Source organism: Pseudorhizobium banfieldiae, from assembly GCF_000967425.1.
GTDB lineage: Bacteria > Pseudomonadota > Alphaproteobacteria > Rhizobiales > Rhizobiaceae > Neorhizobium > Neorhizobium banfieldiae.
This window is the reverse complement of record NZ_FO082820.1, coordinates 2,596,031-2,650,851: the sequence shown is the minus strand read 5'-3', so window position 1 is coordinate 2,650,851 and position 54,821 is coordinate 2,596,031. Positions and strand designations below refer to the sequence as shown.

Below are 54,821 nucleotides of genomic sequence, written 5' to 3'. Positions count from 1 at the left end.
CCGAGGCAATCAATCCTTATCTCGCCTTCGACACGCTGACCGACATGCATGCCCGCGGCGAATTCCCGAAGGAAGTCGACGCGAGCGAAATCGTCAGCCGCTATATCAAGGCGGTCGGCAAGGGCATCCTGAAGGTCATGTCCAAGATGGGCATCTCGACCTACCAGTCCTATTGCGGCGCGCAGATCTTCGATGCGGTCGGCCTGTCATCCGAACTCGTCAACCAGTACTTCTTCGGCACCGCGACGACCATCGAGGGTGTCGGTCTGACGGAGATCGCCGAGGAAACCGTGGCGCGCCATCAGGCGGCCTTCGGCAAGGACCCGGTGCTGGCCCGCACTCTCGATATCGGTGGCGAATATGCCTATCGCATGCGCGGCGAGAGCCATGCCTGGACGCCGGATGCGGTCGCATCGCTGCAGCATGCAGTGCGCGGCAACAGCCAGGATCGCTACCGCGAATTCGCGCAGATGGTGAACGACACCGCCTGCCGGATGAACACGATCCGTGGGCTGTTCAAGATCAAGTCGGCGGAGGATATCGGTCGCAAGCCCGTATCGATCGAGGAAGTCGAGCCGGCGGTGGACATCGTCAAGCGCTTCTCGACCGGCGCCATGTCCTTCGGCTCGATTTCCCGCGAGGCGCATACGACGCTGGCGATCGCCATGAACCGTATCGGCGGCAAGTCAAACACGGGCGAGGGCGGCGAGGAAAGCGATCGCTACACGCCGCTGGCGGACGGGTCGCAGAACCCCGAGCGTTCGGCGATCAAGCAGGTCGCGTCGGGTCGCTTCGGCGTCACAACCGAATACCTCGTCAATGCCGACATGCTGCAGATCAAGGTGGCGCAGGGGGCGAAGCCCGGCGAAGGCGGCCAGCTGCCCGGTCACAAGGTGGATGCAACCGTCGCCAAGACCCGGCATTCGACGCCGGGCGTCGGCCTGATCTCGCCGCCGCCGCACCACGACATCTATTCGATCGAGGACCTGGCGCAGCTCATCTACGACCTGAAGAACGTCAATCCGGAGGCGGACGTTTCGGTCAAGCTCGTGTCCGAGGTCGGCGTCGGCACGGTGGCCGCCGGTGTCGCTAAGGCACGCGCCGACCATATCACGGTCGCGGGCTTCGACGGCGGCACGGGTGCGTCGCCGCTCACCTCGCTGAAGCACGCCGGCAGCCCGTGGGAGATCGGTCTCGCTGAAACCCAGCAGACGCTGGTGCTGAACGGATTGCGTTCGCGTATCGCGCTGCAGGTCGATGGCGGGTTGAAGACCGGCCGTGACGTGATCGTGGGTGCGCTGCTGGGCGCTGACGAGTTCGGCTTTGCCACCGCGCCGCTGATCGCGGCCGGCTGCATCATGATGCGCAAGTGCCACCTCAACACCTGTCCGGTCGGCGTTGCGACCCAGGATCCGGTTCTGCGCAAGCGCTTCAAGGGCACGCCGGAACACGTCATCAACTACTTCTTCTTCGTCGCGGAAGAGGTGCGTGAAATCCTCGCCTCGCTCGGCTTCACCAGGCTTGACGACATCATCGGCATGTCGGAGCTTCTGTCCAAGGACGAGATGATCGCGCACTGGAAGTCGAAGGGGCTCGACTTCACCAGGATCTTCCACAAGGTCGAGGCACCGAAGGAAGCGACCTACTGGACCGAGCGGCAGAAGCACCCGATCGACGACATCCTCGATCGCAAGCTGATCGAGAAGTCCATGCCGGCGCTCGAAAGCAAGGAGCCGGTGGTCTTCGAGGTGCCGATCAAGAACGTCGACCGCTCCGTCGGCGCCATGCTGTCGGGAGCGCTCGCCAAGCGGTGGGGCCACAAGGGGCTGAGGGATGACACCATCCATGTGACGCTGCGCGGCACGGCCGGCCAGTCCTTCGGTGCCTTCCTGGCCCGCGGCATCACCTTCGACCTGGTGGGCGACGGCAACGACTATGTCGGCAAGGGCTTGTCCGGCGGCCGGATCATCGTTCGTCCGCCCGAGAACTCGAAGCTGAAGGCGGAGCAGGCCATCATCGTCGGCAATACCGTGCTCTATGGTGCGATCACCGGCGAGTGCTATTTCCGCGGCGTCGCGGGTGAACGCTTCGCGGTTCGCAACTCCGGTGCGATCGCCGTCGTCGAGGGCGTGGGCGACCACGGCTGCGAATACATGACGGGCGGCATCGTGGTCGTGCTCGGCGAGACCGGGCGCAACTTCGCGGCCGGCATGTCGGGCGGCGTGGCCTACGTGCTCGATGAGGAAGGGACCTTTGCCAAGCGGTGCAACATGGCGATGGTCGAACTCGAGCCGGTGCCGGAAGAGGACGACATGCTGGAGAAGCTGCACCACCACGGCGGCGACATCATGCACAAGGGCCGCGTCGACGTGTCCGAGGATATGACGCGCCACGACGAGGAGCGCCTCTACCAGATGATCTCCAACCACCTGCACTACACGGGTTCGGAGAGGGCGAAGGAAATCCTCGACCGCTGGACCGAGTTCCGGCCAAAATTCCGCAAGGTCATGCCCGTGGAGTACCGCCGTGCTCTGGAAGAGATGGAACGTATGCGCATGGGTGTTGCGGCGGAGTGAGCCGCCTTCGCCTTATTCATCGGCTGCTTGCCATGGGAGTAGCAGCCGCCGTGCCGGCGGTTGTGTTCGTGGCAAATGGCACTATCGCAGCAGAACAATGGGTGCTGGGGGGGGGCATCGGTCTCGCCTACTGGTACTGGGGGCCGACAGGCGCCTCACTTTGAAAAGGGACGATACATGGGCAAGGTAACGGGTTTCATGGAAATCGACCGGCAGGTCATGAAGTACCAGCCGGCATCGGACCGTATCCGCCATTTCCGGGAATTCACCATTCCGATGTCGGATGCGGAAGTCACCAAGCAGGCGGCACGCTGCATGGACTGCGGCATCCCCTACTGCCATGGTCCGACGGGCTGTCCGGTGCACAACCAGATCCCGGACTGGAACGACCTCGTCTACAACAACAAATGGGAAGAGGCGATCCGCAACCTCCATTCCACCAACAACTTCCCGGAATTCACCGGCCGTGTCTGCCCGGCGCCCTGCGAGGAAGCCTGCACGCTGAACCTCGAGGATGCGCCCGTCGCGATCAAGACAATCGAACAGGCGATCGCCGACAAGGCATATGAGCTTGGCCTGGTCGGCCCGCAGCCGGCGACTGAAAAGACCGGCAAGAAGGTCGCCATCATCGGCTCCGGTCCCGCCGGCATGGCGGCGGCCCAGCAGCTCGGCCGCGCGGGACACGACGTGCATGTCTACGAGCGCGAGACGAAGCCGGGTGGCCTGCTGCGCTACGGCATCCCGGACTTCAAGCTGGAGAAGAACTTCATCGACCGTCGCGTCGAGCAGATGAAGGGCGAGGGCGTCACCTTCCACTGCGGCGTCAATGTCGGCGTCGACATGCCCGTCGAACAGTTGCTCGCGGAGCATGATGCGGTGCTCTACTGCGGTGGGTCGGAGACGCCGCGCGCCGCCGGCATTCCCGGTGTCGACCTGCAGGGCGTCTATGATGCCATGCCCTATCTCGTGCAGCAGAACCGCCGCGTGGGCCGTGAGAACATCGATAGCGTGGGTTGGCCGGCGGAGCCGATCCTGGCGGGCGCCAAGCATGTTGTGGTTGTCGGCGGCGGCGACACCGCATCCGACTGCGTCGGGACTGCATTCCGCCAGGGCGCGGTGAAGGTCACGCAGCTCGATATCCGCCCGCAGCCGCCTGAAAAGGAAGACAAGCTTGCCGTCTGGCCCTTCTGGGCCACGAAGATGCGCACCTCGTCCTCGCAGGCCGAAGGTGCGGTCCGCGAGTTCCAGGTCGCCACCCTAGAGTTTGTCGGAGAAGACGGGCATCTGACCGGCGTGCGCTGCTGCGAGGTGGACGATCGCCGCCAGCCGATCGCCGGCACGGACTTCATCATCAAGGCGGACCTCGCCTTCATCGCCATTGGTTTCTCCGGGCCGCTGAAGGACGGCGTGCTCTCGGAATTGGACGGGAAGCTCGATCTCAATGTCGATCGGCGCGGCTCCACGAACGTGGTCGCCAATGACCGCGACTACAGGACGTCAGTGGACAAGCTCTGGGTCGCGGGCGACGTTCGCCGTGGCCAGTCACTGGTGGTCTGGGCGATCCGCGAAGGCCGCCAGGCTGCACGCTCGATCGACGAGGCCCTGATGGGCGGTTCGGTTCTCCCGAGGTAAGATCGGAGTCTTGGTCGGGCTACGTCTCCCTCCTCCATCGTGGGAATGAGGGAGGCGGGAGTATTACCGCCGTGGCAGGACTGCGGGATATGCGGGAAGGGCCTACTGCGTGGTGCTTCGCTGATAGTCGTCGATGCGGCCCTTCGGGGCTGGCGGCAGTTCGCCGCGCTTCACCAGCATGTCGCGTGGTGTTTCCACAATCGGCGGTGGCGTTGGCGAGGCACCCAGCAGCTCGGTTCCCCCGTCGAGTTCCGGGTCCATCAGGCTGATGGGCTGGACGGGCACGGCCGTGGTCGGTGAGGGTGGCAGGACCTGCAGTTCCGGCAGGTTGCTGGCATCGAGCTTAACCAATTCCGGGCTCGCCATCTCTCCCAGATGCCGACGGGCATATTTCTCGACATAGAACGCAAGCTTGCGCTTGCCGGCCTTGGTAAAGTTGATGCCGTCGGAACCACGCAGGCGAGCCTGCTGGCCGTTCATATCGGATCCGGTGACGATGAAGCGGCCTTCCTCGTCAACGAAACCATCCCAGATATCGACGAACTCGCCGCCGAGCTCCGCCACTTCCGTCCGGTAAAGGCCGTTCAGCTTCACGGCGTCGCGCATCAGCGAGGGCGACTGAAAGGAAGGCAGGCCGACCCAGAGCAGCGGGATCTTCCTGCTGGTGACGATGGTGCCAAGCTCGCGGATGCGTCGTTCATATTCGGTGAACCAGCCGTCGCTCGGGAAGTCGAGGCGCGCATCGGCCGTCTTCATCTGCTGGCGATCGTTGGCACCGATCATCACCACGACCAGTGCGGGCTTCACTTCGTCGATCAGGGTCGGGAGCTGTTCCGGCCAGTTGTAGTAGTCCTGGCGCACCAAGCCGGAGGAGCCATTGCTCCGTTCCGCGACGACGACGCCGGGCGATTCCTCGAAGGCGGTGGAGAGTTCGTCGCCCAATCCTCCGGCGAGGAAGTCACCTACCACGAGGATCTGGCGTGCATTCTCCAGCTTGGCCACCGGCTCCGGCTTCGGCGGTGCGGCTGGAGCGGCTGGCCGTGGCGCGGCTGCCCGCGCGGCCGGCGCGCGGCCGCGGGGGCGCGGCTGCTGTTGCCTCAGTTGCCTCTGGCGCCGCGGCTGCACGTCGATGATGGACGGTTCCGGGTCGATATAGCGACGCCCGCCGCCGAACAGCATGTCGAGCAGATTGCGGCGCTGGACGCGCTCCTGTGCCTCTGCCGGCGCCGGTGACGCCGGCACGACAAGAGCCACAGTGACCAAGATCACCAGGAAACGGCCGATAATGCCTTTGCCGCCCACCACATCAAACCTCATGTCCGCGCGGGGCTTCCCGCCCGCCTGCTCATGCAGGCGATGTGGGACGGAATGCGCGAGTTGTCAACGCAACGCGTTGAGAAGGGACTGCGACGGCTGACCGTCCGCCTGCATGCCGAGCCGCTGCTGGATTGCGGTGATCGCCGCCTTGGAGCCGGAACCGAAATTGCCGTCGATCTCGCCCTCGTAGTAGCCAAGCTGCTTGAGCTTTGTCTGCAGCTCGAACTTCTCGACGATGTCGAGCGTGCCATTCGGCCGTGGCCAGCGCTGATGGACGCCGCCGTAGCCGGCGATCTGGTCTGCAAGAAGGCCGACGCCGAGGGCATAGCTGTCAGCGGCGTTGTAGCGCTTGATGACAAAGAAGTTGCGGGTCATCAGGAAGGCCGGACCATTCGCGCCCGCCATAAGCTTCAGTTCGGCGCGATCGCCGCCGCGCGGGAACGGCTTGCCGTTGGGGCGCGTGAAGCCGAGCGCCGCCCATTGTGCCAGCGTCTTGGTCTGCCCGTCATACTTTGCCGCACCCCGCGGCAGCACCGCCTCGTAGCCCCAGGTCTTGCCGGTCTGCCAGCCGTTCTTCTTCAGGAGGTTGGCGGCGGTGGCGAGCGCATCCGGGACGGAGTTCCAGATGTCCGCACTACCGTTGCCGTCGGCATCGACCTTGTAGAGCAGGTAGCTTGAGGGAATGAACTGGGTGTGACCCATGGCGCCTGCCCAGGAGCCGGTCAGGTGGTTCGGGGAGATCTCGCCCGATTGAAGGATCTTGAGGGCGGCGATCAGCTGGGTCCGTGCAAACTTGGCGCGCTTTGGGTCGCCCCAGGCGAGGGTAGCCAAGGCCTGCGGGACGTGATGCAGGCGATCCCGCTTCTCCAGCACCGCGCCGTAGTTCGATTCCATCGACCAGATGGCCAGGAGAACGTGCTTGTCGACACCGAAGTGGTTTTCGAGAGCCGCGAGCGTGCGGCCATGGCGCGCCAGCATCTCGCGGCCGACCTTCACGGTATAGGGATTGACGCGTGAATCCAGGTAATCCCAGATTTGCGACTTGAATTCGGGCTGATAGGCGGCCTTCTCGAGGACTGTCCGGTCCGGTGCCGAGACGCCGGCGAAGGCCTTCTCATAGGTCGAACGGCTGATGCCGGCCTTGGCGGCCGTTGAATAGAAATCGGAGATCCAGGACTTGAAACCCGCATCGGCTCTGGCATCTAACGGATTGGTCGCCAGGGCTGCTCCTGCGGCCAGGGCGAAAATCAAACCGCGAAGGCGATAGGTGCGAAACATGGTCATCGGCAAATCGTGTCCGTCGTTCTTCAGGTTCATCCTTCATCGAACGTGATGTTCGACTTAACGAATGGATAACAGAACAGAGTCAACAAACCCTTTACCATATGAAGCAGCTCGCGTCATCGGTGAGGAAATCGTAGCAATTCTTGACTAGATGACGCGATTGTGAGTTGGCTCCCGACGGAGTACTTCAGGAGGTGTGCGTGGCACAGAAGAAGATACGCAAGGCAGTGTTTCCGGTAGCCGGGCTTGGAACGCGGTTCCTGCCGGCCACGAAAGCCGTACCCAAGGAAATGCTGACGGTCGTCGACAAGCCGGTGATCCAGTATGTCGTCGATGAGGCGGCGGAAGCGGGGATCGAACACTTCGTCTTCGTCACCGGTCGCGGCAAGGGCGTCATCGAGGACTATTTCGACATCCAGTACGAACTGGAGCAGATGCTGCGCGAGCGCAACAAGAACGCCGAGCTCAGCCTGCTTGCGGATCTGCTGCCGACCGCCGGCACGGCGAGTTTCACGCGCCAGCAGGTGCCGCTCGGACTTGGCCACGCCGTCTGGTGCGCCCGCGACATCGTCGGCAATGAGCCTTTCGCTGTGCTGCTTCCCGACATGATCATGTCGTCCGAGAAGAGCTGCCTGAAGGGCATGGTCGAGCTTTACGAGCAGACCGGCGGCAACGTGCTGGCCGTCGAGGAATGCGACCCGGAGATGGCGCACAAGTACGGCATCGTCGGTGTCGGCAACAAGGTGGGCGAAGGCTTCAAGATCACCGAGATGGTCGAGAAGCCGGCGAAGGGCACGGCACCCTCCAACTACTACATCAACGGCCGCTATATCCTGCAGCCGGAGATCTTCAGCATCCTTGAGACGCAGGAGCGGGGCGCGGGCAACGAGATCCAGCTGACGGACGGCATGCTGGCGCTTGCCCGGCAACAGGAATTCGCGGCCTACCACTTCAAGGGCGAGACCTTCGACTGCGGCGCCAAGGACGGCTTCATTCTGGCCAACCTGGCATTCGCGCTCCAGCGCGGCGACATCCGCCCGGCGATCGAGGGCCCGCTGAAGGACATGGTGGCGCGGCTCATCTAAGGACACTGAGCCTGAACACTGCAACACCAAAATGCCCGGTTCGCGCCGGGCATTCTCATCTGCGGAGGGTGAGGCCCATGCCGGCACGCCAGGTGTCGGTATCGTCGCCGCTACGGAGTGTTCGCTCGTATTCGAGATCACCGGTGAGATCGAGATAGGGGTTGATGCTCCAGGCGAGGCCGGCGCCGGCAAGCCAGGTGGTCTCGTTTTCGCCCTCGGGAAAGTCGCGCAGGGTAGCGCCACCGGTGAGCCGCCCGACCAGCCTGTGGCGCAGCTGGTGCGTCACCACCGCGGTGGCATCATATTCCGTCCAGCCGCTTGCGCCGGGGGCCGTTGCGTCCTGAAGCGTCGTTCGCAGTGCAAGCTCGACATCGGTTCCCCGTTGTGGAGACCAGACGGTCCGTCCATCGAAAGTCACGCCGCCAAGGTCCTCAAGCCGCGCGTCATCATAGTCGGCGCGCGTATATCCGGCGGTGAGCTCACCGCGCAGCTTTTCGCTGAGATCGAATTCCACGCCAGTCCGACCGGCGTAACGCCAGGACGAGCGCTCGTATCCTGCCGAGTCGTAGCGATCGTCATAGAAGCTGCGCCCGCCGGCCACTTCCACAAAGGGCACAAGCGCCGGCGAGAGCTCGTAGCCGAGCCTCAGCCTGCCATCGACCGTCGTTCGATTGCGGTCGCTGAGATCGAGGGAGGAGCCATCCTGTAGTTCGGCGTCCGAATAGATCTCCCGGCTGACGCCGACGCCGGCGAGCCCGTGGATCAGGCCAGCATTCCGTTCGAGCGTCAGGCCGCCGTCAAACTGGTGAACACCGGACTGGACGCTGGCACCGCCGATGGCGTTGGGGTCGTTATTATCCTCGCGCTCGAAGCTGTAGCCGGCGCTGATGTTGGCCATGGTCTCGTCAGCGAGGTCGAGGCGCAGGTTGGCATCCACCCTCCCTTCGGGCTCGATGTCGTCGCGGCCGCCGATATCCCGCTCGAACGTGCCTTCGCCATTCACCGTAAGCTCGTGGCGTGACCAGTCGGAGGTGAGGGTGCCGCGAATGGCGGTTGATAGATAGTCGCGTTGGGTCTTCGTATCGCCGTTTCGGATCGTCTCGCGGTTCACCGTATTGCTGACGGAAGGGCGGAGCATGAAGGTGCCGAGTCGGATGCCGGTCGGATCGCCAGGAGGAAGAGGCGCCTCACCCGGCTCGATGGCATCGGCGCCTACGTCCAAATTCTCCTCGTAGGAGAGGGACAGGTCTTCCTCATAAGGAGGATCCAGAGGCGCCGGTGCCGGGATAGAGCCGGTCGCAAGCGTCTCCGAATTCGCCGAAGGATCGGCGCCGCCGGCCGGAGCAGAACCAGTCACGACGCCATAGGCCGAAGAGGCCGCCGAAGCCCTGGAAGGGAGCGTATTGGCAGAGGTGGGTAGCGGCTCCGAATTGGTATTGTTTGTTGCGGAGCGTGGCGGATCAAGTTCTTGCGCACCCGTGGTAACAGGCACCACCAGGGACGTGCAGGCAAGCAGCACGGCCAGCGCCGGCAGGCGCGGCACAGGTCTTTCGCCTTGCTTGTCCATTCTCTCCATCCAGATGCCCGATGCGCAGCGGTTACGCAAACGTAAAGCCATGTGGTTAACACTTGGTTCTAGCGGGGGGCGGCGCTATCGTCGCGATGGACTCCGCTCGGCAAAAGCGGTAGATGCCGCGCCATGACACAGGAAGTACTCAAGGTGAGCGAGACGGCGGTCATCGAGTCCGCGCTGCGCACGATCTCGGTCGAGAGGCAAGGGCTGGAGGCCCTGGAGCAGGCCCTGCAGAACGGGCTTTCCGACTCTTTTCGGCAGGCTGTCGACCTGATCCTCGGGCTTAAGGGGCGGGTGATCGTCTCCGGCGTCGGCAAGAGCGGGCACATCGGCGCGAAACTCGCCGCTTCGCTGGCCTCGACCGGTACCCCTGCATCCTTCGTGCATGCCGCCGAGGCAAGCCACGGCGATCTCGGGATGATCTCCAGGGACGATGCGGTCATCGCGGTTTCCTGGAGCGGCGAGACGGCCGAACTGCAGAGCATCGTCGGCTATTGCCGGCGCTTCTCGATCCCGCTGCTCGCGCTGACGGCGGGCGAGGCTTCGACGCTGGCGCGAGAGGCGAGCATCGTGCTTCTCCTGCCCAAGGCTCAGGAAGCCTGCCCGCACGGACTGGCGCCCACCACCTCCACCCTGTTGCAACTGGCACTCGGCGACGCGCTTGCGGTGGCGCTTCTCGAGGCCCGCGGCTTCACCGCGCTCGATTTCCGTGTCTTCCATCCCGGCGGCAAGCTGGGCGCCATGCTGAGCCATATCGGTGATATCATGCATACCGGAAGCCGTGTGCCGCTGGTGAAGAAGGGGACACCGGTTCCGACGGCGGTTATGACGCTTGCGGAAATGCGTTTCGGTTGCGTCGGCATCACCGACGAGGATGGTCGCCTGTGCGGCGTCGTCACCGACGGTGACCTCGCCCGCGGGCTCAACCTCAATCTCGGTGCGATGATCGTCGACGACATCATGACGCGCGATCCGAAGACGGTGAAGGAAAGGACGCTCGCCACGAGCGCCATGGCCCTTCTCAACCAGCACAATATTTCGGCGCTGATCGTGGTGGATGACGAACGCCATCCGATCGGCATCGTCCACTTCCACGATCTTCTGCGCGTCGGCGTCGCCTGATCTAGGCGGCCGCCTCTACCTTCAGATCACGCCCGTCGGCGGAAACCACCGTTACGCGCGTTCCTGCCGGCAGGTCAGGCCCCATGACGGGCCACCAGGTGTCGTCAAGGCGGATGCGGCCGCGGCCTTCCCGGATCGGCTCATGGAGCGTTGCGGTGCGGCCGACCAGGCTTTCGCCGCGGCGGTTGAGATAGGGCTGGTCGCTGGTTTCGTGCCGGCCATAGAAGCGGCGTCCGGCGAGCGCGAAAGCGCCGGCCAGAACGGCAAACAGCACGAACTGCAGCTGCCAGGGCCAGAAGGCGGCATCCCAGAGCAGAAGCGACAGGACGCCGATGACGATGGCGGCCGCACCGATCCAGATCAGGAAGACGCCGGGCGCGACAAGTTCGGCGGCAAGCAGAACAATGCCGATGATCCACCAGCTCCAGGGGCCGAGATTGGCGGCGAGTGTCTGCAGCATGGTCAGGTCTCGTTCCGCGGAGCGAACGGATTGACGGGCGGCGTCGTGCGGGGTGAGGGCGTGGGCGCCGGTCGCGGGGAGGAGGGCGTGGCCGGCTGTTGCGGCACTGACGAGCGGATGCGCGCCGGGCCGTCGCCATCACCGAAAACCTCCTTGGCGATCGCGCCGATGCCACCCAGCGAGCCGATGAGCGAAGAAGCCTCGATCGGCATCAGCACGATCTTCGAGTTGGGAGCCTTGCCGATCTCCGTCAGGGCTTCCGTATATTTCTGGGCGACGAAGTAATTGATTGCCTGCACGTCGCCGAGGGCTATCGCCTGCGAGACGGATTGCGTCGCCTTTGCTTCCGCCTCAGCCAGACGTTCCCGCGCCTCCGCCTGACGGAAGGCTGCTTCGCGCTCGCCCTCGGCCTGCAGGACGGCAGCCTGCTTCGCGCCTTCGGCGCGCAGGATCTGCGCGTTCCGTGCACCCTCGGCTTCCAGCACTTGGGCGCGCTTCTCGCGCTCGGCCTTCATCTGCCGGCCCATGGACTGGACAAGGTCAGCCGGCGGCTGGATGTCCTTGATCTCGACGCGGGTTACCTTGATGCCCCACGGGCCGACCGCTTCATCCACCACGCGGAGCAGCCGCTCGTTGATCACCTCGCGGTTGGAGAGGAGTTCGTCGAGATCCATGGATCCCATCACGGACCGGATGTTGGTCATCGTCAGGTTCTGGATCGCATTCTTGAGGTCGGCAATCTGATAGGCAGCCTGAGCAGGATTTAGGACCTGGTAAAAGGCGACGGCGTCCGCCGAGACGCTGGCATTGTCCTTGGTGATGACTTCCTGGGTCGGCACGTCCAGCACCTGCTCCATCACGTTCATGCGGGCGCCGATGCGCTCGATGAATGGCGTGATCAGGTTCAGCCCCGGATCGAGGGTGCGGGTGTAGCGGCCGAACCGTTCGACGGTATAGCGATATCCCTGCGGCACCGTCTTGATTCCGGCGAACAGGACCAGGATGACGAGTAGAACGATCGCAATAACGACGATATCGAAGCCGCCCAACATGGCTGACCCTCCAGCTCAAGAAGTCTGAGACTGGAGTATCATGTTCCCGCCACGGATCAAACGAAAGAGGTCAGACCCAGCCCTGAAGCTCGCGGCGAACGACCGTTTCCAGGACGCCCATGCCCTCCGGGCTGTCGTTGAGGCAGGGGATGTGCAGGAACTTCTCGCCGCCGTGGTGCTGGAAGATCTCTCCGGCCTCGCCAGCGATCTCCTCCAGGGTCTCAAGACAATCGGAGACGAAGCCGGGGTTCATGACGGCGATGCGCTTGATGCCTTCGTCGCCCAGCTTCTCCATGGTCTTGTCCGTATAGGGTTGCAGCCATTCCTCCGGCCCGAAGCGGGACTGGAAGGTGACCATGAACTTCTCTTTCGGAAGGCCGAGGCGCTCCCGTAGCAGGCGGCCGGTCTTCTGGCAGTGGCAGTGATAGGGGTCGCCCTGCTTGAAGTAGGATTGGGGAATGCCGTGGAAGGAGGCCACCAGCATTTCCGGCTCCCAGTCCACCTGTGCCAGCGCCTTCTCGACGGAAACCGCCAGCGCCTCGATATATGTCGGGTCATCGTGGTAAGGCGGGACAGTCCGGACCGCCGGCTGCCAGCGCATCTTCATCAGGTGCTCGAAGGCCTTGTCGTTGACGGTCGCCGTCGTCGAGGCAGCGTATTGCGGGTAGAGCGGGAAGAGCAGGATCCTTTCGCAGCCCTGGGCGTGGAGCGCGTCGATCCTCGAGGCGATAGAGGGGTTGCCGTAGCGCATGGCCCAGTCGACCACGACGTTCGGCAGGTCCTTCAGGCGCTCGGCCATCAGTTCACCCTGGTTGCGGGTGTAGGTCCGCAGATAGCTCTCGTCGAGGTCCTTGTTCCAGATTTCCTCGTAAGCCTTGCCGACCTTCTGCGGGCGCTTGTTCAGGACGATGCCGTAGAGGATCGGGTACCAGTAGAGACGCGACCACTCGATCACGCGACGGTCGGACAGGAACTCCGCCAAGTAGCGGCGCATTGGCCAGTAATTGGTACCGTCGGGCGTGCCGAGATTGACGAGGAGGACCCCGACCTTGCCGAACTTCACTGGGGGATGACCGGCCGGGAGGTGGCTCGTGATGGCGTCCATTTCAATGATCCGATTGCTGTTCAGCGGTTTATACGGCACCGCAACACGTTTGGTTCTATCTAGAAACAAAAAACGGTCCGGGGAAGCCCTGGACCGTCGGCATTTGCGAGACAAATCGTCTTAGCGGGGCGGCAGGCGAAGCTCGGTCCCGACCGTCAGGACATTCGGATTGCGCAGTGCGTTTTCCTCGGCGATCCTCTTCCACATCGTCCCGTCGCCATAGACCGACTCGGCGATCTTCCACAGAGAGTCGCCACGGGCAACGGTATGCGTCTGCTCTTGCGGCGAAGCCTCGGTCGCAGCAGGGGCAGCGGTTTCCGCGGCCGGTGCCGTTTCCGCCGGTGCAGGCGTCGTTGGTGCCGCCGTGTCAGCCGGAGCAGCAGGCGCCGGCGTGGCCGGTGTAGCAGCTGCCGGTGCCTCGGCTGCGGGTGCCTCGGCTGCAGGTGCCGCCGGTGCCTCGGTGGCCGGCGCCTCCGGCTGAGCGGCCTCGCCAGCAGCGGCCACTTCGGTTATGCGGCCGTCCGTGTAGGGCTCGTAGGGCGAGTTGGCGCCCAGATAATCAGCCACTGCCTGCTCGAGATTCGGGCCGAAGTCGTAGGGATTGACGGCATTTGTCGCGAAGATCTTGTAGCCGTCGCCGCCGCCGCGAACATAGTTGTTGGTAACCACGCCGTAGGTCTTTTCGGCATCGAGCGGCACGAAGGCATCGCCTTCCTTGACCTGAACGTCGGTGACCCGCTCGCCAGCCGGCTTCGACTTATCGAAGGAGTACTTCATGCCCGCCACCTGCGGGAAGCGGCCAGCAACCTCCTCGATCTGGCTGACGCCGTTCTCGAGTGCGGCGCGAAGGTCGGATCCCTTGAGCTGGAAGGTGGCAATGGTGTTCTGGAACGGCAGGACGGTCAGGACCTCGCCCATCGTCACGTCGCCAGAATCGATCGAGGCACGCAATCCACCGCTGTTGGCGATCGAAATGGTGATGCCCTGATCCTTGACCCGGTCGAGCTGCGCGTCGGCAACGAGATTGCCCATGGAGCACTCTTCGACACGGCAGACATCGCGATCGCCGACGATCGTATCCTGCGTCGAGCCAACCACCTTCTGCTTCAGTTCCTCCAGGGGCTTGCCGAGCTCCTCCACCTTGGCGGCATAGCCGGCGTCGGGTACCACGGAGGAGTCGAGGAGTTGCGGCGCGCCTTCGGCCGACGTTACAACGCCGTTGTCGTCGAAGACGACCTTCAGGTCGCCCAGATACTTGGAATAGGCATAGGCCTGCACGATCGGCACATCCGTGCCGCCGGGATTCTTCACCAGGGTCGGGTAGGGACCGGCAGCCTTCTCGTCGGTGCTGGAAAGGAGAGTGTGGCTATGGCCGCCGACGATGACGTCGATGCCGTCCACGGCTGCGGCGATCTCCTGGTCGCGGTGATAACCGACATGCGAGAGAAGGACGATCTTGTTGATGCCCTGGCCTTCGAGGTCGGCAACCGCCTTCTTCAGATATTCCACCTCGTCCTCGAAGCGGATCTTGTCGCCGGGCGAGGACGTCTCGTCGGTGTCGGTTGCAAGCACGGAGACCACCGCCACCTTCTGCCCACCGATGTCCTTAATGATGTAGGGCTCGAACTTGCCGGCGACCGGGCTGCCCTCGGCGGCAATCGTGTTGCCGGAGATGATCGGAAATTCCGATGCCTCGATGAACTTCAGCAGTTCCTCCGGGCCGTCGTCGAACTCGTGGTTGCCGATCGCCATGGCGTCGAAGCCGATGCCGTTCATGAAGTCGGCGATCGGGCCGCTCTTGAACATGCTGTAGAAGAGCGAGCCCTGGAACTGGTCGCCTGCATCGAGGACAAGAACGTTGGCGTCGGCGAGTTCGCCGCGACGGGTGTCGATGGCGGTCTTTACCCGCGCGATGCCGCCGAAGCACTCGTTCTTCGATGCTTCTTCCGCCGAGCAGGTGGAATCGTACTTGTTGATAGCCTCGATGCGCGAATGGAGATCGTTGATGTGGAGGATATTGAGCTCGTAATCGGCCAGCGCGCTGCCGGCAAAGAGGGCAATCGCCGAGGCGGTCATCAGCCCCAGTCTCAACGTTTTCATCATTGTGTCTCTCTCCTGTTGTCGCGGTCGGATCACGATCCGGCGGCGTCCGATCCCATTGTCCCACGATCGGCGACGGGGCATGGTTTCATCAAGGCAGGACGACTGCAAGGGGAAATGTGCAGTGCGGGAGGCACCGGGGGACGCCTCCTCCGAAACGAAAAAGCCCCGCCATGGGCGGGGCTTTTGGAACATAGATCAAGAGTGTGTCAGCTGCGGCGGGTCAGCGAGAACTGGGCGCCGCTGTCCTGCGTGCAGTTCAACTGGCTCTGGGAGACAAGAGCGCAGTTGACGCGCGACTGGGTGTTGCGGACCAGCGACGTCATGCTGATCTCGACAAGGGTGGGCGACAGGCTGACATAGGTGCCGGAGGCGAGAAGCGTGTTGCTGTCAGTTGACCGGGTATTGAAGGTGCCGCCCTGGAAGGTGGAGACAATTCCATTGGGGTCCACCCACGCACCTTCGACGCCCTGAGGCTGCGCCTGCGGCGGCGGAAGCCGCGGCGGCGGATTAGAGACGCAGGCAGTCAGCGTGGCGGCGGCAATCAGCACGATGCTCGCTTTCAGTTTCATGTCGGTGTCTCCCGCGGTTCGGCCGATGGTGATTTACTTTGTGAACTGTATCTACTGCAGATTCGAAAGTTTCGCAGCCCTTTTCCGGCTCTTTCAACAAGGGAGAGGCGAAAACCACGGCCTCCCCCCTGCGCAAGCACCCGTCAGCGCACCAGAATGTTGCGGAACTGCCAGGGGTCGGAGGTGTCGATGTCCTCGGGGAAGAGGCCCGGGCGTCCCTCAAGAGGCGTCCAGTCCGTGTAGTGGCCTTCGACCGGGCCGAGATAGGGCCGCTGTACTTCGAGGCACCGCTTGTAGTCCACCTCGTCGGCCTCGACGATGCCGGCCTTCGGGTTCTCCAGCGCCCAGACCATGCCGGCCAGGACGGCGGAGGTCACCTGCATGCCGGTGGCATTCTGGTAGGGAGCGATGCGGCGGGTCTCCTCCAGCGACAGGCGCGAGCCATACCAGTAGGCATTCTTCTCGTGGCCGTAGAGCAGGACGCCGAGTTCATCGACGCCATCCACAAGTTCGTCCTCGTCGAGCACGTGCTGGACGGGCTGCGCCTTGCCGCCATTGCCGAACATCTCGTGCAGCGAGAGGACGGCGTCGTTGCAGGGATGGTAGGCGTAGTGGCAAGTGGGGCGATAGGCCACCTCGCCATGCTTGTCGCGCACGGTATAGTAGTCGGCGATCGAGATTGCCTCGTTATGGGTGACGAGGAAGCCGTATTGCGGGCCGGGTGTGGGGCACCAGCTGCGGACGCGCGTGTTGGCACCTGGCTGCTCGAGGTAGATCGCCGCCTGGCAACCCTTCTTGTGCTTCTTTGCGTTCTTCGGCATCCAGTTTTCATGGGTGCCCCAGCCGAGTTCCGACGGCTGCAGGCCTTCCGCGATGAAGCCCTCAACGGACCAGGTGTTCCAGAAGACGTCGAGCGGCTTGGGGTTCTTGGTGCGCTGCGTGTCGCGCTCCGCGATGTGGATACCCTTGACGCCCAGCTTCTTCATGAGCTTCGCCCAGCCTTCGCGATCCTCGGCAGAGGGCTCCTCGAAGCTCAGCCCCGTCTCGTTCGCGAGGTCCACCAGGGCCTGCTTGACGAACCAGGAGACCATGCCGGGATTGGCGCCGCAGGTGGAGACCGCCGTGGTGCCGCCCGGGTTCTTCGCCTTCTCGCGGCGGACCGTTTCGCGCAGCGCGTAGTTGGTGCGTTCGGCGTTCTTCACCGAGGTGTCGAAGTAGAAGCCAAGCCAGGGCTCGATGACCGTGTCGATATAGAGCACGTCCAGCTTGCGGCAGAACTTCATCAGGTCGAGAGACCCGGTGTCGACCGAGAGATTGACGCAGAAACCCTGGCCGCCGCCATTGGTGAGAAGCGGCTTCAGGAGGGTCTTGTAGTTGTCTTTCGTGACGTGTGCCCGGATATGTCTGACGCCGTGCCTGGCAAGGATCTCCGCTCCGTCGTCGCGCGGATCGATGACCACCATCCGGCTCTTGTCGAACTTGAAGTGACGTTCGATGAGCGGCAGGGTCCCGCGGCCGATGGAGCCGAAGCCGATCATCACGATCGGGCCCGTAATTTCGCCATGCACCGGGTAGTTCTGTTCAGACATATCTCTCTCCTTCGCCGCCTCGGCATCACGCCGCTGCGCCGCTTGGCCGACAGGGAACGGATGGGAGCGCTGATCGCAATGCCGGCGCTCTAGATCATAAATCCCCGTCACAATAAAGAGGTTGCGAACGGAGGCTCAAAAAGCCGCATCCGGTTGCGGACCGTAGGCCTGACGGACCTGAGGAACGGGGGTCAGCCCGCCCGGTTTCGTCGCAAATGATCGACGAGTGCCCGTATGGTGGACGTCAACATCAAGGGCGTGCTGCACGGTATCGCCGCGGTCCTGCCCGAAATGACCGAGCGCGGCTCCGGCCACATCATCAACATCGCCTCGATCGGCGCCCTCTATGTCGCTCCGACTGCGGCGGTCTACTGCGCCACCAAGTTCGCGGTACGGGCGATTTCCGACGGGTTGCGGCAGGAGCGAGACGACATCCGCGTTACCTGCATCCATCCGGGCGTGGTGGAAAGCGAGCTCGCCTTGACCATAACCGATCCGACCGCCGCCGAGGCGATGAAGGACTATCGCGCCATCGCGCTGACGCCCGACGCCATCGGCCGCGCCGTCCGGTTTGCCATAGAGCAGCCTGAGGACGTCGACGTTAACGAGATCGTCGTGAGGCCCCTGCGTTCTTCAAATTAAGGAGACTGACATGCCGTGAAAGCACGCCATCCTGATCACAGCCGCGCTTGCAGGCGCGGCTCTCGGTACCGCAAAGGCGGAGGACAAGATGACCATCACGACTGAAAGACAGACGCATCCCTATGCCGGCATGTGGGTGACGGACGACAATCGTGTCCGACACGAACTCCTTCCGAATGGCCGCTACGACGAAGCCCGCGGCACGCGCGAGAGCGCCTACCAAGGCCGATATGTCGTTTCCGGCAACCATATCGACTATTGGGATGATACCGGCTTCACCGCGGACGGAGAGTTCGTCGATGACAATACGCTGCACCATGGCGGCATGATCCTGCGGCGGAAGCCCTAGCTGCCTTCCACCAGTTCCGCAGGGATCAGCCCGCGCAGGGCATTGCCGACGAAGAGCCGGCGGTTCGACAGCGCCGCCGGCTTCAGCACCTCGGAACGAGCCTTGCCTTCGCGGATCAGCTCGGCGCGCAGGATGCCGGGCAGCAGGCCGCTCGCCAGGGCAGGGGTCAGCAGCATGCCGCCATCGCCTTCGACGAAGAGATTGGTGATCGTGCCTTCGCAGACTTCGCCGCGCTCATTCAGAAGCAGCACCTCGTCCGCCTCATCCCGAGAGAATTCGGCGCGGGCGGTCTCGTAGAGGTCGCGGCGGGTCGTCTTGTGGCGCAGGAAGGCGTCGGAGGAAGAAAGCCGCTGCGCGGCTATGCGCAAGCGCCAGACCTTCTCCTCCGGTTCCGGCTCGAACGGTGAGGTGGTGACTTCCGTCCGTCCGCGGTAGGTGACGGTGAGCCGGACCCGCAACGGGCGGTCACCGCTGACGGCAAGCTTCAGCGCTGTTTCGGGATCGGCCGGGGAGAGGAAGCCGAGGGCATCGGCGGAGCGCTTCAGCCGTCGAATGTGCTGGTCGAGGCGCAGAAAGCCCTGTTCCGGTTCCCAGCGCAGAGTTTCGATCAGCGAGAGATCGCCTGATTGCCGACTGCGAACTGCGCCTTGAGAAGACATTCCTGATATTCCGCCTCGGCTGTCGAATCGAACACGATTCCTCCGCCGACATTGAAGACGGCATCGCCGTCCTTGAAAAGGGTGAGCGTGCGGATGGCGACGGAAAACTGCATCGGCCCCTTGGGATCGCACCAGCCGATCGCGCCACAATAGGCATCGCGCGGGCGATCCTCCAGTTCGTGCAGGATGCGCATCGCCCACATCTTCGGGGCTCCGGTGATGGAGCCGCAGGGGAAGAGGGCGGCCATGATCTCCGGCAGGCCGACCTCCGCCCGCAGACGCGCGCGCACATGGCTCACCATCTGGTGCACGGTCGGATAGGTCTCGATCGCGAAGAGCTTCGGGACGGAGAGGGTTCCGACCTCGCTGATCAGCGAGATGTCATTGCGCAGGAGATCGACGATCATCCGGTTCTCGGCCTGCGTCTTCTCGTCTGCCAGCATGGCGGCGACGATTGCTTCGTCTTCCCGGGGCGAGGCGCCGCGCGGAGCGGTGCCCTTCATCGGATGCGTCTCGATCCAGCCATCGTCATCAACCTTGAAGAACAGTTCCGGCGAACGCGAGAGGATAACGGGCCCGCCAAGATCGACCAGCGCGCCGTAATGAACCGGCTGGCGCGCGACGAGAGACCAGAAAGCCGCACGCAGATCACCCCGCCAGCGGGCGGTGACGGGCATGGTGAGGTTCGCCTGATAGATGTCGCCACGGCGGAGGTGTTCGTGCAGCCGGTCGAAGCGCTCCCGGTAGGTGTCGATATTCCAGGCGGTGCGGGGCTCTGTCAGCCAGTCTTCTTCGGCTTTGATCTCAGGTGGCTCCGCCAGAGCATGGCCGCTGCTGGCCGGGCCATCGAAGATGCCCATGGCCAGCAGCGGTGTCTTGCGGTTGTCGACGATCAGTGGCCTCAGCTTCTCCTCAAAGACGAAACCCGCCTCGTAGGAGAGATAGCCGGCGAGCCAGTAGCCATCCTGCCGCGCCTTTTCCAGCCAGGCGAGCGCCGGCAGCACCTCTTCCGCCGTCCGGGCGATGACGAGGTCGCGCGGTTCGCGGAACAGCAGGCTTTGCGACCGTTTGTCGTCGCGGAAGAGGACGTAGGGCCCGTGCTTCGTCATGTGAGTCTGTGCGCCCAGGAAGCCCCAATGCGCCTCACGCCTTGTCCAGCGCCTCCAGTTCGTCGATCAGCCCCTCGATCATCGACAGGCCCCTGGACCAGAAGGACGGATCGGTGGCGTCGAGGCCGAAGGGGGCCAGCAGTTCCGAGTGGTGCTTGGTGCCGCCGGCCTTCAGCAGTTCGAAGTACTTCGCCTGGAAGCCGGGTTCTGCGTTCTGGTAGACCGCGTAGAGGGAGTTCACCAGGCAGTCACCGAAGGCATAGGCGTAGACGTAGAAGGGCGAGTGGATGAAGTGGGGAATATAGGTCCACCACGTCTCGTAGCCTTCCGAGATGCGGATCGCCGGCCCCAGACTCTCTTCCTGGACCGATAGCCATAGCTCGCCGATCTGCTCCGAGGTGAGTTCGCCTTCCTTGCGGGCGGTATGGAGCTTGCGTTCGAACTCGTAGAAGGCGATCTGGCGCACGACCGTGTTGATCATGTCTTCGACCTTCTGGGCAAGCATGGCCTTGCGCTCGCGCTTGTCCTTCGTCTTGTCGAGAAGGGCGCGGAAGGTCAGCATCTCACCGAAGACGGATGCGGTTTCGGCCAGTGTCAGCGGCGTCTGCGCCATCAGGGCACCCTGTTCGCCCGCCAGCACCTGATGCACTCCGTGGCCGAGCTCATGCGCAAGCGTCATCACGTCGCGCGGCTTGCCCATGTAGTTGACCAGCACGTAGGGGTGGGCCGAGGGAACGGTCGGATGGGCGAAGGCGCCCGGCGCCTTGCCGGAACGCACGGGCGCATCGATCCACTCCTCGTCGAAGAAGCGGCGGGCGATGTCGGCCATTTCAGGGGCGAAGCCGGCATAGGCGGAAAGCACGGTTTCCTTCGCATCCGGCCAGGAAATGAGCGCCTTCGGCGTCTCCGGAAGCGGCGCATTGCGGTCCCAGAAGTTCATCTGCTCCATGCCCAGCCATTTCGCCTTCATGGCGTAGTAGCGATGCGACAGGCGGGGATAGGCGTCGCGAACGGCGGCGGCCAGCGCATCGACCACGTCGCGCTCCACCCGATTGGCAAGATGGCGGCTGTCAGCAATATCCTTGAAGCCGCGCCAGCGGTCGGAGATTTCCTTGTCCTTCGCAAGCGTGTTGGTGATCAGCGTGAAGACGCGGATGTTCTGCTGGAAGGTCTTCGACAGGGCTTCGGCGGCCTTGCGGCGCACCGGCTCTTCCGGCTCCTGCAGCATGTTGAGGGTGATCTCGAGCGGCAGCTTCTCCCCGTCGACCTCGAATCGAAGCTCCGCCATCGTCTCGTCGAACAGACGGTTGAAGGCGGCGGCACTCGTCATCGACTTTTCCAGGAAGAGCTGCTCGATCTTGTCCTCCAACTGGTAGGGCTTGTCCTTGCGCAGGTCGACGATCCAGGGACGGTAGTGTCCCGCCTGCGGGTCGCGCTCCATGGCCGCGTCCACGACTGCATCATCGATCCGGTTAAGTTCCAATGCGAAGAACAGGAGGTGGGCGGAAAGATCCGTCAGCTTCGACTGCACGTCGCCATAGAACTTGCCGTTGGCGGGGTTGGATGTGTCGGAGAAATAGGTGAGGCCGGCAAAGGAGCCGATCCTGCCGAGCAGGTCCTCCAGCGTCTCGTAATCTGTCAGCGCCTGGCCCAGCCCTTCCTTCCCTGTCTTCACGGCGGCGTCGGCGAGCCTGCCCTTCCACTTGGCTTCAAAATCGCGGCAGAGCGTGCCGGCCCGCTCCATGTCGGCCTTGAACTCCGGGGCCTCACGGGACGGATAGAGGTCGGAAAGCTTCCAGACCGGCAGCAATCCGAGGGCCGGATCGGTGGCCGCATGTTCCGCGGGTGTCTGCAGGGTCTTGTAAGGGGTGTGACGGAGCATCGACCAGTTCCTTTTATTCCTCGTGTCGCCGCCCTGTTTTCCGTGGCGGCCGTTAAAATGCAAGAGTTTCTCAAAAGAGGATGTTCAAGTCTTTCTGGCACAACCCCCGGCATACGAAGCCCTTGTTGGACATTATGAATGATGTCGGGAGCCGAGCATGATTGCCCAAATCCTTGTAGTTGACGACGATCCGGTTCAGCGCCGCCTGTTGAAGAACGCGCTCGAACGTCACGGACATGTGGTTCACACAGCCGAGAACGGTCTGGGTGGCCTAGCGTTTCTGAAGCATGGCGGCGACCAGATCAATGTCATCGTCCTCGATCTGATGATGCCGGGCCTGGATGGACTCGGCTTCCTCAAGGCGACCCGCGAGGCTGGCATCGAGACGCCGGTGATCGTGCAGACAGGTCATGGCGGCATCGAGACGGTGGTGGAGGCCATGCGGGCCGGCGCCTTCGATTTCGTCGTCAAGCCGGTCTCTCCCGAACGCATTGCGGCCTCCGTCGCCAATGCGCTCACCGTCGACCGCAAGGAAGGCCGCAGCCGGACTGCGCGCCGCTCGCGGAGCGGCGCCGTGACCTTCAGCGACATCGTATCCGCAAGCCCGGAAATGCTGCGCGTCATCGAACTGGCGCAGCGGGCTGCCCACTCATCCATTCCGGTCGTCCTGGAAGGCGAATCGGGTGTCGGCAAGGAAATGGTCGCGCGGGCGATCCAAGCTGCTAGCGATCGGGCCGGCAAGCCCTTCATCACCGTCAACTGCGGAGCCATTCCGGAGAATCTTGTGGAAAGCATCCTTTTCGGTCACGAGAAAGGCGCGTTCACGGGAGCCACCGAGCGGCATACTGGCAAGTTCGTCGAGGCCGATGGCGGAACGCTCTTCCTCGACGAAATCGGTGATCTCCCGCTGGACGTACAGGTGAAGCTCCTGCGCGCCGTCCAGCAGGGGGAGATCGAGACGGTCGGATCGGCCAAGGTGCAGAAGGTCAATGTCCGCCTGATTTCGGCGACTAACAAGGACCTTATCGAGGAGGTCAGGGAAGGGCGCTTCCGGGAAGATCTCTACTATCGTCTCAACGTCTTCCCGATCACGATCCCGGCCTTGCGCCGCCGCAAGGAGGACATCCCGCATCTCGCACGGGTCTTCGCCGACCGGTTCTCGCTCGAACAGAAGCTGCCGCGCCCGGTGACCATCGGGCCGACGGCAATGGCTCTGCTCACCGCCCATGACTGGCCGGGCAATATCCGGGAGCTCGAGAACGCCATCTTCCGGGCGGCCGTCCTGGCACAGGCGGACGAACTGACAGACGCGGATTTCCCACAAATTGCCGCACAATTGCCTGAGTTCCGATCGGAGGAATTGCGGCATGCGGAGACGGTTGCGACGGCTGCGCCGAGGGCGGCTGAAATGCACCAGCCCGCGTCCTCGCCTGTGGTGCTGCCCACCCCGGACGGCTTCATCGGTGTGCCGGTCCAGCCGGCCCGTCCGGACCCCCGCGCCCTGCTGGCTGCCGCCTATCCCGCTTCCGCCAACGTGATACCGACGACGGATACTGCCGGAGAGGTCCGCAAACTGGCCGAGGTCGAGGAGGAACTCATTCGTTTTGCACTGAAATTCTACCGCGGCCAGATGAGCCAGGTGGCGAGGAAGCTGGGCATCGGCCGCTCGACGCTCTACCGCAAGCTGAAGGACTACGGCATCGATCCGGACAACCCTCTGAAGGAGGCCGCCTGAACCGCGTCCATTAGAGATCGTTAACCTTCGCGCAAGGATGTTCTGTCACCCTCTGTCAATCTCTTGGTAGCGATTTGTTGACTCTTCGAGAGATGCTTGTGATTGTGTGGCAAATTTGCCATCGTCTCACCGCAATTGACAGTCATCACGACAACGAGGGAAGTTGTCGACAGGACGGGGACAGCCTTGCAGGATCTGAATGCGAACCAAACGCCCCATGGCGCCGGCGAGCGCGGCAACGCAACCGCTTTCCTGAGGTTTCTGGTGAAGGGTGCCGCATCCCTTGCCGTCGCAGCCTGTCTGGCGCTGCCGCTACTGTCCGTTTCCGCCACGCAGGCGGCTGCCGAGACCCGCAGCCTGAAGCTCTATTTCGTCCATACGAAAGAGCGCGCGAACATTGTGTTCAAGCGCAACGGCAAGTTCGATCCGAAAGGCCTGCAGCAGGTCAACAACCTGCTGCGCGACTGGCGCCGCAACGAGCCGACGAAGATGGACCCGCGCCTTCTCGATCTCGTCTGGGAAGTCTATCGGCGCAGCGGCGCCAACGACTATATCCACGTGGTCTCCGCCTACCGCTCGCCGGCAACGAACGGCATGCTTCGTTCGCGCAGCAAGGGCGTGGCCAAGAACAGCCAGCACATGCTCGGCAAGGCGATGGATTTCTATATCCCCGGCGTCAAGCTCTCTACCCTTCGGGCACTGGCCATGAAGATGCAGGTGGGCGGCGTCGGCTACTATCCGACATCCGGTTCCCCCTTCGTGCACCTCGATGTCGGCGGCGTGCGGGCATGGCCGCGCATGAGCCGGCAAGAACTGGTCAGCCTCTTCCCCGATGGCAATACAGTCCATCTTCCGGCTGACGGAAAGCCGCTGCCTGGCTACCAGCAGGCCCTTGCAAGCTACAAGAAGCGCCTGAGCTCGGGTCAGCAGATCGAGATCGCCAGCACGTCGGGCGGCGGTTCCGGCAAGAAGCGTCCGAACCTGCTCGCGATGCTCTTCGGTGGTGGCGACGAGGACGAGGATGCCGATGCAATCGCAGCACCGGAGCCCGTCGAGCGTCCGGCACCGGCCGTGCCTGCGGCCCGTGCCCAGGAGCCCGTCATGGTCGCTGCTGCCCAGCCACAGGAGTTGCCTGGCGTAGAAACGATCGCGGCTCCCGTGCCGCAGAACCGTCCCTCCTTCCGCAACGACGGCGGACCGGGCGGACTGGCGACGGCGCTCTATTCGCCGGCGCGCAGCACCGCCCAGGAGGCGCTCGCCGCCGCGCTTCCGGCGCAGCCAGCGCCTGCCGCGCAGCCGGAAGGCGAGGCGTTCGCCGACCTGCAGGACTATGCGATCCCGGTTCCCACGCTGCTTGGTCCGCGTGGCCTCAAGGGTGACGCTGAAGCTGGCGTGATGACCGCCTCGATCGACAGTGCGCTGCCCGAAGCCGCGCTGTCCTCCGTCCCGCTTCCCGCGGCCCGGCCGTCGGGTGCGGAGGCCCTGCTTGCATCCGCGCAAATTGAACCCGAGAGCGAAGGCGATCTTGGCGAACAGCAGGCGCTTACGCCGGCGGTCGTCGCCGCCCTGGCAGAAAGCGGCGCCTATGCCCGTTCAACGCTTGCTCCGTCCGCGCCTGTTGCCGCGGAAAGGTCCGTCGATGTCGCAGCCCTTCCTGCCGGAGCGGCCGATGTGTCAGCTGCAAACCGGCGGTTCGGCGACGGTTTCGACGCGCCGACGCAAGTTCCTGTTCCCACGAAGGGCGGCCGCAATGCCGCACTCGGCAACCGCGATGTCCAACAGGACGCCGGCCCGGCCTTGACGGGAGAGATGCTGGCAAAGTGGGCCGTGAGCAACAACCGCGTGGCCGAGGTGGCTTCGGTGAAGGCGCCGCGGGTCGTCAGCCGCACGTTGAGCACCGCCTACACCACGGCCTATGCCTCAAGCGGCTTCAAGCCAGTCACCAAGACCGCCTCGATCGACCCAAGCCGGTTCAGTCCGAAGAAGCCGATCAGCCAGTAATCCAAGATTATCACGTGAGAGAAAGGCCGCCTGCGGGCTGCTTTCTTGCGTCCGGTCTTTGCTTCTTGCCGGAAAGGCGAAAGCCCCGAAGTTGGTTTACAACGCCGGGGCCATGAGACTGAATAGGATCGGGGATGTCGCGCCGCTTAGGCGGCGTCGGCTTCCGGTGCGCCTTCGATCATTCCGAGGGCCTGCAGGTAGGTGTCGAGGATCAGTTCCTCCTCCATCCGCTCCTGATCGTCCTTCTTGCGCAACGCGATCACCTTCTTGAGGATCTTCGTGTCGAAGCCCATGGACTTGGCTTCGCCGTAGACGTCCTTGATATCGTCGGCGATCGTCTTCTTTTCTTCTTCCAGTCTTTCGATGCGCTCGACAAATGCGCGGAGTTGGTCGCGGGCGACGCCATGAGCATCAGACATCGAGGTCTCCTGTAGTGCGGGTTCTGAAGATTGGTTCGTCACCTGCCGCGAAGGGCGGCCGAGGTCAAGCCGAATCGACGGCGGCCTCAGTGATCAACAGGCTTGTTTCTCTCAAATGCGGCTTTTTGATCGCCGGATGCTTCATTCTGGTGGAGCTTCTTCCACTCCTCGTAGGGCATGCCGTAGACGATCTCGCGCGACTGGTCCTTGCTCATTTCCACGCCCGCAGCGGTGGCGGCGTCGCGATACCAGTTGGAAAGGCAGTTGCGACAGAAGCCGCCGAGGTTCATGAGGTCGATGTTCTGAACGTCGCTGCGCTCGCGCAGGTGCTGGACGAGCCGGCGGAAGGCGGCTGCCTCGAATTCCGTCTTCTGCTGTTCCGTCAGTCCGCTCATGGTCTTCTTCTCCCTTTTCGATGTCAGCTTCCATAGGGGCCGGTTCGCGAGGCAAAGACCCGGTATTCGTGCAGAGCCGGATCGTCGTTCAGCGCTGCGAAGATCGGAGCGAGACGACCGGCCCACTCATCGATGCCGACCTCGTCGCCGATCAGGTCCTGCCGCACCTCCAGAAGGGCATGCGGCGTGCCGGAAGTCATGCAGTGGCGGTACATGGTGTCACCACGAAGCGCGCCATCATAGGGCTGGTTGTCGCCGATGACGAGACCTTCCTCCCGGCGCAGCATTTCGAGCAGGGGCCGGACCGCCCTGTCATCGCTGTCCCAGAGGACGGCGGCGTGCCAGGGGCGGGGTACGCCCTTCCAGGCCGGCGTGAAGGAATGCAGCGAGAGGACGAGCGGCGCGCGCCCGCCCGCGCCAGCCTTTGCGATCGTGCGTTCCACCGCGCGGTGATAGGGACGGTGGTAGGTGTCGAGGCGCCTCGTCCACTCCTGATCCGTGATGGGGTAATTGCCGGGGATGATGGCGCCGTCGGAGATCTTCATGATCAGCGTCGGATCGTCCTCGCCGCGGTTGGGGTCGATCAGCAGCCGCGAGAAACATCCGAGCACAGCGGGGACGCCCAATTTTGCTGCCAACTGCCGGGTAAGCCCTTCGATGCCGATGTCGAAGGCGATGTGGCGGCGAAACGCACTGTCCGGCAGTCCGAGGCTTCCATACTCAGGCGGAAGGCGGTTCATCGCATGGTCGGCAAGCAGCACCATGGCGGCGTCATAATCGCCTTCTATGATCTCGAACGGTACGAAGTCTGGCATGGCAGTTGCGGGTCCCGGCATAGTGCTGGAGGAGGCTCCGGTTGATCGCATGCAGGCAGCGAAGGCGCAAGCATGGGCTCGCCGAACGATGAGTCCGGCCGCTATAATCGATTAGAGTTGCGTTGACTTTCCACCCTCGAAGGGCGAAGAAAGTGCTTCGCGAATAACCATGGGGTTCCATCGGAAGCCGTGTCGAGATCATCCCGCCTTTCCCTCACCTTGCCGCTGCGTTACGTCCCCGCTGCCGCATTCCTCGCCTCGCTGTGCATCCCGCTGTTTGCCGCCGGTGCCGCCAGAGCGGACTTTCGGGTCTGCAACGGCACGCAGAATCTGGTCGGCGTCGCGATCGGTTACCGGGCGGAGGAAGGGTGGACGACGGAAGGCTGGTGGCAGGTCCCGGCCTCGACCTGCGCCACGCTGATCGAAGGCGAACTGCAGTCCCGCTACTACTACCTCTATGCCGAAGATGCGGCACGCGGTGGCCGCTGGACCGGTGAGGTCAACATGTGCGTCGCCGAGAACGAGTTCAAGATCGTCGGCGTCCAGGACTGCTTCGCCCGCGGCTACCAGCGCATGGGCTTCAAGGAATACGATACCGGGCGCCAGGGCAGCTGGATGGTACAGCTGTCGGACGCGCCGAGCACGCAGGAAGGCCAGAATTGATGAAGCGTAACCGCAAAGTTAAAATCCTTGCGACACTGGGGCCTGCGTCATCCGAGGAAGACACGATCCAGAAGTTGCATGAAGCGGGCGCAGATCTCTTCCGCATCAACATGAGCCATGCCAGCCACGACACGATGCGCATGCTGATCCAGCGTATCCGCGCCGTCGAGACAAAGTGCGGCCGACCGATCGGCATTCTCGCCGACCTCCAGGGGCCGAAGCTGCGCGTCGGGAAGTTCGCCGACACCAAGGTGGCGCTGGAGCCGGGGCAGACGTTCACGCTGGATAATCGTGACGAGCCGGGCGATGCCAGGCGCGTCTTCCTTCCGCATCCGGAAATCCTGTCGGCCGTGAAGCCGGGCGACCGCCTGCTGATCGACGACGGCAAGCTCATGCTGCGCGCCGAAAAGACCGACGGCAAGAAGATCGTCTGTACCGTCGTATCCGGCAACAAGATCTCCGACCGCAAGGGAATCAGCCTGCCCGACACGCTTCTGCCGGTGGGCGTGCTGACCGACAAGGATCGCTCCGATCTGGATGCCGTTCTGGCGACGGGAGAAGTCGACTGGGTGGCGCTCTCCTTCGTGCAGCGGCCGGAAGACCTCGCGGAAGTGCGCAAGATCGCCCGCGGCCGCGTGGGCCTGATGTCGAAGATCGAGAAGCCGCAGGCGATCGAGCGGATCGACGAGATCATCGAACTGTCCGATGCGCTGATGGTGGCTCGCGGAGACCTCGGCGTGGAGATGCCGCTCGAGGCGGTGCCGGGCCTGCAGAAGCAACTGACCCGCGCCTGCCGCCGGGCCGGCAAGCCGGTAGTTGTCGCCACGCAGATGCTCGAATCGATGATCAGTTCGCCGGTGCCGACACGTGCGGAAGTTTCCGACGTGGCAACCGCGGTCTTCGAAGGCGCCGACGCCGTCATGCTCTCGGCGGAATCCGCCTCCGGCGATTATCCGGTCGAAGCGGTGGCGACCATGGCCTCAGTTGCCAGCACGGTCGAGCAGGATCCCTATTATTCGAACATCATCTACGCGCAGCGGCCGACGCCGGAAGCAACGGGCGCAGACGCCATTTCGCTTGCGGCCCGGCAGATCGCCGAGACGCTGAGACTCTCCGCCATCGTAACCTACACCTCGTCCGGCAATACAGGCCTGCGCGCCTCGCGCGAACGGCCGCAGGTTCCCATCATCGCGTTGTCGCCGATCGTCCAGACGGCAAGGCGGCTTTCGGTCTGCTGGGGCCTGCATTGCGTCGTCTCCCATGACGCAGAGGATCTCGACGACATGGTCAATCGCGCCTGCCGGATCGTCGTTTCGGAAGGCTTTGGCGCTCCGGGCGACCGCATCATCATTTCGGCCGGTGTACCGCTCGGCACGCCGGGCGCGACCAACATGCTGCGCATCGCCTATATCGGGGCGGACGGACAGAGCGGCATCTGATTCCGGTCAGGAGCGAGGGGCGCTCTGGCCCCTCAGGCGGGACTCGGCCGCGCGGGCGATAGCCTCGAGATCGCGGTCGTGCCCCGCCAGCTTTTCCAGCGCTGCCACGGCCACATCCGGTACGACATAGTCAGGCTTATGTCCGAGGTTGTCGATCCAGACGAGGTCGGCATGCTCGATATCTCGCTTCAGGCCGACCGAGTGAATCTCCTCGGCAACGATGGCGTCGCGGTTTCCGGTTATCACAACGGTCGGTGCGGTGATCGAGCTGTATCGGGCCGCCACCTGCTTCACGTATTCGTTGAGATTGGCGACGTCGATCGCGTTGTTGCGGAAGTTGCGGGGGCGAAGGACGAGCGCCGGCGCGCCTTCCGTCACGTATTTCTCCGGACGGGGGTTCGGGTGGAAGACGGAGTGGGTCGCTCCATCGATGCGCACCAGCCCGGCCGGCAGCGCCACAAGGCGGCTGAAAAGCCATCCGATGTAGGGCTTCTTTGCCAGGTCGTAATACCAGTCGACGCCGCCCGGCCAGGGATGGGTGGCGGGCGCGAGGAAGAGCAGTCCAGCCGTCTTTTCGGGGTGCTCCAGTGCGAAGCTCGCGGCGATCGCGCCTCCGAACGAGTGGCCCAGGATAATGGCACTTTCGATGCCGCGCAGTTCCATCAGCCGCGCAATGGCATCTGCCTGGCCATCGGGCCATGCATTCCGTTCGCTACCGCGCTCCGAATATCCGTGCCCGGGACGATCGACGAAGAGCAGGTCGGCGCGGCCCTCAAGCCGACTGCGGAACGCCGTCTCCTGATCGCGCAGGTTGCCGCTGGCCCCATGGATGAAGACGATCGGCGGCAGGTCCGCATCCTCGCCCGCAGGGACGAACAGCGAGTTCATCCGGAACCCGCCGACATCGATCAGTTCGCCGTGATTGGGAAAGCTTTGCTCGATCGCGCGCGCCTTCCAGGCGGTGAACCCGAAGGCGGCCGCGAACAGCCCGGCAATGGCGAGGGGAAGGATGACCATCGGGCGAGGAATCCTCAGGTGCGGCTGCCGGCAAGCTTTTCCTCAAGCTTGATCGCCGCCTCCTGGGCATCCCGGTCTGCAGGATAGACCGCGAGGTATCGCTGCCACGCCTTCAGCGCCAGTTCGTCCTGACCATTCTCGGCCAGTATTCCCGCAAGCCCGGAAAGGGCACCGAAGTGACGCGGCTCCCGGATCAGGACCTGGTTGATGTCTGCCATTGCCTTACGACGATCGCCCATGGTGAAGTGAAGGCCGGCGCGGCGGTTCCATACCTCCGCATAGTCGGGCTTGAGGATGGTCGCCTGATCGAGGAAGTCGAGGGCGGCTGCGTTGCGCTTCTCGTTTGCGGCCTTCGTCGCCCACTGCATCAGAAGGTTGACGGTGGCGCTGCCCGAATCATCCCACTCGGCCAGTATCTGGCTGGCGATGCCGCGGGCCTTGTCGGGGTTGCGTTCCCGCTTCAGGGAATCGAAGAGACCGGCAAGTGTGGCTTCCGGTGAGGCCTGTGTGGCCGGGGCGGCGGCAGGTTCGGAAGGCTGCGCCGATGCCGCAGAGGCCGCGGCGAGGACGGAAACAAGGGGCAGGCTGAAACGAAAATGGCGCATGCGGAAATATGTAATCCGCATGCGCCGAAGGTCAAACCCGAATAAGCCTGCGCTCGACAAATTGAACGGTACCGGCTGGGCCGATGCCGCAGTGCCGATCAGCCCTGGCGGGCCTTGAAGCGCGGGTTCTGCTTGTTGATGATGTAGACGCGGCCCTTGCGGCGAACCAGACGGTTGTCGCGATGGCGGGCCTTCAGCGCTTTCAGCGAATTCTTGATCTTCATTGCTCTTGTCCGCAGGTTTACGAGCGTTTGGGCCCGCTTGTCATTACAATCAAAAGCGCGCCGCTTTTTCCCAGGAAGAAGGGCGCGCTCTCAAGGTTGGCGTGCAGATACCGCGACGCATCGCGCCTGTCAACCATTCCGCTGCTTTTTGGGGCCGGTGAGTTGCGTCACGTGACCCATCTTGCGGCCGTCGCGGGCCTCCGTCTTTCCGTAAAGGTGCACCAGAACGTCCCGTTGCCCGAGCCATTCCGGAACGTTGCGGATGTCGTCGCCGATCAGGTTGGTCATCACGCAATCGGAATGGCGCGCGGGATCGCCCAGCACCAGGCCTGAGACGGCGCGAATGTGCTGTTCGAACTGCGAGACGACGCAAGCCGCCTCCGTCCAGTGGCCGGTATTGTGGACGCGCGGGGCGATCTCGTTGGCGACGAGGCTGCCGTCCGGCATGACGAAGAATTCGATGCCGATGACGCCGACATAGTCGAGGGCGTCGAGAAGTCTGCGGGCCCCCTCCGCGGCATGGACCGTGGTCGCATCCGAGATGCGGGCGGGCAGGGTCGAGGTGTGGAGAATGCCGTTGCGATGGACGTTCTCAGCAGGATCGTAGCAGGCGACGGTGCCGTCCCTGCCACGAGCGGCGATGATGGAGATTTCCCGCTCGAAGGCGACGAGGCTCTCCAGGATCAGCGGCACCCGGCCGAGCGAATCGAAGACACCCGCCGGATCGTCCTCCTGCGAGCGGAAGAGACGCTGGCCCTTTCCGTCATAGCCGAGGCGGCGGGTCTTGAGCACGCCCCGATCATCGAAGTCGGCAAGTGCCTTTTCCAGGTCGTCCTGGCTGTCGACCGCACGGAAATCGGCGGTGGCTATGCCGCAGTCGTTCAGGAAGCGTTTCTCCGTCAGCCGGTCCTGCGCGACCTCGAGCGCTCTCGGCGGCGGATAGACCGGCACGGACTGCTGGAGCCTCTCTGCCGCCGCAACCGGGACGTTCTCGAATTCATAGGTGACGAGCTGGCAGGCGCGGGCGAGCGCGTCGAGCGCCTCCGGATCGTCATAGGGAGCAACGATCTGTTCGCTGGCAAGCTGTGCGGCAGGGCAATCGGATTGCGGTTCCAGCACGATGATGCGGAAGTTGAGACGGGCAGCTGCCATGGCCAGCATCCGGCCCAACTGCCCACCACCGATGATCCCGATCGTGGTGGCGCTCATCAGCCTTCGTCCATAGGGTATTCGGCAACGCTGGCGCTCTGGTCGGCGCGCCATTCGTCGAGCCGGTCGGCAAGATCCTCGTCGCCGAGCGCGAGCACCGCGGCGGCCAGCAGCGCAGCGTTAACAGCGCCTGCACGCCCGATCGCGAGCGTGCCGACGGGAATCCCCGCGGGCATCTGGACGATGGAGAGAAGGCTGTCCTGCCCGGAGAGGGCCTTGGATTGGACGGGAACACCAAAGACGGGAAGGGGTGTCATGGCCGCCGTCATGCCAGGGAGATGCGCTGCTCCGCCGGCGCCAGCGATGATCACCTTGAACCCCTCGTCGCGGGCGCCCCTGGCGAAGCTGACGAGCCGGTCCGGCGTGCGGTGGGCGGAGATGATTCTCGCTTCATAGTCGACATCGAGCGCGTCGAGCGTATCGGCGGCATTCTTCATCGTCTCCCAGTCGGACTGGCTTCCCATGATGATGGCGACTGCAGGTCTCTCGGAGGTCATCCGCATATTCCCCCTCAGGCGATGATGTCGGGCAGGATCTGGTCTTCCAACTGGGTGATCTTGTCCTTGATCACCAGCTTCTTTTTCTTCATGCGCTGAATGCGCAGGGCTTCGCTGCCAACCTGGATCATCGCGTTGATCGCGGCGTCATAATCCTCGTGCTCCTGACGGAGCCTCGCAAGCGCCAGCCGAATATCCGCCTGTTCCTGGTCCGCCATTTCCACTGTCCCCATTCAACTCGAAACCTGTGCCCGATCGTCGGTAATGTGCGCAAGCTCCTACCACCAAACGGCATTAACTGGAAGTTATGCACGGCCACCAATTTGCCGCGCTGAAGCCTTGTTTTCACCTTCGACAAACGCCGCGGTTCATGTCACAATTTCTTCGTAAACCTGAAGCCTCCGGCTCAAAGGGATGGCCGGGGCAGGTTGCCAAGGAGGACATGCCGCATGACCATTCAGGCTCATATTGCATCGCTTGAAAAGAAGCACGGTGCTCTCGAAGAGGAGCTCCAGAGCGTTCTTGCGTCTCCCTCTGCCGACGATCGCGAGATCGCAGACCTCAAGCGCCGCAAGCTTCGTCTCAAGGACGAATTGCAACGTCTGAAGGCGTCGACGCGCCACTAAACCCTCAAGGAGAATGTCCCGCCGCCGGTGCCAGCCACAGCGGTGCTACTCAAGGCGGCAACGAAATCATCCACCCAAGCCTTCTGGTCGTGGCCATCTGCTGGTCACGACCAGAACTGGTCCAGCCAGAGGTTCAACCTGTCGAACCCGCTGTTGTTGACGGAATAGATCCGGCGGGTTCCCGCGACATTCACCACGACCAGATTACAGTCGAGCAAGGCCTTCAGGTGCTGCGAAACCGCGGGCCGGCTGATCGGCAGACCCTCCGCAAGTTCCCCAACCGTTCTCGGTGCGCGACGAAGCTCCTCCAGCAGGTGGCGCCGGTGCGGATCGGCGATGGCAGCGAAGGGGTCGGTGCTCGTCATGACCGCAGGCTAGCCCAAGCCTTGCCGGGAGACAATCCTGTTTGTGCGCTGCAGCAAGGCCGCCGCAAAAGGTGATGCGGCTTGCCCGAAACCGGGAGCCGACCTAGGGTTCGCTCTGGAGACGGGAGGTGGGCGATGGGCTATGCCAGAGAAGACTATGACCAGGCGTTCGAGGACGCGTGTCAGGCGCTAAGTTCGCCGGGCGAACTGGACATGGTGCGAGGGCAGATGCTGCGGGTGGAGGAGGTCCTATGGCTGGCGCTCCGCCGCGTCTTCGCAGGGATCGCGGTGGCGGTCGCTTCACTCGTCGTCCTGCCGCCGGTCTATCTCCTGGATCTACCGCAGTCGCTCGCGACGGGCCTGTTGGTCACCGGAAGCCTGCTCGCGGTCTCGGTCCTGGTCTACTGGCTTTGCCGCCTCGTGTTCCACCTCGAGATATCGAGCCGAATCAGGGGGCGACGCTTCGGCGAAGGTCTGATCGAGCCTGATGCCTCAGGCCAGTGAATCCCAGAGAAGCTTCAGACCGGTGACGAGGGCGAGGCCGTAGGTGAGCGGATAGAAGACCTCGGTCTTCAGGTTGCGGATGATCCAGGCTCCGAGCATGGTGGCGACGAGGGCGACGGGAAACAGCGTGGCGGATGCGACGAGGTTTTCCGCGTCGAGCGCGCCGAGCGCAAAATAGGGTATCAGCTTGATCGCGTTCACCAGGGCGAAGAAGCGCACGCTGGCGCCGGTATAGGCTCGCGGATCGAGCTTGAGTGGCAGGACGTAGATCTGGAAGGGCGGACCGCCCGCGTGGGCCACGAAACTGGCATAGCCGGAAAGCGTGCCCCAGAGTGTCGCGCGAACGGGGCGGTGCGGCAGCGGTGGCGCCTCGCCCCCCGCATGCGGCCACCACGCCTGGTAGAAGTATCGGGCGGCGAAGAGGATGGTTGAGACGGCGATCACGAACTTCAGGACGTTCGGGGAGACATAGGCCGAGGTTGCCCAGCCGAGAGCGATCCCAACAATGCCACCCGGCAGCAGTATCAGCAGCGTACGCCTGTCATTGTCGTTGCGCCACGCCCAGAGGGCGACGATATCCATGACGATCAGGATGGGAAGGAAGATCGCTGCAGCCTGTAGCGGATCGACGACGAGCGCCAGGATCGGAACGCCCATCAGCGCAAAGGCGCCGCCGAAGCCGCCCTTGGACAGGCCGACGAGGATGACGGCCGGAATGGCCGCCAGGAAGAAGGTGAGATCGAGAGGCATGGCAGATGGTTGATCCAGCTATCGGTCCGGTCTATCGAACGGGAGGAAAAGGCGAGAAACTACTCGTCTCACAATTTCGCGGTACAGGAAACACCATGACCGACGTCGAGAACCGCTGCCGCCTCGTCCTGATCCTTCCTGCCGGGGACGATGTGCAGACCCTAGCGAACCAGCTTCGCTCGGCGCTGGCCGGGGGCGACGTGGCGACCGTCATCATCCCGCAGTACGACCGGAACGACCACGCGTTCCAGGCCTTGGCCGAGACCGTGGTGCCGATCATCCAGGCGGCGGGTGCCGCCGCGCTGGTGGCGGGCGACAGCCGGGTCGCCGGACGAGCCAAGGCCGACGGCCTTCATGTGGCAGGAAAGAAGGAGGAACTGGACGACGCCATCGTCAAGTTCACGCCGAAGATGATCGTCGGCGCAGGCGGCGCCACGGAGCGTCACACGGCGCTGGAGATCGGCGAACTGCAGCCCGATTACATCTTCTTCGGCAAGTTCGACGGCGACATCAAGCCCGAGCCGCATCCGAAGAACCTGGCGCTTGGCGAGTGGTGGGCGTCGATGGTGGAGATCCCCTGCATCGTCATGGGTGGCAACGACGTCGCCTCCGTAGTGGCCGTCGCGGAAACCGGTGCGGAGTTCGTGGCCCTGCGGGAGGCCGTCTTCGGCGGCGCGCAAGCGGCGGAACACGCGGTCGCGGAAGCCAACCGGCTTCTCGACGAAAAAGCGCCACGGTTTGACGCTTGATGAACGGCATGCGCCCGTTTTCGCTTTCGACCATTGTTGCCCGGCTCCTCCTCGCCACTACGGCGGTGCCCTCCGTACCGGCGGTCGATGCGGCCGCGCAGGAGGCGCAACGGGCGATGACTCGACCCGTCGAACCCGATGCCCAGCCGATGAAGAAGGGCAGGGTAGGGGAAGGCAGCGAAAGCGCGCAGCCGGATGGTATCGTCCCTTCCGGCGGCGTAGAGCTCTATCAGCGAATGGGGGCAGCCCTTCCTCCCGCACCGGAAGAAAAGCCAAGTGACAGGCCCGTGGACGAGGCCTATGGCGCCTACCAGCGCGGCCTTTACGTGACCGCGCTGGCCGAGGCACTGCCGAGGGCAGAGGCGGGCGATGCCGCCGCCCAGACACTGGTCGCGGAAATGATGTCCAAGGGGCTGGGGATCAAACGGGATGCGAAGACGGCAGCCTTCTGGTACGGACAGGCCGCGGAGCGGGGTGATCCGGCCGCGATGTTCGAATATGCCCTGATGCTGATGACAGGCCGTCATGTGGAGCGCGACAAGGCGAAGGCGGATGACTACATGCGCAGGGCGGCGGAGGCGGGCAACGCATCGGCGCAGTTCAACTGGGCCCAGATCCTGGTTTCCGACAATCCCGGCGAGAAGGGACTGAAGCTCGCGCTACCATTCTATGAAAAGGCGGCGGAGCAGGGGCTGGCGGACGCGCAATATGCCGTCGCCCAGCTCTACGTGACGCTTGCCGACACTCCGCAGGAGAAGAAGGCGCAGGCCCGGACGTGGCTGCTGCGCGCCGCAAAGGCCGGCTATGATACGGCGCAGCTCGATCTAGGGCTTTGGCTGGTAAACGGTGTTGCCGGCGAACGTGACTTCGACGGAGGTTTCCAGTGGATGCGGGTCGCGGCACTGCGCGGCAACGTCGTGGCGCAGAACAAGCTTGCCCATCTCTACATCAATGCGCTCGGAACCCGGCCCGACCCGGTGGAGGCGGCGAAGTGGTACGTCCTTTCCCGCCGCGCGGGCCTGGCCGACCCGGAGCTCGAGGATTTCTTCCTCGGGATCAACGAGGAGCAGCAGAAGAAGGCGATCGAGGCCGCCAACCGGTTCCGGCGAAGCTGATCAGCGGGCGGTTGTAAGCGCGTGCCAGACGATGAGTGCGTGTCCGGCTGCCAGCGTCAGGAGGACGAGGAGCCAAAGGCCCTTGTAAAGTCGCGGCGAGGCTGAAGCCTTCGGATCGAAACGCGGCTTGACTGCAAAGAGCAGCGTGGCGAAGGCTGCGGCCACCGGGACTATCGAGAGTGCGAACGGAGCCGGCGCATAGCGGTTCGGCGTGCCGTCCGACAAAAAGTGGACAGCCAGCTCGACTTCGGATCCCCGGAGCCACCATCCCCAGATCGATGCGGCCACCATCGCTGTCAGGAGAACGGCGCTTGCGGTCAGCGGCAGGGTCATCTTCATCTGTCTCTCCGACGCATGCGGTCCAAATGGTAGTCATCATCTAGAGGTAGCGCGGATCGTCGCAAGAGCGGGGTCCCTGGACGACTTGAATTTCCCTCGTTTTTGTGGTCTTGAACCCGCCGATCACTACATTGCCTGACAAGGCGTCCCGCGGCAGTTCACATGCGGGACAGGCTTCCGCAATCCAAGGACCTTCCCGCATGGCACGTTCCGCCCTTCTCAACGTCATGGTTCAGGCTGCCCTCAAGGCCGGCAAGTCGCTGTCGCGCGACTTTGGCGAGGTGCAGAACCTGCAGGTTTCGGTGAAGGGACCGAGCGACTTCGTCTCCCAGGCCGACCTGAAGGCGGAGAAGATCGTGCGGGACGAATTGCTCAAGGCGCGGCCGACCTACGGCTTCCTCGGCGAAGAAAGCGAGGAGATCAAGGGAACGGACGGCGCCCATCGCTGGCTTGTTGATCCTCTCGACGGAACGACGAACTTCCTGCACGGCATTCCGCAATTTGCGGTCTCGATCGCGTTGGAGCGCAACGGCGAGATCGTCGCCGGCGTCGTCTTCAATCCGGCGACGGATGAGCTTTTCACAGCCGAGAAGGGCGGGGGAGCATTCCTGAACGACCGCCGTCTGCGGGTCGCGGCGCGGCGCGTCTTGTCCGATTGCGTGATCGGCTGCGGGGTTCCGCATCTCGGGCGCGGCAATCACGGCAAGTTCCTGGTCGAGCTTCGCCACGTGATGGGCGAAGTAGCCGGCATCCGTCGCATGGGTGCGGCAGCGCTCGACCTTGCCTATGTGGCGGCCGGACGGCTCGACGGCTTCTGGGAAGCCGAGCTTTCTCCCTGGGACATGGCGGCAGGCCTGGTGCTGATCCGCGAGGCCGGCGGCTTCGTCAGCGACATGAGGGGCGGGACCGACATGTTCGGTGAGCGTACCGTCGTCGCCGGCAACGAGCACATCCAGAAGGCCCTGCTCGAGGTTGCCAACCGGCCCGTGCCCACGCGATAGCCGCAAGCCGGGCCGCCATCCCCGGCTGTGGACGGTTACGCACTTCAATTCGTCTCATTTTTCCACTAGCCTCCGGCAAACAGGATCGGAGGCCGAGTCACGACATGGTGGATGCGAGAGTGGACGATCTGGATGAGGCGGAAACCGGCCGGGCCGGCTACAGCCACAAGCTCTCCAATCCCGTCCCCTTTCTGTGGACGATGCTGATCTTCCTCATCCTTGTCGGGTTCATCGCCGCCATCCTCTACCGCCAGGCGCACACCGCCTTCATGACCAATCCGGGACTGAACGGCTTCATCCTCGGCGTCCTGATCATCGGCATCGTGCTGGTCTTCAACCAGGTGATCAGTCTCATTCCAGAGGTCCGGTGGTTCAACTCGTTCCGGGCCGCCGGAAGTGCGGACAAGGTTGGTCGCGAGCCGCGCCTGCTTGCTCCGATGCGGGCCCTCATCGGCCGGCGCCGGATGATGTCGCTGTCTCCCTCCTCGCAGCGCTCGATCCTCGATTCCATCGGCACCCGCCTGGACGAGTCGCGCGAGATTTCGCGATACCTGATCGGGCTCCTCGTCTTCCTGGGCCTGCTCGGAACCTTCTGGGGCCTGATCGGCACGATCAGCTCGATCAGCACGGTGATCCAGACGCTCGATCCCAATGGCGGGGACACGAACGACGTGCTGAACGCGCTCAAGAGCGGCCTCACGGCGCCGCTCTCCGGCATGGGGACCGCCTTTTCGTCATCGCTTCTCGGCCTCTCCGGCTCGCTAATTCTCGGATTCCTCGATATCCAGGCCGGCCGCGCCCAGAACCGCTTCTATACCGAACTGGAAAACTGGCTGTCGTCGGTCACCGACATGGGGTCCGATATCTCGCCGGCCGCGGCGTCGGCGCTTGGACCGAACGAGGAATTGCGGGCGCTGACCGAGCAGTTGCGGAAGCTGTCCGCCGTCCAGTCGAGGTCGCCGGACGGAGCGGTCAACGAGAAGTCGCTGTCGGCAATGGCGAACCTCGCCGAGGGCATTCAGGGGCTCGTGAAGAACATGCGCAACGAGCAACAGATGCTGCGCGACTGGATCGAGGCGCAGCAGGAGGAGGCGAAGGCGCTGCGCCGGACATTGGACCGTCTTTCCGAGAAGATCGGGAGCAAGTAGCCGATGGCGCTCGTCAAGAACCGCCGACGCGAGCGCGGCGTCGACTACTGGCCGGGTTTTGTCGATGCCCTGTCGACCCTGCTGCTGGCCATCATGTTCCTGCTTACCGTCTTCGTGCTGGCGCAGTTCCTGCTCAGCCGCGAGATCACCGGACGCGACGAGGTGCTGAACCGGCTGAACAGCCAGATTGCGGAACTCACCGAGCTTCTGGCCCTGGAGAAGGGAAATGCGCAGGATCTCGAGGACACGCTCGCCAACCTGCAGTCCTCGCTGGCGAGTTCCGAGAGCGAGAGGTCTCGCCTGCAGGCGCTGCTCGACCAGGGTGCCGGCACGAGCGACGCCGCGAATGCGCGGATCGGCCAGCTGACACAGGATCTCAACGAGGAACAGCAGGTCAGCGCGCGGGCGATGAGCCAGATCGAGCTTCTGAACCAGCAGATCGCCGCCTTGCGGGCGCAGATTGCGGCGGTGGAGCAGGCGCTGCAGGCTTCGGAGGCGAAGGACCAGGCATCACAGGCGCAGATCGCCGACCTCGGCCGACGTCTGAACGTGGCGCTGGCGCAGCGGGTGCAGGAGCTCAACCGCTATCGCTCAGACTTCTTTGGGCGTCTGCGCGAAATCCTCTCCGACCGCGAGAACATCCGCATCGTCGGCGACCGTTTCGTCTTCCAGTCTGAAGTCCTGTTTCCAGTCGGCGGAAGCGAATTGGACGAGGCGGGTCGTGCGGAAATGGCCAAGCTTGCCGAAGCGCTTCTCGATCTTGCCAAGGAGATACCGGCGGAGATCAACTGGGTCCTGCGCGTCGATGGCCACACCGACAACGCGCCGCTTTCCGGCACGGGGCGCTATCGCGACAACTGGGAGCTATCGTCGGCGCGTGCGACGTCCGTAGTGAAATACCTGATCGAGCAGGGCGTGCCGGCCAACCGGCTGGTGGCTGCCGGTTTCGGTGAGTTCCAGCCGATAGCGGAGGGCGATGCCCCGGAGGCTCGAAACCAGAACCGGCGCATCGAGCTCAAGCTAACGGAGCGCTGACGGCCTCGCGATCGATGTCGTGGAACTGCAGCCGCGCCAGCCGGGCATAAAGGCCGCCCTTGGCCACGAGGCTTTGATGCGTTCCTTCCTCGACGATCCGGCCCTCGTCCATGACGAGGATGCGGTCCGCCTTCAGGACGGTCGCAAGGCGGTGGGCGATCACCAGTGTCGTCCGCTCCTTCATCAGCCCGTCGAGCGCCTTCTGCACCAGTGTCTCGCTTTCGGCGTCAAGGGCAGAGGTTGCCTCGTCGAGGAGCAGGACCGGCGCGTCGCGCAGGATGGCGCGGGCGATGGCAATGCGCTGCCGCTGCCCTCCGGAGAGGGTGACGCCGCGCTCGCCGGCAAGCGTGTCATAGCCGCTGTCGAGCCTCTCGATGAATTCGTGTGCCTGCGCAGCAATGGCGGCGGCACGCACGGCGTCCCGGCTGACGCCGGTGCTGCCAAAGGCGATGTTGTCGTGGATGGAGGCGGCAAAAATCGTCACGTCCTGCGGTACGAGCGCGAGACGGCTGCGGATGTCGGAGAGCGACGCCTCCCTCAGGTCGATACCGTCCAGGCGTATGGTTCCGGAGACGGGATCGTAGAAGCGCAGCAGAAGAGAGAATATCGTGCTCTTGCCGGCGCCGGAAGGGCCGACGATCGCGACCGTCTCGCCGGGGCGGACATCGAGCGAGAGCCCGTTCAGCGTCACGCTGTTCTCGCGGGAGGGGTAGGCGAAGGAGACGTTCTCGAAGGTGACGGCACCGCGCGGCGGCCTCGGCAGGGGGATGGGCGAGGCAGGCTCGCAGACCGCCGGGATCTCGTGCAGCAGTTCCGTCAGGCGTTCGGCGGCGCCGCCGGCCTGTGAAAGTTCGCCCCAGACTTCCGACAACTGGCCAAGCGCGCTTGCGGCAATCACCGAGTAGAGGACGAACTGGCCAAGCGTCCCTGCCGTCATCGTACCGGCCAGCACATTCTGGGCGCCGTACCACAACACGCCGACAATGCTGCCGAATACCATGAAGATCGCAAAGCCGGTCAGAAGCGCCCGCGAGCGGATCGCGGCCCGGGCCGCGGCGAATGCATCCTCGACGGTAGCGGCATAGCGGGCGGTGGCGGCGGCCTCGCCGTTGAAGGCCTGGACCGTTCGGGTCGCGCCGATCGTCTCGGATGCGAAGGCGGAGGTGCGGGCGAGTGTATCCTGTGCAGCGCGCGAGCGCTTGCGGACGGAGCGCCCGAAGGCGACCAGCGGGAAGACGATGACCGGAATGGCGCCGAGAGCGAGCCCCGAGAGCTGCGGGCTCGTGTAGATCATCATGGCCATCGCCCCGAGACAGAGGATGGTGTTGCGCAGCGCCTGAGAGGCCGCCGATCCGAAAGCGGACTTGATCTGGGTGGTGTCGGCGATAAGGCGCGAGACGATCTCGCCAGACTGGTTGACGTCGAAAAAGGCCGGCGAAAGGCTGGTGACGCGCGCGAAGACGTCGCGGCGAAGATCCGCAACCACACGTTCTCCCACTGTGATCACGAAATAGTAGCGAAGCGCGCTCGCCAGTGCGAGAAGCGTGGCCAGCCCGAGCAGCATGCCGAAGTAGTTGTTGATGAAGCTGCCGTCGGCGGCGGCGAAGCCGTGATCCACCATACGCCGGACTGCGAGTGGAAGGGCAAGGGTTGTTGCGGCGGAAAGGACGAGGGCGAAGAGGGCCCCCATGACGAGGCCGCGATAGCGGGACAGATAGGGAAGAAGCCTTGCCAGCGGTCGGATCGCCTTGCCTTTCGGCTGTCTGTCTTCTGAATACGCCACTTTACCCCCAGAGCGATCGGACTCTTTTCTGAGACCGGCGCCACTTGTGCTTCCGGCGCCCTTCCTGTATAGGCTCCGCATCGAATTGGGAAGCCGTGGCCAGCCGGTCTGCGGCTTCATTTATTGAAGAGGGTCTGCGATCGCAATTGCGACATATGGACCTCGCAGCGCAGGATTATCGACATGAAGGCTGACATCCATCCGCAATACCACACGATCAAGGTCGTCATGACCGACGGCACCGAGTACGAAACCCGCTCGACCTGGGGTTCGGAAGGCGCCACCATGAACCTTGAAATCGATCCGAAGTCGCACCCGGCCTGGACCGGCGGCAACCAGCAGCTCATGGACCGCGGCGGCCGCGTTTCCAAGTTCAACAAGCGCTTCGGCGGCCTCGGCCTCTAAGCCTTGTGCTGAATCAGTTTTGAAAGACCCGGCTCCGGCCGGGTTTTTTTGTGCCCAGCGGTTGGCGCAAAACAAAAAAAGGCGGGCCATAACCCGCCTTTCGCGAAAGCGTCAGTATTTTCAGGCGCCGAAGGCTGTGTGCAGCAGGTTCAACTGGGCACGAACGCCATTCTCGTTGCTCGGCACTGGGGCGTCGCCCGGGCGGTAAATTTCACGATCGAGCAGGGCGACGCGATTCTGCAATCGCAGCGAACGCTCGACAAGGTCACGGAAGCCTTCGGGCAGGTCGAGCCAGCCCGGCGCGTTCTTGTCGACGTTGAAGCCATCGAGGCGGACCTTGTTCTTTTCGGCAAGGACCTGATCGCGGCTCATCTCGCCATTGTTGACGGCGCGCTGCAGCAGGAGCCACGAGGCCATCTGCATCAGGCGGGTGGTCAGGCGCATGGATTCGGCTGCGTAGAGGACCGAAGCCACACGCGGCAGGACCTTGGAGGCGGCGCGACCGGGGCCATCGAGGTAGCTCGCGGTCTCTTCGACCAGCGACATGCCCTCGGTATATAGCGCCTTGAACTGCGACGAGGCTGCGGCGCGGCCTGCGAAGTTGACAGTGTTCAATCCGTGTTCGGACATCGAAATCATCCTGCTAACGCATCACAATACAGGCAATGACCGCGGGAAAGGAAAGTTCCCTGGCGCCTCTTCTCGAAGTTAAGATGGGGTTTATAGCGGGAAACCGCAAGGCGTTTCTTAAGGAAGGGTTAATACCCACACCTTTGCTTGGAACGCCAAAAAGAAGAGCCGCGAAAGCGGCTCTCAAGGTAAAACAGGGAGAAAGTCAGACCTATTCGCCACGCGGTGAAACCGTCTGAATCCAGGAAGCCCGGATGTTCATCATCCTCTACGTTAATGATTAACATCCGGTTAAAGAAAGAAAGGATTCAGGATAAAGTCCCGTTCCTGCACATCAGGAGCGGAAGAAACTGTCCGCAGCGCGTCGGCCGGCTGCTTTCTTCTGCTTTTCCGCCTCCAGGCGACGGATTTCGTCCTGCAGGAGTGCAATTCGCCTGTCGAGTTCATCGGCCGACAGGGCGTCCAGTTCGCAACCGATCTCGTGGGAAACCGGCTTCTTCGGTCTGTCGTCATCCATGAAGCTCATGACGCTGTCCTCTCCTGATCCTGATCACTGCCGCCTTCGGCCGCACGAGGATTAAGCAGCAGGCTCTCCGGAGTCGTCAAGGAAGGCGCAAGTGCCGGCGAGCCGGCATAGCTGTCGCGTTCCTCCACCGGTACCGGCGCCCTGATCCGGCTTCTGAAGATCGCATAGGCGGTCACCAGGATATGGGAAAGCGCGGTGACGGCGAAGAGCGCGTGGGGGCCGAGCCAGGTCATGACCGGACCGCCGAGGGACGGCCCGATTATCGTGCCCACTCCGTAGAGGAGGAGCAGACCACCGGAAATCTTCACGAAATCTTCGGACGAGGCATGGTCGTTCGCATGGGCGACAGCAATGGGATAAAGTGCGTTGGCCGCCGCTCCATAGAGGCTGACAAGGATCAGGATCATGTAGACGTTTGCGGGCTGGAAGACGCTCAATCCTACGCCGGCGACCGCTCCAAGGCCTGCCAGGCCTGCGAGGACATATCGGCGGTCCATGCGGTCCGACAGGCGGCCCGCAGGGAACTGCGCCACGGCACCGGCCAGGATCGTGACACTGACCATGATTGCGATCATGTCTTCCGTCAGTCCGGCGCGGGCACCGAAAACCGCCACCAGCGTGCCATAGGCGCCATTGGCGGTTCCGATCAGCAGGATGGCGATGAAGGAAACGGGCGAGTTCCGGTAAAGGCCCTTGAGGTCAAGCCGCACGCGCTTCAGGGGCTGTGGTGACGCTGCCCTCGATACGGCTGTCGGGATGATCGCAAGGCAGTAGAGGATGCCGCAGATCATGAACAGGATGGGTGTCGACACGTCTGCAAAGGGCACCATCATCTGCCCGCCGACCACACCGAACAGGGTGATCGAGATATAGAAGGAGAAGATCGCCCCCCGGCTCTCGTTCGTGGCGCGCTCGTTCAGCCAGCTTTCGATGATCATCGAGGTGCCGGCGGTGCAGAAGCCGGTAACGGCACGCAGGATCAGCCAGGCCGTCTGGTCGACGAGGATGCCGGTGAGCAGGACGTTGAGGCATATGAGGGCCCCGAAACCCGCAAACGCACGCACATGGCCGATGCGGCGCACGAGGTTCGGAGCGACGAAGCAGCCGACGACGAAACCCGTCGCCCAGGTGGTGCCGATCAGGCCGAGGATCTCGTTCGAATAGCCTTCGGCCGAGCCGCGGACCGGGAGCAGCAGACCCTGCAGCCCGTTGCCGAGGAACAGGAAGAGCGTGCTCGTCAGGAGCGCCAGAATGGGGAGGAGATTACGTCGCATCGTTCATGACCAGCTTCTTCCATCCAGCAGGCTTCGGGAGGGACAGGGGATTATATGTTGCGTCTGCCGTCAATCGAGGATTAACGGGCGGTGACAACGTTCCGGCATAGCCGATTCGGTGCTGCGCATTGGTGGCCAGCAAAGATGACCAGCCTGTGACGGAGCTGGTGCTTGGGAGATATTCAATGACGAAGGCGATCGGTCTCCTTCTGCTGCTAGCCATGCTGGTCCATATCATCAGGCCGCTCGGGCTGCCGGGGCTGAGGCGCAGAGCCGATTTCTGGAAGATCGCCGTGGCTGCGATCGTGATCTGGGCCGTGACCCTGCTGGCGAGGGACCTGACCTAGCCGCTTCCTGGATCGATCACGGAAAAGGCCGCGCCGATGACGGCGCGGCCTATGATATGTGCGGGTGGTCCGCCAAGAAGCCTTCGCATTCCTGCCGCTGGCTTCGGCCTGGCCTCAGGCCTTGTTGACGCTTGCGGCGTAGATCTGATCGATCGTTTCGGCCAGGCTGGAATTAAACTCCGCGTCACTCATGGAAACGCGCAGCTTTTCCGTCAGCGCGCGTGAGAAGCTGGCGATCATGCCACGGTTATGGCTCAGCTTCTCACAGGCGTCCGCGGTGGTGTAGCCGCCGGAAAGGGCAACGACGCGGATCACCGACTTGTGGGCGATGAGCGGCGCGTAGAAATCCGCCACCGTCGGGATCGTCAGCTTCAGCATGACGTTCTCACCCGTCGGGAGCTTGTCGAGCTGCTGCGCGATCTCATCTCGCAGGATCGCCTCGGCCTCTTCCTTCGTCGGGCTCTTGATCGAGACTTCAGGCTCGATGATCGGCACGAGGCCCTGGCCGATGATCTGGCGACCCACCTCGAACTGCTGCTTCACCACGGCGGCGATTCCTGCCTTGTCGGCTTCCGCAATCACCGAGCGCATCTTGGTACCGAAGATGCCCTTCTCGCGACCGCGGACCAGGAGCGCATCAAGATCAGGCATGGCCTTCATCATCTGGACGCCGTTCTGCTCCGCCTCCAGGCCCTTGTCGACCTTGAGGAACGGAACGACGCCGCGCTTTTCCCAGAGGTAGGAGGGGACGGGCTGCCCGTCGACGTCACCATCCATGGTGCGTTCGAACAGGATAGCGCCGATGACCTTGTCCCCGGTAAAGGCGGGCGCGCTCATGATGCGGACGCGCATGGCATGCATCAGGCGGAACATCTCTTCGTCGCCCTGGTAGTCGGATTCCGAGATGCCGTAGAGGCTCAGGGCCTTCGGAGTCGAGCCACCGCTCTGGTCGAGAGCCGCGATGAAGCCCGGTGCCGAGCTGATCTTTCCCAACATCTTCGCGTCGACCATATCTTACTCCTATCCCAAAACGGCGCCATACGCGCACATCGCTGTTTTTGTTTTCCGTAAACCGTGATCGGGCGATATCAGAAGTTGCGTGAGAGGCAAATCCCGGTCTAATTGTTTGAAACGATTGAAATTATTTCAATCGTTTAAAATCTCTAAATGTTTTAAACGTGGTTGATGAAGGCGCGCTGGCCCCTAGCTTACGCGCTTTCAATGCTTCTCTTACTTCGCGAGCACCGCGACGCCCGGAAGCTCCTTGCCTTCCATCCACTCGAGGAAGGCGCCGCCCGCCGTCGAGATATAGGTGAAGTCGTCTGCGACGCCGGCGTGGTTCAGGGCAGCGACCGTATCGCCGCCACCAGCGATCGACACGAGCCTGCCGGACCGCGTCTCCTCCGCAGCGTGACGGGCAGCCGCGACAGTTGCCCTGTCGAAGGGCGCGATCTCGAATGCCCCAAGCGGCCCGTTCCAGACCAGCGTCTGCGCCTTGGAGATCCAGTCATTGACCTTCTCGATGGACTCCGGTCCCACGTCCAGCACCATCGCATCGGCCGGGATTGCGTCGATGGCCACCACTTCGCTCTCGGCGTCCGCCTTGAACTCCCGGGCGATGACACCGTCTACCGGCAGGACGATGGCGCAGCCGGAGGCTTCCGCTTCTGCCATGATGTTGTTCGCGGTCGTCGCAAGATCGTGCTCGCACAGCGACTTGCCGACGGAAACGCCGCGGGCGGCCAGGAAGGTGTTCGCCATGCCGCCGCCGATGACCAGCGCGTCCACCTTCTTCACGAGGTTCATCAGGAGGTCGATCTTGGTGGACACCTTGGCGCCGCCGACGATCGCGACCACGGGACGGGCGGGGTTGCCGAGGCCCTTTTCGAGAGCCTCGAGCTCCGCCTGCATCGTGCGCCCGGCATAGGAGGGCAGGTGATGGGCCAGACCCTCGGTCGATGCGTGGGCGCGATGGGCGGCGGAAAAGGCGTCGTTGACGTAGATGTCCCCGTTCTTCGCGAGTGCCGCGGTGAAGTCGGGATCGTTCTTCTCCTCGCCCTTGTGAAAGCGCGTGTTTTCGAGGAGCAGGATATCGCCGTTGTTCATCGCGGAGATGGCCTCCTCGGCTGGCGCTCCGATGCAGTCGGAGGCAAAGAAGACGGCGTGGTCCAGAACCTGTTCTACCGCCGACGAGATTACCGACAAGGACATATCTGGGACCACTGCTCCCTTGGGACGGCCGAAATGCGCGAGCAGGATCACCTTGGCCCCCTTGTCGGAGAGCTCACGGATTGTCGGCGCGACGCGCTCGATACGGGTTGCATCGGTCACTTCACCGTCTGCAACCGGAACATTGAGATCGACGCGCAGGAGCACACGCTTCCCGGCAATGTCGGTGAGGTCGTCAAGAGTCTTGAAAGCAGGCATGGATGATCCTCGTAGGCACTGGGTCGCGACGGACCATACTATTCCTGATCCGTCGCGCAAGGCATTGAGCCGCAGCGCCGTCGCGCCTTAGTGACTCTCCTCGCCGCGATGGCCTGCCTCCGGCGGCTTGGCCGATTTGCCGCGATACTGCCGGAGCCGATCGCGGATTCGGTGGGCGATCTCGCGCATGTTGATGAACACGGGCAGGGCCGTGGCCGGTTCTACCGGCTCGAGGGAAACGCCGACGCTCTTGATGGCGTCCTGTTCGTCGAGATCCCGCACGATCAGCACCACGGATCCGAAGCGGACCCGGTCGGCATATTCCGCTCTTCCCCCGAGCCGATGCGTCAGGAGATCCGCGATGGTCATGTGCTGCTCGGTCGGGGACAGAAGGCCTGGCCCATAGGCGGCATCCAGTTCCTTGGCGGGTCGGGACGGCGAAATCGAGAAGGCGCCGAAGAAATCCTCGTCGTCCTCTTCCACCGGTGCGCGACTGGCAAAAAGGCGGTCCAGCAAGCGGATGTAGTTCGGCGTGACGAACAGGTAGACCTGGTCACCCTCCTGCAGGCGGCCCGCGTACTGATAGCGCATGCTGCGACCGTCGCGGATGACGAGCGACGGCATGGCCCAGCGCGGGATCCGTTCGCCCCGCAGGACAGGGCTCTCTTTCATAACTCGATATGAAATGAGTTCATGGGTCGACTTGCCCGGCAGGTCGAGCTCGATCTTGTCGACCTCGCCCATGCGCGGCGGAATGATCAGCCCGAGCTTGCGCGCCACGGGCTTGATGGTCCAGCCCTGCAGAACCAGCGAGACCATGACGATGATGAAGGCAGTGTTGAAGAACAGGAGGCCGTTTTCCATGCCGCCGAGCAGCGGCAGGATGGCGAGGAGGATCGAGACCGCGCCGCGCAAGCCTACCCAGGCCACGAAGCCCGTCTCCTGCTGCGTCATCTGGAAGGGCAGGAGGCTCAGCCAGACTGCCAGCGGGCGGGCGATGAAGACCAGGAAGAGCCCGAGGAGTATCGCCGGGATGGCGATTGAGGGGAACTGAGAGGGGGTGGCAAGCAGTCCGAGTACGATGAACATGATGATCTGGGCAAGCCAGGTCAGTCCGGCGTGGAAGCGAGCGATGGCTTCCCGCGCGAAGATCTTGCGGTTGCCGGAATAAATGCCAGCGACATAGACGGCCAGGAAGCCGCTGCCGCCGATCGCGCCCGTGAAGGCGAAGACGAGAAGGCCGAGGGCGAGCGCGAAGATGGGTGCGAGGCTGCGGTCGGAGGTAAAGCGGTTGAGGATCCAGACGATCATCATGCCGCCCAGCAGGCCGAAGATCAGGCCGAGCGCCATCTGCTCTATGAACAGCATCAGGAAGTCTGCGTTGAGGCCGGAGATGCCTTCCCCACTGGCTAGCACCTCGACAAGTGCAATCGTCAGGAAGATCGCCATGGGGTCGTTGGTGCCGGATTCCACTTCCAGCGTAGACCGGACCTGGTCGCGGATGTTGATGCCGCCGATGCGCAGCAGGAAGAAGACAGCCGCCGCATCGGTAGAACCGACGATGGAGCCGAGCAGAAGGCCCTCTAGCCAAGTGAGGTCGAGCAGCAGCATGGCGCCGAATGCGAAGAGCGAGGCGGTCAGGACCACGCCTATCGAGGCAAGGGTGAGCGCAGGCCATGCGGCGACGCGGAAGGAGTGAACCGATGTCCCGAAGCCCGAATCGAACAGGATGACTGCGAGCGCAAGCGACCCCAGCATGTAGGCAAACGCGAAGTTGTCGAAGGAAATGCCGAGACCGTCGACGCCGGCTATGAGGCCGATCGACAGAAAGACAAGCAGCAGCGGCGCACCGAAGCGGAAGGCAATCAAGCTGGAGAAGGCGGCGACCAGCACGAGGATCGTGCCCACCAGCAAGAGTATATAGAATGCCTCCACCATCTTCGCCTTCACCCCTTTCCGTACGGCTCACGTCCCGCTTGCACCGTCACTGACGGCGCGCGCCTGAGCCACCAAGCAGCATATTGTCGTGGATTTTCCGTGAACGGAAAGAATCGTACCAGCAATAGATAAGGCGGGAACAAATCCGGCAACAGAAGGGCGGGCAAAAGAAAAAGCGGCGAACCGGTGCCGGTCGCCGCTTTCCGTAATCTCGATCTATGGCGAGCCTAGATGAGCTTGCCCATGGCAACAGCCGTATCGGACATGCGGTTGGAGAAGCCCCACTCGTTGTCGTACCAGGTGAGGATACGCACGAGGTTGCCTTCCAGAACCTTGGTCTGGTCAGCCGCGAAGTTCGAAGAATGGGCATCGTGGTTGAAGTCGATCGAAACCAGCGGCCCGGTGACGTAATCGAGGATGCCCTTCAGCTCGCCTTCGGCGGCAGCCTTGATCGCCTCGTTGACTTCTTCCTTGGTGACGTTGCGCGACGGGATGAACTTCAGGTCGACGACCGAGACGTTCGGGGTGGGCACGCGGATCGCCGAGCCGTCGAGCTTGCCCTTCAGTTCCGGCAGGACGAGGCCGACAGCCTTGGCGGCACCCGTGGACGTCGGGATCATCGACAGGGCCGCGGCGCGGGCGCGGTAGAGATCCTTGTGCATGGTGTCGAGCGTCGGCTGGTCACCCGTGTAGGAGTGAACCGTCGTCATGTAGCCCTTCTCGATGCCGAATGCCTTGTGCAGGACATAGGCGACAGGTGCCAGGCAGTTGGTCGTGCAGGACGCGTTGGAAACGACGAGGTCGTCCTTCGTCAGCGTGTCGTGGTTGACGCCGTAGACGATGGTCTTGTCCGCGCCGTCCGCCGGGGCCGAGACGAGGACCCGCTTCGAACCGTTGGAGAGGTGGAGCGAGGCCTTCTCCTTGGAGGTGAAGATGCCGGTGCACTCCATGGCGATGTCGACATCACCCCAGGGCAGTTCCTTCGGGTCCTTGACCGCGGTCACCTTGATCGGCTTGCCGCCGCCGACGACGATCGTGTCACCTTCCACCCGCACCTCGGCCGGAAACTTGCCGTGCACGCTGTCATAGCGCAGCAGGTGGGCGTTGGTCTCGACCGGGCCCAGATCGTTGATGGCCACGACTTCGATGTCGGTGCGGCCGGATTCCTGGATCGCGCGCAGGACGTTGCGGCCGATGCGGCCAAAACCGTTGATGCCCACTTTCACTGTCATTTCACATACTCCCGTCTGACTGTCGTAACGTATGGTTCAACCTTGCTGACGCGAAGGAACGGCTTCAGGAAAGTCGCTTCTCGGCCGCCGCCACCACGGCTTCCGCCGTTATGCCGAAATGCTTGTAGAGATCCTTGCCCGGCGCGGATGCCCCGAAGGACTTCATGCCGATGAAGATGCCGTCGGAACCGATCAGGGCATCCCAGCCTTCCCGGACAGCCGCCTCCACGGCGATCTTGACCGGCGAGGTTCCGATGATCGCCTCGCGATAATCGTCGGGCTGTTCCATGAACAGTTCCACACAGGGCACCGAGACAACACGGGTCGCGACGCCCTTCTGATTGAGTTGTCCGGCAGCCTTGACGGCGATCTCGACCTCGGAACCCGATGCAAAGATCGTCACTTTGGCATCGCTGGCCGAGATCAGGTCGTAGGCGCCATAGGCGCAGAGGTTCTTTTCCTCGTAGTCTTGGCGGACGGGCGTCAGGTTCTGGCGCGTCAGGGCCAGACCGGACGGACGCTTCTTTTCCTTCAGCGCGAGCTGCCAGCATTCGGCGGTCTCGGTTTCGTCGGCCGGACGGAAGAGGAGCAGGTTCGGGATCGCCCGCAGCGACGCGAGATGCTCGATCGGCTGGTGGGTCGGGCCGTCTTCGCCGACGCCGATGGAATCATGCGTCCACACGTGAACGACGCGGATGCCCATGAGGGCGGCCAGACGCACGGAGGGCCGGCAATAATCCGAGAAGATCAGGAAGCCGCCACCATAGGGGATCAGGCCTCCGTGCAGGGCAATACCGTTCATTGCCGCGGCCATGCCGTGTTCGCGGATGCCGTAGTGGATATAGCGTCCCGAGAAATCGGTCGGCGTGATCGCCTTCATCTGGCTGGTCTTGGTGTTGTTCGACGGCGTCAGGTCGGCGGACCCGCCCAAGACTTCGGGCAGAAGCCCGTTGACGACTTCGAGAACATCTTCCGACGCCTTGCGAGTGGCCACCGTCGGATTGTTTTCAGCAAGCTTTTTCTTGAAGGTATCGATCGTGCTGTCGAAGCTTCCCGGCAGGTCGCCGGCGAAACGACGGACGAACTCTGCGCGCTTTTCGGTTGGGGAGGCCGCGAGGCGCTCCTCCCATTCCTTGCGAACCTTGGTGGAGCGCAGCCCGGCGAGGCGCCATGCGTCGAGGACGTCGGCCGGGACGTTGAAGGCGTCCGCCTCCCATCCCAGCGACTTGCGCGCGGCGGCGATCTCTTCGGCGCCGAGCGGGCTGCCATGCACCTTGTGCGACCCCTGCTTGTTGGGCGCGCCAAAGCCGATCACGGTCTTGCAGGCAATGAGGGTCGGCTTGTCTGAGATCTGGGCCGCCTCGATGGCTGCACCGATGGCGTCCGGATCGTGGCCGTCGACCTGGATCGTGTTCCAGTTGACCGCCTTGAAGCGGGCGATCTGGTCGGTGGAATCCGACAGTGAGACGGCACCGTCGATGGTGATGGAATTGTCGTCCCAGAAGACGATGAGCTTGTTGAGCTTCAGGTGCCCGGCAAGCGCGATAGCCTCCTGGCTGATCCCCTCCATCAGGCAGCCGTCGCCGGCAAGCACATAGGTGTGGTGATCCTGAAGTTCTGGGCCAAATTCCTCGGCCAGCTTGCGCTCGGCGATCGCCATGCCGACGGCATTGGCCAGTCCTTGCCCAAGCGGACCGGTGGTGGTCTCGATCCCCGAGATATGGCCGTATTCGGGATGGCCGGCCGTCTTGGAACCAAGCTGGCGGAATTCCTTGAGGTCGTCGATGGTGATGTCGTCGTAGCCCGTCAGGTAGAGCAGGGAATAAAGGAGCATCGACCCATGGCCCGCCGACAGCACGAAACGATCGCGGTCGGGCCAGAGCGGGTTCTTCGGGTCGAAGTTCATGTAGCGGGTGAACAGGACGGTCGCGACGTCAGCGGCGCCCATGGGCAGGCCCGGATGGCCGGAATTGGCCTTCTCGACTGCATCCATGGAGAGGAAGCGGATCGCGTTCGCCATCCGATTGTGTTTTTCGCGAGAGATCATGGCTATTCCGCTGTTTCCGGGTGTCGTTCACGGTCCTGACGGGGACCGGATGAAAGCGGGCTGATCCTTAGCAGGTGCGCCGCACAAGTCAACAAACCCGGCACTCCCAGGATGCCGCAGAGACCGGCGATCGTAAGTCCCGCAAGGGCTTCGCGACCAGTATCACTGGTTCCAGCGTACTCGACGATTCACAGGATTGACGCGCACCAGGTCGCGGTTTTGTTGACCCCTCGGGTCGGCAAGAATAGGCTGACGACATTCTCGGCAGATGACGCCGTTCCGAGTCGGCGCATGGGCCATATTCAACGGAAGACATGGATGCCGGCGGACAAGACGTTGGATCAGGCGCTCGCGGAACTGGCTGCTGTCATTGGCCGCCTGGAGAATGCGGTCGACATGCGCATCGAGCACCAGCGCCAGAACAGCGAGATCGAGGGCGAGGTGCGGCGGGTGCATGAGGACCGGGCGCGCCTGGCGCAGGAGCTCGACCAGTCGCAGTTCCGTGCGAACCGGCTGGAAGAGGTCAACCGCGAGGTCTCCCGTCGGCTCGTCACCGCAATGGAAACAATCCGCGCAGTTCTGGATCGCTGACGGCGCGACAGGGGAAGTGAGACATGGCCCAGGTGACGGTTACGATCGACGGCAAGGCCTACCGCATGGCCTGCGAGGAGGGGCAGGAAGACCACCTGACCGGGCTCGCGGCCAGTTTCGACCAATATGTGGGCCATCTGAAATGCCAGTTCGGCGAGATCGGTGACCTGCGGATCACGGTCATGGCCGGAATCATGGTCATGGATGAACTGTCCGAGCTGTCGCGCAAGGTGGCAAACCTGGAGGCGGAGGTGGAGAAGCTCAACTCTGCCCGGGCAGGCGCTCTGGAGGACCGCGACCAAAATGAGCAGGTCCTGGTGTCGACGCTCAGCGAACTGACCGGCCGACTGGACTCGCTGGCCGCCAAGCTGACGGGGCCGACGACTTCACTTAATTGAAACCGCGACGGCCACTGGCGCAAGGCCGGTTTTGCGCCTATATCTTGGATGCGGTCTGCGCCTCACGACAGGAACCACAATCCCTGGGGCCATACTCGATCCAAAGGGAGCTGTCCCTGACCAGGCCCGTGGGCTTGGACATATGGCGCCCACCTACGTTTGTAGGCACCCAGGATCGTAACTCTCCATCGGTTGCCGTGGATCGCACTTCTCTGATGTCTTTCTAGAACGCGCATGAACACGGGTGGCGGCCGTTTCGGGCAGGAGCGGCCATCCGCCGCGTTTCGCCATCAGACAGTTTCACCATCGCGGCCATGCCTGAAGGCACCTTCCGTCCGCAGGGCTTCCACCTCGCTGCGGAGCGCCCTGATTTCCGCCAGTATCGTAACCGTATCGTCGTGAAGAACCTGCCGGTCGGCGGAGGCGGAGGCTTCGGATTCCTGCTGCATGGCGGACACAATGAC

Annotated in this window: 54 protein-coding genes, 1 other RNA gene and 2 pseudogenes (2 of these 57 running past the window's edge); 23 read left to right on the top strand and 34 right to left on the bottom strand. The window is 63.4% G+C overall.

The annotated features are described in order from the left end of the window. The 3 genes in view from gltB to NT26_RS13085 are tightly spaced (at most 13 nt apart) and all read left to right on the top strand, a layout consistent with a single transcriptional unit that may run on beyond the window. Positions 1-2,576, top strand: partial view of a glutamate synthase large subunit gene (gene gltB / locus NT26_RS13090; RefSeq protein WP_052642171.1) — the 3' portion only. 2,125 nt of this gene lie to the left of the window's left edge; 2,576 of the gene's 4,701 nt are visible here — the last part of the coding sequence; its start codon lies beyond the left edge, outside the window; its stop codon occupies positions 2,574-2,576. Beyond that, complete coding sequence (locus NT26_RS22790) at positions 2,573-2,740, top strand: hypothetical protein (protein ID WP_156157144.1); 168 nt, start codon at positions 2,573-2,575, stop codon at positions 2,738-2,740. The genes gltB and NT26_RS22790 overlap by 4 nt, the downstream gene beginning before the upstream one ends. Positions 2,741-2,753: 13 nt before the next feature. Beyond that, entirely contained in the window at positions 2,754-4,208 is a 1,455-nt protein-coding gene (locus tag NT26_RS13085; RefSeq protein WP_052639334.1) for a glutamate synthase subunit beta, read from the top strand. Positions 4,209-4,310: 102 nt separating this feature from the next. Here the strand turns inward: NT26_RS13085 and NT26_RS13080 are convergent, their stop codons facing one another. Beyond that, positions 4,311-5,525 carry an SGNH/GDSL hydrolase family protein gene (locus NT26_RS13080; RefSeq protein ID WP_052639332.1) on the bottom strand — a complete coding sequence of 405 codons (1,215 nt, stop codon included), beginning with the start codon at positions 5,523-5,525 and terminating at the stop codon, positions 4,311-4,313. Between the two features lie 63 nt (positions 5,526-5,588). Then, entirely contained in the window at positions 5,589-6,809 is a 1,221-nt protein-coding gene (locus NT26_RS13075; protein WP_052642169.1) for a lytic murein transglycosylase, read from the bottom strand. 200 nt (positions 6,810-7,009) lie between these two features. On the opposite strand from NT26_RS13075, the gene galU reads away from it, so the two are divergent. Next, positions 7,010-7,894 carry a UTP--glucose-1-phosphate uridylyltransferase GalU gene (gene galU, locus NT26_RS13070; protein WP_052639330.1) on the top strand — a complete coding sequence of 295 codons (885 nt, stop codon included), beginning with the start codon at positions 7,010-7,012 and terminating at the stop codon, positions 7,892-7,894. A gap of 55 nt (positions 7,895-7,949) precedes the next feature. Here galU and NT26_RS13065 read toward each other — a convergent pair whose 3' ends face one another. Continuing rightward, positions 7,950-9,461, bottom strand: coding sequence for an outer membrane beta-barrel protein (locus NT26_RS13065; protein ID WP_052639328.1), 1,512 nt, complete (start codon positions 9,459-9,461; stop codon positions 7,950-7,952). A 132-nt stretch (positions 9,462-9,593) separates the two neighbouring features. Here NT26_RS13065 and NT26_RS13060 point away from each other — a divergent pair, with 132 nt between their 5' ends. After that, the gene (locus NT26_RS13060) at positions 9,594-10,589 is read left to right on the top strand and encodes a KpsF/GutQ family sugar-phosphate isomerase (RefSeq protein WP_052639325.1); all 996 of its coding nucleotides are present in this window, start codon (positions 9,594-9,596) and stop codon (positions 10,587-10,589) included. A 1-nt stretch (position 10,590) separates the two neighbouring features. On the opposite strand, the gene NT26_RS13055 is transcribed toward NT26_RS13060, so the two are convergent. The 6 genes from NT26_RS13055 to NT26_RS13030 all read right to left on the bottom strand — a co-directional run bounded on the left by NT26_RS13055 (position 10,591) and on the right by NT26_RS13030 (position 17,467). Beyond that, entirely contained in the window at positions 10,591-11,049 is a 459-nt protein-coding gene (locus NT26_RS13055) for an NfeD family protein (RefSeq protein ID WP_052639323.1), read from the bottom strand. A 2-nt stretch (positions 11,050-11,051) separates the two neighbouring features. After that, positions 11,052-12,101 carry an SPFH domain-containing protein gene (locus NT26_RS13050; protein WP_052639321.1) on the bottom strand — a complete coding sequence of 350 codons (1,050 nt, stop codon included), beginning with the start codon at positions 12,099-12,101 and terminating at the stop codon, positions 11,052-11,054. A gap of 70 nt (positions 12,102-12,171) precedes the next feature. Next, a complete protein-coding gene (gene hemH / locus NT26_RS13045) occupies positions 12,172-13,206 on the bottom strand; it encodes a ferrochelatase (protein ID WP_052639319.1) in 1,035 nt (344 codons plus the stop codon). A gap of 120 nt (positions 13,207-13,326) precedes the next feature. Next, positions 13,327-15,309, bottom strand: a complete 1,983-nt coding sequence (locus NT26_RS13040; RefSeq protein WP_052639316.1) for a 5'-nucleotidase C-terminal domain-containing protein — start codon at positions 15,307-15,309, stop codon at positions 13,327-13,329. 206 nt (positions 15,310-15,515) lie between these two features. Continuing rightward, the gene (gene omp10, locus NT26_RS13035; RefSeq protein WP_052639314.1) at positions 15,516-15,878 is read right to left on the bottom strand and encodes an outer membrane lipoprotein Omp10; all 363 of its coding nucleotides are present in this window, start codon (positions 15,876-15,878) and stop codon (positions 15,516-15,518) included. Between the two features lie 143 nt (positions 15,879-16,021). Continuing rightward, on the bottom strand, positions 16,022-17,467 hold the full coding sequence (locus tag NT26_RS13030) for a homospermidine synthase (RefSeq protein WP_052639312.1): 1,446 nt from the start codon (positions 17,465-17,467) through the stop codon (positions 16,022-16,024). 231 nt (positions 17,468-17,698) lie between these two features. On the opposite strand from NT26_RS13030, the pseudogene NT26_RS13025 reads away from it, so the two are divergent. Further along, positions 17,699-18,109 (top strand): annotated as a pseudogene (locus NT26_RS13025) (SDR family oxidoreductase); the annotation flags it as partial. A gap of 28 nt (positions 18,110-18,137) precedes the next feature. Continuing rightward, positions 18,138-18,458 (top strand): Atu4866 domain-containing protein, encoded by a 321-nt coding sequence (locus tag NT26_RS13020; protein ID WP_244467697.1) that lies wholly within the window; start codon positions 18,138-18,140, stop codon positions 18,456-18,458. Here NT26_RS13020 and NT26_RS13015 read toward each other — a convergent pair. The 3 genes from NT26_RS13015 to NT26_RS13005 are packed head-to-tail and all read right to left on the bottom strand — an operon-like array spanning position 18,455 to position 22,108. After that, a complete protein-coding gene (locus tag NT26_RS13015; RefSeq protein ID WP_052639308.1) occupies positions 18,455-19,117 on the bottom strand; it encodes an aminotransferase class IV family protein in 663 nt (220 codons plus the stop codon). The genes NT26_RS13020 and NT26_RS13015 overlap by 4 nt on opposite strands. Next, positions 19,066-20,226 carry an aminodeoxychorismate synthase component I gene (locus NT26_RS13010; protein WP_052639306.1) on the bottom strand — a complete coding sequence of 387 codons (1,161 nt, stop codon included), beginning with the start codon at positions 20,224-20,226 and terminating at the stop codon, positions 19,066-19,068. Before NT26_RS13010 ends, NT26_RS13015 begins: the two co-directional genes overlap by 52 nt. Before the next feature lie 34 nt (positions 20,227-20,260). Beyond that, positions 20,261-22,108 (bottom strand): M3 family oligoendopeptidase, encoded by a 1,848-nt coding sequence (locus NT26_RS13005; RefSeq protein WP_052639304.1) that lies wholly within the window; start codon positions 22,106-22,108, stop codon positions 20,261-20,263. A 157-nt stretch (positions 22,109-22,265) separates the two neighbouring features. Between NT26_RS13005 and NT26_RS13000 the strand changes: the two genes are divergently transcribed. After that, positions 22,266-23,843, top strand: a complete 1,578-nt coding sequence (locus tag NT26_RS13000; RefSeq protein WP_052639301.1) for a sigma-54-dependent transcriptional regulator — start codon at positions 22,266-22,268, stop codon at positions 23,841-23,843. A 186-nt stretch (positions 23,844-24,029) separates the two neighbouring features. Then, the gene (locus tag NT26_RS12995) at positions 24,030-25,844 is read left to right on the top strand and encodes a peptidoglycan L,D-endopeptidase MepK (RefSeq protein ID WP_162197791.1); all 1,815 of its coding nucleotides are present in this window, start codon (positions 24,030-24,032) and stop codon (positions 25,842-25,844) included. A 146-nt stretch (positions 25,845-25,990) separates the two neighbouring features. Here the strand turns inward: NT26_RS12995 and NT26_RS12990 are convergent, their stop codons facing one another. The 3 genes from NT26_RS12990 to NT26_RS12980 form a co-directional block, all read right to left on the bottom strand. Then, positions 25,991-26,263: a DUF2312 domain-containing protein gene (locus NT26_RS12990; RefSeq protein WP_052639299.1), complete on the bottom strand. Its 273-nt coding sequence runs from the start codon at positions 26,261-26,263 to the stop codon at positions 25,991-25,993. Between the two features lie 86 nt (positions 26,264-26,349). Beyond that, on the bottom strand, positions 26,350-26,658 hold the full coding sequence (locus tag NT26_RS12985; RefSeq protein ID WP_052639297.1) for a DUF1244 domain-containing protein: 309 nt from the start codon (positions 26,656-26,658) through the stop codon (positions 26,350-26,352). A gap of 23 nt (positions 26,659-26,681) precedes the next feature. Beyond that, positions 26,682-27,473, bottom strand: a complete 792-nt coding sequence (locus NT26_RS12980) for an N-formylglutamate amidohydrolase (protein ID WP_152338616.1) — start codon at positions 27,471-27,473, stop codon at positions 26,682-26,684. A 270-nt stretch (positions 27,474-27,743) separates the two neighbouring features. Between NT26_RS12980 and NT26_RS12975 the strand changes: the two are divergent. Then, positions 27,744-28,136, top strand: a pseudogene (locus tag NT26_RS12975) (DUF1036 domain-containing protein); the annotation flags it as partial. Further along, positions 28,136-29,575, top strand: coding sequence for a pyruvate kinase (gene pyk, locus NT26_RS12970; protein ID WP_052639292.1), 1,440 nt, complete (start codon positions 28,136-28,138; stop codon positions 29,573-29,575). The pseudogene NT26_RS12975 and the gene pyk, both read left to right, overlap by 1 nt. 6 nt (positions 29,576-29,581) lie before the next feature. Here the strand turns inward: pyk and NT26_RS12965 are convergent, their stop codons facing one another. The 6 genes from NT26_RS12965 to NT26_RS12940 form a co-directional block, all read right to left on the bottom strand. Then, a complete protein-coding gene (locus NT26_RS12965) occupies positions 29,582-30,592 on the bottom strand; it encodes an alpha/beta fold hydrolase (RefSeq protein ID WP_052639290.1) in 1,011 nt (336 codons plus the stop codon). Between the two features lie 14 nt (positions 30,593-30,606). Further along, complete coding sequence (locus tag NT26_RS12960; RefSeq protein WP_082077697.1) at positions 30,607-31,197, bottom strand: tetratricopeptide repeat protein; 591 nt, start codon at positions 31,195-31,197, stop codon at positions 30,607-30,609. 98 nt (positions 31,198-31,295) lie between these two features. Further along, positions 31,296-31,421 carry a type B 50S ribosomal protein L36 gene (gene ykgO / locus NT26_RS12955; protein ID WP_003497670.1) on the bottom strand — a complete coding sequence of 42 codons (126 nt, stop codon included), beginning with the start codon at positions 31,419-31,421 and terminating at the stop codon, positions 31,296-31,298. 129 nt (positions 31,422-31,550) lie between these two features. Beyond that, a complete protein-coding gene (locus NT26_RS12950; protein WP_052639286.1) occupies positions 31,551-32,630 on the bottom strand; it encodes a 5-(carboxyamino)imidazole ribonucleotide synthase in 1,080 nt (359 codons plus the stop codon). Beyond that, a complete protein-coding gene (gene purE / locus NT26_RS12945) occupies positions 32,630-33,127 on the bottom strand; it encodes a 5-(carboxyamino)imidazole ribonucleotide mutase (RefSeq protein ID WP_052639284.1) in 498 nt (165 codons plus the stop codon). The genes NT26_RS12950 and purE overlap by 1 nt, the downstream gene beginning before the upstream one ends. Before the next feature lie 14 nt (positions 33,128-33,141). Continuing rightward, positions 33,142-33,345, bottom strand: a complete 204-nt coding sequence (locus NT26_RS12940) for a YdcH family protein (protein WP_052639282.1) — start codon at positions 33,343-33,345, stop codon at positions 33,142-33,144. Between the two features lie 231 nt (positions 33,346-33,576). Between NT26_RS12940 and NT26_RS22185 the strand changes: the two genes are divergently transcribed. Beyond that, entirely contained in the window at positions 33,577-33,753 is a 177-nt protein-coding gene (locus tag NT26_RS22185) for a YdcH family protein (protein WP_065814533.1), read from the top strand. Between the two features lie 104 nt (positions 33,754-33,857). On the opposite strand, the gene NT26_RS12935 is transcribed toward NT26_RS22185, so the two are convergent. Next, on the bottom strand, positions 33,858-34,118 hold the full coding sequence (locus NT26_RS12935; protein ID WP_052639280.1) for an ArsR/SmtB family transcription factor: 261 nt from the start codon (positions 34,116-34,118) through the stop codon (positions 33,858-33,860). A 135-nt stretch (positions 34,119-34,253) separates the two neighbouring features. On the opposite strand from NT26_RS12935, the gene NT26_RS12930 reads away from it, so the two are divergent. Further along, positions 34,254-34,622, top strand: coding sequence for a hypothetical protein (locus NT26_RS12930; RefSeq protein WP_052639278.1), 369 nt, complete (start codon positions 34,254-34,256; stop codon positions 34,620-34,622). Here the strand turns inward: NT26_RS12930 and NT26_RS12925 are convergent. Beyond that, entirely contained in the window at positions 34,611-35,372 is a 762-nt protein-coding gene (locus NT26_RS12925; RefSeq protein ID WP_052639276.1) for a sulfite exporter TauE/SafE family protein, read from the bottom strand. The two genes, NT26_RS12930 and NT26_RS12925, sit on opposite strands and share 12 nt — an antisense overlap. A gap of 95 nt (positions 35,373-35,467) precedes the next feature. On the opposite strand from NT26_RS12925, the gene NT26_RS12920 reads away from it, so the two are divergent. Both NT26_RS12920 and NT26_RS12915 read left to right on the top strand, forming a co-directional pair. Further along, entirely contained in the window at positions 35,468-36,121 is a 654-nt protein-coding gene (locus NT26_RS12920) for a thiamine phosphate synthase (RefSeq protein ID WP_052639274.1), read from the top strand. Continuing rightward, a complete protein-coding gene (locus NT26_RS12915) occupies positions 36,121-37,236 on the top strand; it encodes a tetratricopeptide repeat protein (protein WP_052639272.1) in 1,116 nt (371 codons plus the stop codon). Before NT26_RS12920 ends, NT26_RS12915 begins: the two co-directional genes overlap by 1 nt. On the opposite strand, the gene NT26_RS12910 is transcribed toward NT26_RS12915, so the two are convergent. Beyond that, positions 37,237-37,575, bottom strand: coding sequence for an SdpI family protein (locus tag NT26_RS12910; RefSeq protein ID WP_052639270.1), 339 nt, complete (start codon positions 37,573-37,575; stop codon positions 37,237-37,239). 200 nt (positions 37,576-37,775) lie between these two features. Here NT26_RS12910 and NT26_RS12905 point away from each other — a divergent pair, with 200 nt between their 5' ends. The 3 genes from NT26_RS12905 (at position 37,776) to NT26_RS12895 (ending at position 40,759) form a co-directional block, all read left to right on the top strand. Beyond that, entirely contained in the window at positions 37,776-38,576 is an 801-nt protein-coding gene (locus NT26_RS12905) for an inositol monophosphatase family protein (RefSeq protein WP_052639268.1), read from the top strand. Positions 38,577-38,680: 104 nt separating this feature from the next. After that, a complete protein-coding gene (locus tag NT26_RS12900) occupies positions 38,681-39,724 on the top strand; it encodes a hypothetical protein (RefSeq protein ID WP_052639266.1) in 1,044 nt (347 codons plus the stop codon). 3 nt (positions 39,725-39,727) lie between these two features. Then, positions 39,728-40,759 (top strand): peptidoglycan -binding protein, encoded by a 1,032-nt coding sequence (locus tag NT26_RS12895; protein ID WP_052639264.1) that lies wholly within the window; start codon positions 39,728-39,730, stop codon positions 40,757-40,759. On the opposite strand, the gene NT26_RS12890 is transcribed toward NT26_RS12895, so the two are convergent. Further along, a complete protein-coding gene (locus NT26_RS12890; RefSeq protein ID WP_172974127.1) occupies positions 40,740-42,662 on the bottom strand; it encodes an ABC transporter transmembrane domain-containing protein in 1,923 nt (640 codons plus the stop codon). The two genes, NT26_RS12895 and NT26_RS12890, sit on opposite strands and share 20 nt — an antisense overlap. A 63-nt stretch (positions 42,663-42,725) precedes the next feature. On the opposite strand from NT26_RS12890, the gene rpmE reads away from it, so the two are divergent. Then, positions 42,726-42,947, top strand: a complete 222-nt coding sequence (gene rpmE / locus NT26_RS12885) for a 50S ribosomal protein L31 (protein ID WP_052639260.1) — start codon at positions 42,726-42,728, stop codon at positions 42,945-42,947. Between the two features lie 120 nt (positions 42,948-43,067). Here rpmE and rcdA read toward each other — a convergent pair whose 3' ends face one another. The 3 genes from rcdA to NT26_RS12870 form a co-directional block, all read right to left on the bottom strand. Beyond that, entirely contained in the window at positions 43,068-43,577 is a 510-nt protein-coding gene (rcdA, locus tag NT26_RS12880; RefSeq protein WP_052639258.1) for a protease adaptor protein RcdA, read from the bottom strand. A 334-nt stretch (positions 43,578-43,911) separates the two neighbouring features. Continuing rightward, on the bottom strand, positions 43,912-44,103 hold the full coding sequence (locus tag NT26_RS12875; protein WP_052639256.1) for a DUF1192 domain-containing protein: 192 nt from the start codon (positions 44,101-44,103) through the stop codon (positions 43,912-43,914). Then, positions 44,100-45,377, bottom strand: coding sequence for an MFS transporter (locus NT26_RS12870; RefSeq protein ID WP_052639254.1), 1,278 nt, complete (start codon positions 45,375-45,377; stop codon positions 44,100-44,102). The genes NT26_RS12875 and NT26_RS12870 overlap by 4 nt, the downstream gene beginning before the upstream one ends. Before the next feature lie 185 nt (positions 45,378-45,562). On the opposite strand from NT26_RS12870, the gene NT26_RS23010 reads away from it, so the two are divergent. Next, entirely contained in the window at positions 45,563-45,724 is a 162-nt protein-coding gene (locus NT26_RS23010) for a hypothetical protein (protein ID WP_172972456.1), read from the top strand. A 114-nt stretch (positions 45,725-45,838) separates the two neighbouring features. Here the strand turns inward: NT26_RS23010 and NT26_RS12865 are convergent, their stop codons facing one another. From NT26_RS12865 to tkt, 5 genes are all read right to left on the bottom strand, one after another. Beyond that, positions 45,839-46,735 (bottom strand): fructose bisphosphate aldolase, encoded by an 897-nt coding sequence (locus NT26_RS12865; protein WP_052639252.1) that lies wholly within the window; start codon positions 46,733-46,735, stop codon positions 45,839-45,841. Between the two features lie 219 nt (positions 46,736-46,954). Then, positions 46,955-48,151: a phosphoglycerate kinase gene (locus tag NT26_RS12860; protein WP_052639250.1), complete on the bottom strand. Its 1,197-nt coding sequence runs from the start codon at positions 48,149-48,151 to the stop codon at positions 46,955-46,957. An 87-nt stretch (positions 48,152-48,238) separates the two neighbouring features. Then, positions 48,239-50,086 (bottom strand): potassium/proton antiporter, encoded by a 1,848-nt coding sequence (locus tag NT26_RS12855; RefSeq protein ID WP_052642166.1) that lies wholly within the window; start codon positions 50,084-50,086, stop codon positions 48,239-48,241. Positions 50,087-50,316: 230 nt separating this feature from the next. After that, the gene (gene gap / locus NT26_RS12850) at positions 50,317-51,321 is read right to left on the bottom strand and encodes a type I glyceraldehyde-3-phosphate dehydrogenase (RefSeq protein WP_052639248.1); all 1,005 of its coding nucleotides are present in this window, start codon (positions 51,319-51,321) and stop codon (positions 50,317-50,319) included. A gap of 64 nt (positions 51,322-51,385) precedes the next feature. Continuing rightward, positions 51,386-53,368 (bottom strand): transketolase, encoded by a 1,983-nt coding sequence (gene tkt, locus NT26_RS12845; protein WP_052639246.1) that lies wholly within the window; start codon positions 53,366-53,368, stop codon positions 51,386-51,388. A gap of 318 nt (positions 53,369-53,686) precedes the next feature. Here tkt and NT26_RS12840 point away from each other — a divergent pair, with 318 nt between their 5' ends. From NT26_RS12840 to ssrS, 3 genes are all read left to right on the top strand, one after another. Beyond that, entirely contained in the window at positions 53,687-53,959 is a 273-nt protein-coding gene (locus NT26_RS12840; RefSeq protein WP_052639244.1) for a DUF4164 domain-containing protein, read from the top strand. A 23-nt stretch (positions 53,960-53,982) separates the two neighbouring features. Beyond that, positions 53,983-54,357: a cell division protein ZapA gene (locus tag NT26_RS12835; protein ID WP_052639242.1), complete on the top strand. Its 375-nt coding sequence runs from the start codon at positions 53,983-53,985 to the stop codon at positions 54,355-54,357. Between the two features lie 49 nt (positions 54,358-54,406). Then, a non-coding RNA gene (ssrS, locus tag NT26_RS22180) (6S RNA) lies at positions 54,407-54,565 on the top strand. Between the two features lie 82 nt (positions 54,566-54,647). Here the strand turns inward: ssrS and NT26_RS12830 are convergent. Further along, a protein-coding gene (locus NT26_RS12830) for an ion transporter (protein ID WP_052639240.1) crosses the window boundary here: on the bottom strand, positions 54,648-54,821 show its 3' end. The gene runs 645 nt beyond the window's last position; 174 of the gene's 819 nt are visible here — the last part of the coding sequence; the start codon falls outside the window, past its right edge; it ends in the stop codon at positions 54,648-54,650.

What these genes read in the sequence shown, in the direction of transcription:
- NT26_RS12875 (WP_052639256.1), bottom strand. Translation starts at nt 44,103, where the DNA reads ATGAGCTTCATGGATGACGACAGACCGAAGAAGCCGGTTTCCCACGAG.
- NT26_RS12940 (WP_052639282.1), bottom strand. Translation starts at nt 33,345, where the DNA reads ATGGCGGACCAGGAACAGGCGGATATTCGGCTGGCGCTTGCGAGGCTC.
- NT26_RS12915 (WP_052639272.1), top strand. Translation starts at nt 36,121, where the DNA reads ATGAACGGCATGCGCCCGTTTTCGCTTTCGACCATTGTTGCCCGGCTC.
- NT26_RS12910 (WP_052639270.1), bottom strand. Translation starts at nt 37,575, where the DNA reads ATGAAGATGACCCTGCCGCTGACCGCAAGCGCCGTTCTCCTGACAGCG.
- NT26_RS12930 (WP_052639278.1), top strand. Translation starts at nt 34,254, where the DNA reads ATGGGCTATGCCAGAGAAGACTATGACCAGGCGTTCGAGGACGCGTGT.
- NT26_RS12840 (WP_052639244.1), top strand. Translation starts at nt 53,687, where the DNA reads ATGCCGGCGGACAAGACGTTGGATCAGGCGCTCGCGGAACTGGCTGCT.
- NT26_RS13050 (WP_052639321.1), bottom strand. Translation starts at nt 12,101, where the DNA reads ATGTTGGGCGGCTTCGATATCGTCGTTATTGCGATCGTTCTACTCGTC.
- NT26_RS12870 (WP_052639254.1), bottom strand. Translation starts at nt 45,377, where the DNA reads ATGCGACGTAATCTCCTCCCCATTCTGGCGCTCCTGACGAGCACGCTC.
- rcdA (WP_052639258.1), bottom strand. Translation starts at nt 43,577, where the DNA reads ATGTCCGAACACGGATTGAACACTGTCAACTTCGCAGGCCGCGCCGCA.
- ykgO (WP_003497670.1), bottom strand. Translation starts at nt 31,421, where the DNA reads ATGAAGATCAAGAATTCGCTGAAAGCGCTGAAGGCCCGCCATCGCGAC.
- purE (WP_052639284.1), bottom strand. Translation starts at nt 33,127, where the DNA reads ATGACCTCCGAGAGACCTGCAGTCGCCATCATCATGGGAAGCCAGTCC.
- NT26_RS13030 (WP_052639312.1), bottom strand. Translation starts at nt 17,467, where the DNA reads ATGTCTGAACAGAACTACCCGGTGCATGGCGAAATTACGGGCCCGATC.
- NT26_RS12985 (WP_052639297.1), bottom strand. Translation starts at nt 26,658, where the DNA reads ATGAGCGGACTGACGGAACAGCAGAAGACGGAATTCGAGGCAGCCGCC.
- rpmE (WP_052639260.1), top strand. Translation starts at nt 42,726, where the DNA reads ATGAAGGCTGACATCCATCCGCAATACCACACGATCAAGGTCGTCATG.
- NT26_RS13015 (WP_052639308.1), bottom strand. Translation starts at nt 19,117, where the DNA reads ATGTCTTCTCAAGGCGCAGTTCGCAGTCGGCAATCAGGCGATCTCTCG.
- NT26_RS12935 (WP_052639280.1), bottom strand. Translation starts at nt 34,118, where the DNA reads ATGACGAGCACCGACCCCTTCGCTGCCATCGCCGATCCGCACCGGCGC.
- tkt (WP_052639246.1), bottom strand. Translation starts at nt 53,368, where the DNA reads ATGATCTCTCGCGAAAAACACAATCGGATGGCGAACGCGATCCGCTTC.
- NT26_RS23010 (WP_172972456.1), top strand. Translation starts at nt 45,563, where the DNA reads ATGACGAAGGCGATCGGTCTCCTTCTGCTGCTAGCCATGCTGGTCCAT.
- NT26_RS12950 (WP_052639286.1), bottom strand. Translation starts at nt 32,630, where the DNA reads ATGAGCGCCACCACGATCGGGATCATCGGTGGTGGGCAGTTGGGCCGG.
- NT26_RS12890 (WP_172974127.1), bottom strand. Translation starts at nt 42,662, where the DNA reads ATGAAGCCGCAGACCGGCTGGCCACGGCTTCCCAATTCGATGCGGAGC.
- pyk (WP_052639292.1), top strand. Translation starts at nt 28,136, where the DNA reads ATGAAGCGTAACCGCAAAGTTAAAATCCTTGCGACACTGGGGCCTGCG.
- NT26_RS12900 (WP_052639266.1), top strand. Translation starts at nt 38,681, where the DNA reads ATGGTGGATGCGAGAGTGGACGATCTGGATGAGGCGGAAACCGGCCGG.
- NT26_RS12920 (WP_052639274.1), top strand. Translation starts at nt 35,468, where the DNA reads ATGACCGACGTCGAGAACCGCTGCCGCCTCGTCCTGATCCTTCCTGCC.
- NT26_RS12965 (WP_052639290.1), bottom strand. Translation starts at nt 30,592, where the DNA reads ATGGTCATCCTTCCCCTCGCCATTGCCGGGCTGTTCGCGGCCGCCTTC.
- NT26_RS13085 (WP_052639334.1), top strand. Translation starts at nt 2,754, where the DNA reads ATGGGCAAGGTAACGGGTTTCATGGAAATCGACCGGCAGGTCATGAAG.
- NT26_RS12905 (WP_052639268.1), top strand. Translation starts at nt 37,776, where the DNA reads ATGGCACGTTCCGCCCTTCTCAACGTCATGGTTCAGGCTGCCCTCAAG.
- NT26_RS12835 (WP_052639242.1), top strand. Translation starts at nt 53,983, where the DNA reads ATGGCCCAGGTGACGGTTACGATCGACGGCAAGGCCTACCGCATGGCC.
- NT26_RS13075 (WP_052642169.1), bottom strand. Translation starts at nt 6,809, where the DNA reads ATGACCATGTTTCGCACCTATCGCCTTCGCGGTTTGATTTTCGCCCTG.
- gap (WP_052639248.1), bottom strand. Translation starts at nt 51,321, where the DNA reads ATGACAGTGAAAGTGGGCATCAACGGTTTTGGCCGCATCGGCCGCAAC.
- NT26_RS12960 (WP_082077697.1), bottom strand. Translation starts at nt 31,197, where the DNA reads ATGCGCCATTTTCGTTTCAGCCTGCCCCTTGTTTCCGTCCTCGCCGCG.
- NT26_RS13060 (WP_052639325.1), top strand. Translation starts at nt 9,594, where the DNA reads ATGACACAGGAAGTACTCAAGGTGAGCGAGACGGCGGTCATCGAGTCC.
- NT26_RS13065 (WP_052639328.1), bottom strand. Translation starts at nt 9,461, where the DNA reads ATGGACAAGCAAGGCGAAAGACCTGTGCCGCGCCTGCCGGCGCTGGCC.
- NT26_RS13010 (WP_052639306.1), bottom strand. Translation starts at nt 20,226, where the DNA reads ATGACGAAGCACGGGCCCTACGTCCTCTTCCGCGACGACAAACGGTCG.
- NT26_RS13055 (WP_052639323.1), bottom strand. Translation starts at nt 11,049, where the DNA reads ATGCTGCAGACACTCGCCGCCAATCTCGGCCCCTGGAGCTGGTGGATC.
- NT26_RS12980 (WP_152338616.1), bottom strand. Translation starts at nt 27,473, where the DNA reads ATGCCAGACTTCGTACCGTTCGAGATCATAGAAGGCGATTATGACGCC.
- NT26_RS13040 (WP_052639316.1), bottom strand. Translation starts at nt 15,309, where the DNA reads ATGATGAAAACGTTGAGACTGGGGCTGATGACCGCCTCGGCGATTGCC.
- NT26_RS22185 (WP_065814533.1), top strand. Translation starts at nt 33,577, where the DNA reads ATGACCATTCAGGCTCATATTGCATCGCTTGAAAAGAAGCACGGTGCT.
- NT26_RS13000 (WP_052639301.1), top strand. Translation starts at nt 22,266, where the DNA reads ATGATTGCCCAAATCCTTGTAGTTGACGACGATCCGGTTCAGCGCCGC.
- NT26_RS13005 (WP_052639304.1), bottom strand. Translation starts at nt 22,108, where the DNA reads ATGCTCCGTCACACCCCTTACAAGACCCTGCAGACACCCGCGGAACAT.
- NT26_RS12865 (WP_052639252.1), bottom strand. Translation starts at nt 46,735, where the DNA reads ATGGTCGACGCGAAGATGTTGGGAAAGATCAGCTCGGCACCGGGCTTC.
- omp10 (WP_052639314.1), bottom strand. Translation starts at nt 15,878, where the DNA reads ATGAAACTGAAAGCGAGCATCGTGCTGATTGCCGCCGCCACGCTGACT.
- NT26_RS13080 (WP_052639332.1), bottom strand. Translation starts at nt 5,525, where the DNA reads ATGAGGTTTGATGTGGTGGGCGGCAAAGGCATTATCGGCCGTTTCCTG.
- NT26_RS12925 (WP_052639276.1), bottom strand. Translation starts at nt 35,372, where the DNA reads ATGCCTCTCGATCTCACCTTCTTCCTGGCGGCCATTCCGGCCGTCATC.
- NT26_RS12860 (WP_052639250.1), bottom strand. Translation starts at nt 48,151, where the DNA reads ATGCCTGCTTTCAAGACTCTTGACGACCTCACCGACATTGCCGGGAAG.
- hemH (WP_052639319.1), bottom strand. Translation starts at nt 13,206, where the DNA reads ATGGACGCCATCACGAGCCACCTCCCGGCCGGTCATCCCCCAGTGAAG.
- NT26_RS12990 (WP_052639299.1), bottom strand. Translation starts at nt 26,263, where the DNA reads ATGTCTGATGCTCATGGCGTCGCCCGCGACCAACTCCGCGCATTTGTC.
- NT26_RS12895 (WP_052639264.1), top strand. Translation starts at nt 39,728, where the DNA reads ATGGCGCTCGTCAAGAACCGCCGACGCGAGCGCGGCGTCGACTACTGG.